Origin of the sequence: Azohydromonas sediminis (assembly GCF_003574675.1) — a bacterium.
GTDB lineage: Bacteria > Pseudomonadota > Gammaproteobacteria > Burkholderiales > Burkholderiaceae_C > Calidifontimicrobium > Calidifontimicrobium sediminis.
In genome coordinates this window covers 1-53,535 of sequence record NZ_QOAZ01000026.1, presented here as the reverse complement: position 1 = coordinate 53,535, position 53,535 = coordinate 1, and the positions used below count along the sequence as shown (strand labels likewise).

Below are 53,535 nucleotides of genomic sequence, written 5' to 3'. Positions count from 1 at the left end.
GCCACAGGCTTGCAGCCGAAGAGGTCTTGCCCTTCGCTCGGCGTCGCTTCAGTCGTCTCGGTGCTCATGCCACTTCAACGGCCAAACTCGCCCGCGGCTGTCGGGGTTATCCCAAATCTTCACAGGCTCTCACGCCTCGTCGCGGGACTGTGGAGCAACGCCGACGGCATGCAGGTATGGCAGCACCTGTGGAGCCGGCCTGCGCTCCAGGCCGAGGTGTGGCTGGGCATCGGCGTGCCGCTGGCGATCACGGTGCTGCCGGGGCTGCGCAAGTCGCTCGGGCTGCAGCTCGTCGCGGCGGTGATCGCGGTCGTCGCGCTGTTCGTCGCCCGCTACCACTTCGTGGTCGGCGGCCAGCTCGTTGCGCTGTTCAAGGGCAGCTGGGCGCACGGGCTGCTGTCGTACTCGCCATCGCTCACCGAATGGGCGGTACTCGCCACGGCGGTGTTCCTCGCCAACGTGGTCAACGCCGCGGGCGAGAAGTTCCTGGGCCTCGGCGACCGGCGGGCATGAAGGTGACCAGCCAGAACCCGGCACCGGGCGTGCTGCCGCCCTCTGCCCTGCAACCGGGGCTGCTCGACCGGGCCGACCTGTTGCTGAGCGTGGCGCGGGCGTTCCTGCCGCCACCGGCCGATTGGTCGGTGTGCGACTGGGCGCAGCCGCTCACCGACGACCTGGCCGAACTCGGCGCCGCGCTCGGCCTCGACACGCGACCGGCCGTCGACGCGTTGGCCGAGGCGAGTGCCCGCTGGGCCGCCGAGGCCGCCCGCGACGACGGCAGCGCCGATCCCTGGCTCGTCGAATACGCGCGCTTGTTCCTCACGCCGCCGGTGCCGGTGCCGCTCAACGCCGGCGTGTACCTCGAAGGTGCCCTCGGCGGCAGCAGCGTGCAGATGGTGCGTTCGTGCTACCAGGCGGCCGGCGTCGAGCCCGACGAGAACTTCCGCGACCTGCCGGACCACGTCTCGATGCAGTTGGAGTTCCTTGGCCGGCTGTACGAGCGCGCCGCACGGGGCGATGCCGACGCCGCCGGCATGGCCGACGAGTACTGCCGCGAGTTCGTCGACCACTGGGCCGGTCCGCTCGAGGCGGCCTGTCGCCGGGCGAGCGCGAAGTCGTCGGCAGCCGAGGTCTACGCGGCACTGGTGCGACTGGTGCGCGAGGCCGTGGGCGACCGCACGCTGGAGGCTTCGCAATGACCACACCGCACCTCGACCCGCGCTCGGCGCTGCAGGATGCGGCGCGTCTTGCACGAGGCCCGCGTGTGCCCGTGACCCTGCGGCGGCTGCTCGAGCGGCACTCGATCGGGCCGCGCTGGATGACGGCGCCCGGTCCGACGCTGGCGCAGCTTCGCCTGGCCACGCGCGCAGCACTGCGCGCGCCCGATCACGGGCGGCTCGTGCCTTGGCGAGCCGTCGTCGTGCCCGACGGCGGGCGCGAGGTGCTCGCCGACCTGTTCGCACGCTTCGCACGTGACGCCGGCAAGACCGACGAGGACGTCGCGATCGAGCGCGAGCGCGCGTTCAACGGGCCGGCGCTCGTCGCATGGGTCGTGCGCATCGACGACGACGTACCCGAAGTGCCGGCACACGAGCAGTGGATGTGCGCCGGCGGTGCGCTCGCGAACTTCCTCAATGCGCTGCACCTGATGGGTTTCGGCGCGAAGACGCTGAGCGGTCGCAAGTGCCGCCATCCGGCGCTCACGCAGGCGTTCTGCCGCGAGCGCGAGCAGCTCGTCGCGTTCGTCTGCATCGGCACACCGACGCGCAAGCCCACGCCGCGCGTCGTCGACGATGCCGACGAGGTGCTCTCGCTTTGGCGTGGGCCGCGCCTGTGACCGCCGCCGGCACCGTGCGGTGCTGATAGCGATGGCGCTGGCAGCCGGTGCGGCCACGCGCGCCGAGATGTCGGGCGACGAGTACCGCAGCCCGGGCTTCGTCACGAGCCCGTCCGAGCGGCAGCGCCTGGCGGAGCAGCTCGAGCGCGAGCGCGCGCAGGCTGCCGAGCGCGAAGCACGGCACGCGGCCGAGCGGGCCGCGTCGGCCGAGGCCGAGCGCCAGCGGATGCTCGAGCGCCCGCTGGGCGAGCGCCTGCTCGAGGCGCACTGCTCGCGCTGCCATCGCCCCGAGGTCGTCGCCGGCGTGCGCCACACGGCGCTGGGCTGGCGAGTCGTCGTCGAGCGCATGCGCTGGTGGCACGGCGCCGCCGTGCCGCGAGCCGACGTCGCACCGATCGTCGCGCACCTCGCGGCGACGCGGCCGGCAACGGGCGCGGCGGCAGCGCTGGAGTGGGGTGCGCTTGCGGTCGCGACGCTGTCGATGCTTGCGGTGGGGATCGTCTATCGTGTGCGTCTGCGACGGACGTTCGAGGGCGCGCGGCGATGATGTCGACGATGAACACCGGCCCGCGGCCACCACGCAGCTCGAGGATCGTCTGCGTTGCTTCTGCGCTGCTCGTCGTCGCTGTGAGTGCCGGGGCGCAACCGTCGCCACCGGCGACGTCGCAGGGCGCCACGCCGAAGCCCAGGCCGATCGTCGTCGCGCCGCAGCGAAGCGAGCCGCCCGCGCAGAAGGCGTCGTCGCCGGTGGCGAAGGCCGTCGCGGCGGGAACCAAGCCGCCGAAGGGGGCGCCGATCCCGCTCGGACTGTGTTCCGGTGACTGAGGACCGATCGAGCGGTTGCATACTTGGAGATACGTCGTCCATCTATGCGATGGAGGCGCAGACTCGACTAGCGTCGTCACGGGACAGCCGTCGATCCCGAGGCTTCCCGTTCTGGTGAAGGAAGCGAATACGCTCGCCATCGCGAGTGAGGAGGAGGACCGATGAAGAGACTTCTGGTGGCGATGCTCACGGCGTCGCTGGGACCGCTCGCCGCGGCGCAGAGCTCGTCCGAGGACGAGATCGCGAAGTACCGCGAGATGCTCAAGGAAGGCAACCCCGCCGAGCTGACCGAGATGCTCGGCGAAGAGTTGTGGAAGACCAAGCGCGGCACCAAGAACGTGTCGCTCGAGGGCTGCGACCTCGGCAAGGGCCCGGGCGTGGTCAAGGGCGCCTACGCCGAGCTGCCGCGCTACTTCGCCGATGCCGGCAAGGTGATGGACCTCGAGGCGCGCCTGGTCTGGTGCATGGAAAAGCTGCAGGGCTGGGACACGAAGCCCTACTTCAACAAGGGCGCCTTCAAGGCCAGCGGGCCGGGCTCCGACATCGCGGCGATCGCGACCTACGTCGCCGCCCAGTCCAACGGCATGCGCTTCAAGGTCGACACGTCGCACCCGGCGATGAAGCAGGCGGTGCGCACCGGCGAGGAGCTGTTCTGGCGCCGTGGCGGCCCGTTCGACTTCTCGTGCGCGACCTGCCACGCCGAGGACGGCAAACGCATCCGCCTGCAGGCGCTGCCGAACCTGCTGACGAAGGAGGGTGCCGCGACCGGCGTGGCCACCTGGCCCGCGTACCGCGTCTCGCAGGGCATCGTGCGCACGCTGCAGCACCGCATGTGGGACTGCTACTGGCAGATGCGGCACCCCGACGTCGAATACACGTCCGACGCCGTGACGGCGTTGCTCGCGTACCTGGGCAACCTCGGCAACGGCACCGAGGTCAAGTCGCCGTACATCAAGCGCTGATTGAGGGGGCTCGCAGATGGCACGCATGAAGTACACCGCCGCCGCGTTCACTGGCGTGACGCTCCTCGTCGGCTGCGCGTCGATCGACGACGGCCAGCGCCACTTCCCGACCGCGGACGAGGCGATCGCGACGTCGTGGAAGACGACCGACCCCGCATGGCGCCAGCGCCTCGTGCAGGACGACACGCAGAAGCTGTGCTCGCAGGTGCGCGACCGGCCCGACAAGGCCACTGCCGAGCGCATCGAGAAAATGAACCAGACGATGAAGGTCGTCTATCCGGAGGGCGGCAAGCTCGTCGGCGACTGGAAGCGCGGCGAGGCGATCGCGCAAAGCGGCTACGGCCTGCGCGTCGGCGACACGACGCCGAACCGACCCATCGGCGGCAACTGCTACGCGTGCCACCAGCTGCAGGCCAAGGAACTGTCGTACGGCACGCTGGGGCCGTCGCTGCTCGGCTACGGCAAGCTGCGCGGCCGCTCGGATGCGATCGTCAAGTACACGTACGACAAGATCTGGAACGCGCAGGCCTTCTCGGCATGCTCGAACATGCCGCGCTTCGGGCACAACGGCATCCTGACGCCAGCGCAGATCGCCGACCTCGTCGCGCTGCTCGTCGATCCGGCGTCACCCGTCAACCAGTGACGGCCGCGCCGCTTGGCCGGCAGTGGGGACCGGGTCGGGCGGGTACCATCGGCATCAATGAGTGCTGCCCGCTCCTACGACTGCGTGCTGCGTGCCTGGAACGCGCACGAGGCCGAGCTGCGCGCGCACCTGGCGTGGCGGCTCGGCGACGCCGCCGCGGCCGACGACCTGCTGCAGGACGTGTTCGTCAAGGCGATGCGCGCCGGGCGCGACTTCTGCGTGCTCGACAACCCGCGCGCGTGGCTGTACCAGGTCGCGCGCAACGCGCTCGTCGACCACGTGCGCCGCACGCGGCCGCACGAGCCGCTGCCCGACGACCTGCCGTGGGAGCCGCCCGAGCCGCCGCCGGCGGTCGACGCGCTCGCCGACTGCGTCGCGCGCGTGCTCGAGCAGCTGCCGCCGGCCGATGCCGACATCCTGCGCCGCTGCGACCTCGAGGGCCAGACGCAGGCTGACTATGCGCGTGCGCACGGGCTGAGCGTGCCTGGCGCGAAGTCGCGGCTGCAGCGCGCGCGCGCCCGGCTGCGCGAGCGGCTGACGCAGACCTGCGGCGTGCGGCTCGACGACCAGGGCGTGTGCTGCCACGCCCCCGCCCGCGCCGCAGCCTGATCGCAGCGTGAGCCCTGGTGCTGCGGCGGCGCAGCCGGTCGGGGGGCCTCACGACGAAGCGCGTGCCGAGCGCCCGCTTGATCGGCATCAAGGCAGCTCGACGGGTGTCGCTGCATCCTTTCGTCGCTTGCTGCGTCTACTCGTTCAGACATCCTCGAAAGCCCCGCATGACCGCCCTGACCGCCACGCTGTCGTTCCCGCAGCGGCATCCACGCCTTTTCCTGCTTGCTGCCGCCGTCGTCTGGTGGCTGGTCTACCGCCAGCTGGTGCCGGTGTCGGAGGCGTTCGTCGCGGCGCTGCCGGTCGAACGCGACAGCCACCTCGGCGGTGCGCTGCAGTTCTTCTTCTACGACACGCCGAAGGTGCTGCTGCTGCTGACTGGGGTCGTGTTCGTGATGGGGATGGTCAACTCGTACTTCACGCCCGAGCGCACGCGTGCGCTGCTCGCGGGGCGGCGCGAGGGCGTGGCCAACGCGATGGCCGCGGCGCTCGGCGTCGTGACGCCGTTCTGTTCGTGTTCGGCGGTGCCGCTGTTCATCGGCTTCGTGCAGGCCGGCGTGCCGCTCGGCGTCACGTTCTCGTTCCTGATCGCCGCGCCGATGGTCAACGAGGTCGCGCTCGCACTGCTGTTCGGGCTGTTCGGCTGGAAGATCGCGCTGCTGTACCTGGGCCTCGGGCTCACGGTGGCGATCGTCGCCGGCTGGGTCATCGGCCGGCTGAAGATGGAGCGCCACCTCGAGGATTGGGTGCGCGAGATGCCGCGCGTGGCCGCCACCGCCGGTGCGGAGGGCATGCCGCTGGCCGAGCGCATCCAGGCCGGCTTCACGAGCGTGCGCGAGATCGTCGGCAAGGTCTGGCCCTACATCGTCGTGGGCATCACGATCGGCGCGGCGATCCACGGCTGGGTGCCCGAGGACTTCATGGCCTCGATCATGGGCAAGGACGCGTGGTGGTCGGTGCCGCTGGCGGTGGCCATCGGCGTGCCGATGTACACCAACGCCGCCGGCGTGATCCCGATCGTGCAGGCGCTGCTCGCCAAGGGCGCGGCGCTGGGCACCGTGCTCGCGTTCATGATGAGCGTGATCGCGCTGTCGCTGCCCGAGATGATCATCCTGCGCAAGGTGCTCAAGGTGCGGCTGATCGCGACCTTCGTCGCCGTGGTGGCCGCCGGCATCCTGGTCGTCGGCTTCGTGTTCAACGCCGTGCTGTGAGGGGCGAACTCGTGATGAAGAAGTGGATCACGGCGCTCGTCGCGGCGACGGTGGCGGTGGTGGCGAACGCGCTCGAGGTGCGCTTCGAGCCAGTGTCCGACGGGGTCTACGCGCACATCGGCGAGAAGGGTGCACGGACTTACGAGAACGAAGGACTGAACGCCAACCTCGGGCTCGTCGTGACCCCGGCCGGCGCGGTGCTGATCGACAGCGGCGCCACGTTCCAGAGCGCGCGCCAGATCCACGAGGCCGTGCGCAGGGTGACGCCGCAGCCCATCAAGTGGGTCGTCAACACCGGCGGGCAGGACCACCGCTGGCTCGGCAACGGCTACTTCAAGGCGCAGGGCGCCGAGATCATCGCCCACGAGAACGCGCGCGCCGACATGACGAACCGCGGCAACGACCATTTGCAGGCCCTGAAGGCGGTGCTGAAGGAGAAGGCCGACGGCACGGTGCCGACGCTGCCCACGCGCTGGCTGCAGGGCCGCGACGAGCGGCTCGAACTCGGCGGCGTCGTCTTCGAGTTCCGCCACCGCGGCGGCGCGCACACGCCGGGTGACACGATGGTGTGGCTGCCACAGAAGAACGTGCTGTTCAGCGGCGACGTCGTCTACGTCGACCGCATGCTCGGCGTGCTGCCGGTCAGCCACACCGGGCGCTGGCTCGAGACCTTCGCCGTCATCGAGCAGCTGAACCCGAAGGTCATCGTGCCGGGGCACGGCAGCGTGACGAACGTCGCCACCGCGCGCGCGGACACGAAAGCCTACCTGGTCGCGCTGCGCGAGCACATGAAGAAGGCGGTCGCCGAGATGACCGACATCAGCGAGGCGGTGAAGTCGTTCGACGCCGCCCCCTTCAAGCGGCTGCTCAACGCCGACGAGCTGATGCCAGGCAACGCGAGCCGCACCTACCTGGAACTGGAACGCGAGTAAGGAGAGCCACGATGGACGTTAAGGTGCTCGGCACGGGATGTGCCAACTGCAGGAACACGATCGCGCTGATCGAGCAGGTCGCCAGGGACAAGGGCGTGCCGGTCACGGTCGCCAAGGTCGAGGAGCTGCGCGAGATCATGAGCTACGGCGTGATGTCGACGCCGGGTGTGGTGATCGACGGCAAGGTCGTGCACGCCGGCGGCGTGCCCAGCCGGGCGAAGGTCGAACAATGGCTTGGTGCCTGAGGGAGGGAACGCGATGAATGCCCGTGTCGAACTGTCCGAAGCCCAACAGGTCTGCCCGACGACGACCCGCCGGCTGCTCGCCGAGGGCGCGCTGCTCGTCGACGTGCGCGAGCCGGCCGAGGTCGAACGCGTCGCGTTCGACGTACCCGGCGTCGTCGCCATCCCGCTGTCGCAGCTCGAGCGCCGATTCGCGGAACTGCCGCGCGACCGCCAGCTCGTGATCGCGTGCGAAGTGGGCGCGCGCAGCCTGAAGGCGACCTACTTCCTGATGTACCAGGGCTACACGCAGGTCGCGAACATGGAAGGCGGCCTGCAGAAGTGGGCGCGCAAGGGTTTCCCGGTGCGCGGCGACATGGCGCAGGCGAACGCGTGCGCCAGCGGCGCCTGCGCCGACGCCAGCGGCGGCTCGTGCTGCGCGCCGGCGCCAGCGGTGTCGGGCGGCGGTTGCTGCGGCTGACGCGATGCGGCGTCGCGTCCTGGTGGGGAGCGTCGCGGCGGCGTTCGCGGTGCTCGCCGGCTGGACGCTGTTTCGCGCCCAGTCGCCGCTGGTCGCGGCGCCGGCATCCGTGGTGTCCGCTGACGAGGAGGGCGACGCGGTGCAGCGCGCGCTCGCGCGCGGCAAGCCCGTCGTGGCCGAGTTCGGTGCCAACGCGTGTGCCGCCTGCCGCGAGATGAAGCCGGTGCTCGAGACGCTGCGGCTCGAACATGGCGAGCGCATCGAGGTGGTCGACGTCGACCTGCTCGCCGACCGGCGTGCGGGCTACCTGCAGCGCTACCGCATCCAGCTGATGCCCACGCAGGTCTTCTACGACGCGCAGGGTCGCGAGATCGGACGGCACATGGGCACGATCGGCGCCGACGAGATCCTCGCGCGGCTGGGCGTCGACGCCGCCGAGCCGCGACCGTGACACCGGCATGACCGACGCCACGATCACCCTGGCTGCCGCGTTCGCCGGCGGTTTGCTGACCTCCGCGTCACCCTGCGCGCTCGTCGCGGTGCCGCTCGCAGTGGGCTTCGTCGGCGGCCAGGCGACGACGCCGACGCAGGCGTGGCGCCTGACGCTGGCCTTTGTCGGCGGCATGGTCGTGGCGTTGACGTTGCTCGGTCTCGCGGCCGCGCGCCTGGGCCTGCTGATGGGGGCGCTGCCCGGGGCGGCGACGTCCGCGTTCGGCGTCGCCGTCGCCGCGCTCGGCGTGTGGATGCTCGTCGGCCGCGGCACGCGTTGCGCGGTGGCGGTGCCGCCGGCATGGCAGCGGCGGCTGTCGGGCTCGGGGTGGGCCGGTGCACTGGCGCTTGGCGCACTCGTCGGCGGCATGACGAGCCCGTGCGCGACGCCCGCCCTCGCCGCGGCGCTGGCGGTAGCCGGCGCCGGCACGGCGCTCGGCGCGTCGATGTGGCACGGCGCGGCACTGCTCGCGGCTTACGCCGTCGGCCACAGCGCGCTGCTCGTCGTTGCCGGTGCGGTGCCGGGCGGCGCGCAGGCGCTCGCTCGGCGGCTGGCCGGCGTCGACCGCTGGCTGCCGGGCCCGCGTGCGTTCGGTGTGCTGCTGGTCATGACAGGCCTGTGGTGGACGACGCTCGCGCCTTGGGCGTAAGCTGAGCCGGCTTGATCGAGGAGTTCGCGATGGAGCCCGACAAACCGAAGATGGAGTTCCGCGTCGCCGCGCGCCGCGTCGACGCGCACGGCAGCACGGCGTCGTGCAAGGACGCGGCGATCACGCTCGACACCGACCTCGCCGGCCGGCGCGACGCGTTCAACCCGGCCGAGCTGCTGCTCGCGGCGCTCGCGGCGTGCATGATCAAGGGCATCGAGCGCGTCGTGCCGCTGCTGAAATTCCGCCTCACGGGTGTCGAGGTGCGGCTGCACGGCGTGCGTCAGGACGTGCCGCCGAAGATGGAGTCGATCCGCTACGAGATCGTCGTCGACACCGACGAGGACGACCGGCGGCTCGCGCTGCTGCACGACAACGTGCGCAAATTCGGCACCGTGTTCAACACCGTCGCGCCGGGCACCGACCTGGCCGGCACGATGCGCCGTCGGGTCGACGACGCCGTAGGATCGATCGCATGAACACGAGACGAGACCGCTGGGGGACGTGGCGCGCGCTCGGCGCGGCCGTCGTGGTGGCCTGCACCGCGACGGCGGCGCACGCCGACGCGCAGCTCGCCGCCGACAAGGGCTGCTACAACTGCCACGGCACCCCGCCGAAGAAGAACGCGCCGACGTTCGCGCAGCTCGCGGCCGACTACGCCAAGTACCGCGGCGACGACGGCGCGGTGCGCCAGCTCGCCGACAAGCTGCGCAGCGGGTCGATCTTCGGTCACATCGACGCGCACGAGCGCCTGAGCGCCACCGACGCCGAGCGCCTCGTGCGCTGGATCGTCGACGGCGCGCCGCCGTCCTGACCGGCGCGAGGTCCCCAACCGCTGCCAGGGTGATACGCGAGCGCTTGACTGATCTGCGATGTTTCGAAAATAATAGAAACGTTTGGCAGGACCAAGCTCGGCCTGCGACGTGTCGTCAAACCCTTGAGCACCGATGCGATGCCCGACGCCCCGATGAACGAGAACGCGGCTGTGCTCGCGCTCGCCGCGCTGGCGCAAAACATGCGCCTGCGTGTGTTCCGCGCGCTCGTCGGCGCCGGCCCGCAGGGCCTGACGCCAGGGACGCTGTCAGCGCTGCTCGGCGTGCCGGCGTCGACGCTGTCGTTCCACCTCAAGGAACTGCTGCACGCCGGGCTCGCCACGCAGGAGCGCGACGGCCGGCACCTGATTTACCGGCCGGCGCTCGCGCAGATGAATGCGCTGCTGGCGTATCTGACGGCCCACTGCTGCCAGGGTGCCGGCTGCGACGAGCCCGCCGCCTGCGCCGCGGCCTCCATCCCTTCCACCACGACCCCGAGACCCCGATGAAGCGCTTCCACGTCCACCTGCACGTCGACGACCTCGCCCGCAGCATCGGCTTCTATTCGAAGCTGTTCGCCGCCGAGCCGGCGCGCGTCGAGAGCGATTACGCCAAGTGGATGCTCGACGACCCGCCGGTCAACTTCGCGATCTCGACGCGCGGCGAGCGCGCCGGCATCGACCACCTCGGCATCCAGACCGACGACGCCGCCGAACTCGCCGCGATGAAGGCGCGCGCCAAAGCGGCCGACATGACGCTGCTCGACGAAGGCGAGACGACCTGCTGCTACGCGAGGAGCGAGAAGCACTGGGTCACCGACCCGCAGGGCATCGCGTGGGAGCACTTCCATACGCTGGCCAACATCCCCGTGTTCAACGAGAAGCCGACGCAGGCGGCGCCCGCGGCCGAAGGCGCGTGCTGCGCGCCGCGGGGCCGGCCGGTGGGCATCGCGGTGAAGTCCGCCGACTCGTGCTGCTGATGCCACGCGTGCCGCGATGACGACGCACGTCCTGATCCTGTGCACGCACAACTCGGCACGCAGCGTGCTGGCCGAGGGCATGCTCAACCACTGGGCGCGCAAGCTCGGGCGCGACGTCGTCGCGCACAGCGCGGGCAGCGCGCCGAGCGGGCGCATCAACCCGTTCGCGCTCGAGGCACTCGCGCGCGCCGGCGTCGACATCGCCGGCGTGCGCAGCAAGAGCTGGGACGAGTTCGCCGCCGCCGGTGCTCCACCGCTGTCGATCGTCATCACGGTGTGCGACAGCGCCGCCGCCGAGGTCTGCCCGGCATTCGTCGGCCGCGCCGGCGAGGCGCCCGTCAAGGTGCACTGGGGCTACCCCGACCCGTCGAACGCCGAAGGCGGCGACGACGGCAAGCGCCGCGCGTTCGAGCTGACGCGCCAGGCGATCGGCTACCGCATGCTGCAGCTGCTCGCGCTGCCGCTCGAGACGATGGAGCGCGCCGCGCTGCAACGCGCGCTCGAGCAGATCGCACTGACCTGACTCTCCACGATGACCGCCCAGACGCTGCCCAAGACCGCCGCCGCCCCGGCGCCGCTCACGTTCTTCGAGCGCTACCTCACGCTGTGGGTGTTCCTGTGCATCGTGGCCGGCATCGTCGTCGGCCAGCTGTTTCCGGGTCCGATCCAGGCCATCGGCCGCATGGAGTATGCGCAGGTCAACCTCCCGGTGGGCCTGCTGATCTGGGTGATGATCATCCCGATGCTGCTGAAGGTCGACTTCGGCGCGCTTGGCCAGGTGAAGGACCACTGGCGCGGCATCGGCGTGACGCTGTTCATCAACTGGGCCGTCAAGCCGTTCTCGATGGCGCTGCTGGCATGGATCTTCATCCGCCACGTGTTCGCACCGTACCTGCCGGCCGACCAGCTCGACAGCTACGTCGCCGGGCTGATTTTGCTGGCCGCCGCGCCGTGCACGGCGATGGTGTTCGTCTGGAGCCGGCTGACCGGGGGCGATCCGATGTTCACGCTCGGCCAGGTTGCGCTCAACGACGCGATCATGGTGTTCGCGTTCGCGCCGATCGTCGCGCTGCTGCTCGGGCTGTCGGCGATCACGGTGCCATGGGACACGCTGCTGACTTCGGTCCTGATGTACATCGTCATCCCGGTGATCCTCGCGCAGTGGTGGCGCCGGCGGCTGCTTGCGCGCGGCACCGCCGCGTTCGACGCCGCGCTCGCGCGGATCGGGCCGTGGTCGGTCGCCGCGCTGCTGGCCACGCTCGTGCTGCTGTTCGGTTTCCAGGGCAAGGCGATCCTCGAGCAGCCGCTGGTGATCGCGATGCTCGCGGTGCCAATCCTGGTGCAGGTGTTCTTCAACTCGAGCCTCGCGTACTGGCTCAACCGGCGTGTCGGCGAGAAGCACAACGTCGCGTGCCCGTCGGCGCTGATCGGCGCGAGCAACTTCTTCGAGCTCGCGGTGGCCGCGGCGATCAGCCTGTTCGGCTTCGAGTCCGGCGCGGCGCTGGCCACCGTCGTCGGCGTGCTGATCGAGGTGCCGGTGATGCTGCTCGTCGTGCGCGTCGTCAACGCCAGCAAGACGTGGTACGAGCGTGGGGGTGCCGCGGCCTGACCCCTGCTCGTCATGGGCGTCACCGCTGCCGTGGCGCGGCCTGATGCCGTAACGCTGCGTTGCATCGCCACGCGCCACCCCGAGGCCCCCCACCGATGAACACCAGCGCCGAACACGATCACGACCATGGGCAAGACCACGCGCACGCCGACACCGGCCGTCGCGGCGGCGGTCACGACCATGCCCACGCCCACGCGCCGCAGCGCTTCGACCGCGCGTTCGCGATCGGCATCGCGCTCAACGTCGGTTTCGTCGCCGTCGAGGCGTTCTACGGCTGGAAGACCGGCTCGCTCGCGCTGCTGGCCGACGCCGGCCACAACCTGAGCGACGTCGCCGGGCTGGTGCTCGCCTGGGGCGGCGCGCTCGCCGGGCGGCTGCGGCCGGACCTGCGCCACACCTACGGCTGGAAGCGCGCCAGCATCCTCGCCGCGTTCGTCAATGCGTTGCTGCTGTTGGTGGCGATGGGCGCGCTGGCGTGGGAGGCGCTCGGGCGGCTGCAGCAGCCGGCGTCGGTCGAAGGCACGACAATCATCGCGGTGGCGGCCGTCGGCATCGTCGTCAACACCGCCACCGCGCTGCTGTTCATGCGCGGGCGCGAGCGCGACCTCAACATCCGCGGCGCGTTCCTGCACATGGCGGCCGATGCGCTCGTCTCGGCGGGCGTCGTCGTCGCCGGCCTGCTGGTGCTCTACCTCGGCTGGCACTGGATCGACCCGGTGGCGAGCCTGCTGATCGCCGGCGTGATCGTCTGGGGCACGTGGAGCCTGTTCCGGCAATCGCTGCACCTGATGTTCGACGGCGTGCCCGAGCACGTCGACCTGCGCGAGGTGCGCGCGTTGCTCGAGTCGCTGCCCGGCGTGGCCGGCGTGCACGACCTGCACGTGTGGGCGATGGGGACGTCGGAGGTCGCGCTCACCGCGCACCTCGAAATGCCCGGCGGCCCTGGCGACGACGATTTCCTGCGCGACGCGACCGAGCGGCTGCACGAGCGTTTCGAGATCAGCCACGTGACGCTGCAGGTGGTGCGCGTGCCATTCTGCGTGCCGTGCGCGGCCTGACACCGCCCGCGCCCAAGGGACTGACGCGATGGCGCGTGATGTCGCGACGACCCTGAATCCACTGTCCCGCGCAGGCCACACGCCAACCGCGGCACCGGCCACCGAGGTGCAGGTGCTGGCGCGCATCGTGCAGCGCTGGCCCGGCTGGCTGATGCTGGTGGACGCCGACCGTCGCGTGCTTGCGTGCTCCGCAGCGCTCGCTGCCGCCGTCGCGCCCGATCCCATTGGCGCGAAACCCAACGGTGACGCGCTGCGGTGCACGCGGTGGGTCCACAGTGGCGGCGCGCGCGGCTGCTGCCTCGACTACGGCCTGGCGCTTGCCGACCTGCAGAGTTCGGCACTCGTGCAGCTGGACCTGCCGCAAGGGCGTGCGCAGGCGGCGAGCGCGCGCCTCGAGCCGATCGCGCTCGCCGATGGCGCCACGGCATGGCTCGTGCACCTCGAGCCCTGCGGCGGGGCGCAGCCCGAAGACGCAGCGTGGCACGACATGATCGCCGCGCGAGGCGCCACCGATCGGGATCGGGACGCCTGGCTCGCGCAGCTGAGCCAGCGCTGGGTACGACCCCTCGTGCGGCCGCGATGGGCGGGCTGGCTGCACGAGGCGGCTGGTGACGATCGGGCCTGGCACGCCGCCAGCGGCCGCCTGCCGCGGGGGCTGACACAACACGAACTGCGCGTGCGTGCCGCGACGGCGCGCGCCGGTGCCGACGCGACGCTGCCGGTGACGCTGGCCGTCGCCGGCGACTTGCTGCACCTCTTCCCGTCGGGCGCCGCCCCGGCCTGGGTGCTGGCACTGCTCGGCGGCCACGTCGACGCGGCGCGGGCGACGATGCTGTGCGGCCTCGTGAAGGCGGTCGCGGCCGCGCACGACGTCTGCGGCAGCGCCGCCGTCGCCGACCCTCCCGCTGCGCCGCCGCCGACCGCGACACTGACCGTGCGCGAAGCGCAAATCGTGCACCTGGTGGCGCAGGGCCTGCCGGACAAGCGAATCGCGCAGCGGTTGGGGCTGAGCTTTCACACCGTGCGCAACCACCTGCGGCGCATCATGTTCAAGCTCGGCGTGCATACCCGGGCACAAATCGCTTTCGCCCTCGCCGCGCGCACCGAGCGCTGACGCCGAAGGGGAGACCGCACGCACGGTCGGCGGACCGCTGCCGCATGGGGCGCGTGGGCGAGGCCACCGGGGCGGGCAGCGCCGGCACCGCCGGGTGTCGTCATTGGATCCACAGGGTGCCGACGACCTTGCCGCCGCTGACCAGCTCGGCCTTGGTGCCGCCGCGGCCGACCCAGAACGCCCCCACTTCGAGCGCGCCCAGGTCGGCGTCTTCCCACAGGTTGCCGACCACCAACTTGTCCTTGTTGACGAGCGGGATGTGATTGACACCGCTGGGGCTCTTCCACGCCTCGCCCTTGGTCACGCCGGCGAGCGCTTCCTTGGCTTTCTTCTCGACCGTGGCGCGGTCGACCTGCTTGTCGGCGTAGTAGTAGCCCGGTGCCGCATGGCGCCATCCAAACGGCGCGGCCTGCACCGGCGCCGCGGTCAGCAGCCCCGCCGACAGCGAGAGGACAGCGAGGGACATCAGGGACTTCTTCATCGCGATCTCCTGGTTCCGGTTGCGAGGGACGACCCCTCGGCCCATTCAACGCGGCAGCACGCGACGCCGGCATGGCGCAAATGAACCATGCAGGCCGGCGCGTCGTCGGGCCCCCGCGCGCGGCCGCGGCTCGCATCGCCGGCCCCGAACTCACCGGTCGCGCAGGGCGGCGATCAGCGGGCAGGACACGTGGCCGCGGGTGCCGCGGCAGCGCGTGACCAGGTCGTCGAGCGCGGCCCCGATGCGCTGCAGGTCGGCCAGCCGCGCGCGCACCTCGGCAAGCTTGCGCTCGGCCTGCGCGCGGGCGGCGGCGCACTGGCGGCCGTCCTCCAGCGCCAGCAATTCGGCCACCTCGTCGAGGCTGAAGCCCAGCCGCTGCGCCGCGCGCACGAAGCGCAGGCGGTCGAGCGCCGCGGCGCCATAGCGGCGGATCCCGCCGGCTGGCCGCGGCGGCTCGGCCAGCAGGCCGCGACGCTGGTAGTAACGGACCGTCTCGACCCCGACGCCGGCGCGCTGCGCGAGTTCGCCGATGGTCATGAAGGCGTCGCGTGGGGTCGTGGTCATGGCGCTTGACTCCGTACCGGGGTACGGAGCGAAGCTTACGGCCATGTCGACCCGACCGCCGTCACCTCCGGTCCGTCCGTCGCCCGCCGCCGCGCTGGCCGCGGGCGCGCTGGCTGCACTGGCCGCATCGGCCTGCTGCGTGGGGCCGCTGGTCCTGCTGCTGGTCGGCGCGTCGGGCGCATGGATCGCCCACCTGACGGCGCTCGAGGCCTGGCAGCCGCTGTTCGTCGCCATCGCGCTGGCTGCACTCGGGGTCGCCGGCTGGCGCCTGTGGCGGCCGGCCGGGGAATGCACCGCCGGGCAAGTGTGCGCCGCGCCCCGCTTCAGGCGCGCGTACCGGGCGCTGTTCGTCGCCGTCGTGCTGCTGCTCGCGCTGGTGCTTGGCTTGCCGTGGATCTCCCCCTGGTTCTATTGATCGAAAGGCCCGACATGACCTTCCTTGCCCGTGCCGCTGCCGTCGCCGCGCTCGCGGCCCTCGTCGACGCCGCCGCGGCCGCGCCGCGCACCGTCACGCTGTCCGTCCCGGGGATGAACTGCGCCGCCTGCCCGATCACCGTCAAGCAGGCCCTGCTGCGCGTGCCCGGCGTCGAGCAGGCCACCGTCAGCCTGCCGCGGCGCGAGGCCGTGGTGCGCTTCGACGACGCGCGCACCGGCGTCGAGGCGCTGACCGAAGCGACGCGCAACGCCGGATACCCGTCGCAACCGGTCGCGGCAGCGCCATGAGCGAGATCGTCACGGTGTCGGTGCTGACATGTCCGTCGTGCGGGCACGCGCAGCGCGAGATCATGCCCACCGACGCCTGCCAGTGGTTCCACGAGTGCCCCGCCTGCCACGCGCTGCTGCACCCGAAGCCGGGCGACTGCTGCGTGTTCTGCTCCTACGGCAGCGTGCCCTGCCCGCCGGTGCAGCGGGCGGGCGGCCGACGGTGCTGCGCGGGCTGATGGGTCGGCCGCGCGCGGCGACGACACCTGCGGCCCGGTGCCGGCCCGATCGGACCGGGTCAGGCGCATGCGGTGCGATGCCTCCTGCGGCCGTGCGGGTCGGGACATCGAAGAGCCGCCTTTCGGGCATTGGGACGGCCCGCGTGCGGATGATCACGCGTTCACAGCCCCGTGCGACAGCCGCTTCGCGGTGTCGAGCACCAGCAGCAAGACCAGCGCCGCCACGAGCAGCGCCGCCGTGGCGGATAGGGGGATCGGTGCCATCAGCCAGCCGAGGGTTGCGAAAAGCCCGGCCGTGACGATGCCGACAGCGGTGGCCGTCACCAGCGATCGGCCCGGCCAAGGCCTTTGCCAGCACCAGCCGCGGTGGCGCACCGCGTAGAGGACGGACTGGCCGGCCGCGAAGGTCAGCCATACGAAGCTCGCGGTGTGCGCCTGGCGCTCGTCGAGCTGCCAGGCGGTGACCACGGCGTGGTGCACGCCCAGGCTCGACACGAGCAGCACGAGCCCGAGCACCACGCCGGTCACCGCCAGCGGCCGCATGCGCCAGGGGTCGGGGCGGGGGGAGGGCGTCACGCGGTCGCCCGATAGCGCGAAGGTGGACAGGTCGCCGGCCAGCATGAACAGCACCATCAGCAGTGGATCGATCACGAAGCCGCCGAAGACCACGACGCCCAGCGCCAGGAAACCGGGCACGCCGGTCTTGCGCGAGATCATCGCCAGCATCCACGACTGCATGCGCTGACGCATCGTGCGGCTGACGCGAATGGCCGTCTGGATGTCGGCCAGGCCCGGGCGCGTCAACAGCATGCCGGCCGACGCACGCGCCACGTCGGTCGCGCCGGCCACCGCGATGCCGACATCGGCCTGCGCCAGCGCCGGTGCGTCGTTGACGCCGTCGCCGGTCATGCCGACGACCGCGCCGGCGCGCTGCCAGGCCTGCACCAGGCGCAGCTTGTCCTCGGGCAGCACGCGCGCGTAGACGCCGAAGCGCGCCAGCTGTTGCAGTGGCGCATCCGCAGCTACTGCCCCGGCCGTCGCCACCTCGCCCTCCAGGCCCAGGCGGCGTGCGACCGCCCGCGCCGTCGCTTCGCCGTCGCCGGTGACGAGCACCACGCGCACGCCCTGCTGGCGCAGCGCCTGCACCAGCGCCGCGCTGTCCGAGCGCAGCGGGTCCGCAAAGGCGATCAGGCCGTCGAGCCTGGCCGCGCCGTCGCGCACCGAACCGACGGCGAGCACGCGCTCGCCGTCGGCGGCCAGCGCCTCGACCAAACGCGCGGTTGCCTCGGCATCGGCGCCGACGAGGCGTGCCACGGACAGCGGTTCGCCCTTGAGCACACGCAGACGGCCGTTCGCGTCGCGCACCTCGGCCATCGCATGCTTGGTCTCGGGGTCGAACGCCGTGTAGGCCAGGCGTTCAGCCTGCAGTGGCACGCCGCGCTCGCGTGCCGAGGCCAGCAATGCGAGGTCGATCGGATCCTGGGTGGCTTCGTCCGAGGCCCAGACGGCACGCTGCAGCAGGGTGGCCTCGTCGGTGCCGGGCGCCGGCTGCAGTGCTGTCACCACGAGCCGGTTCTCGGTCACGGTCCCAGTCTTGTCCAGGCACAGCACGCCCATCGCCGCGGCCGCGTCCAGCGCCGCCAGCCGTGTGACGAGCACGCCCTGTTCGGCCAGGCGCGCGGCCCCGAGCGTGGCCGACAGCGTCGACATTGCCGGCAACGCCACCGGTACGGAGGCCACCAGCAGCATGAGCACGAAGGGCAGCATGCCGACGCCCAGGTGCCCGTGCACCGTCGCGGCGGCCAGCACCACGCCGATGAGCAGGACGTCGAAGCCGAGCAGCATGCGCGCGGTCTGCACCGCCAGCGTCTGCAGCCGCCCGGGTGCCTGGGTCTGCGCGAGCAGCGACGCCAGGCGGCCGTGGCGGGTGCGTGCCCCGGTGGCGGTGACCTCCGCCACCGCCTCGCCGTGCCGCACGACGGCTGCGGCCGGCAACTCGGCACCGGCCGCCTCGTCCACCGGCAGCGATTCGCCGGTCAGCGAAGACAGGTCGACCGAGAGCGCGCCTCGCACCAGTCGCACGTCGGCCGGCACGATGTCGCCCGCGCGCAGCGCCACCGCATCGCCGGCCACCAGGTCGCGCGCGGGCATGCGCTGCCAGTAGCCGTCACGGCGCACGCGTGCCTCGACGACGACGCGACTGCGCAGCAACTGGGCCGCGCGATGCGCGCGCTGCTCCTGCAACGTGCCCATGACGGCCTGGAACAGCAGCAGCACGGCGATCACCGCCGCTTCGAGCCAACGCTGCAACCACAGGTCGATCAGGATCGCACCCTCGAGCATCCAGGGTACGACGCCCCAGAAGCGGCGCGCCAACGCCACCCACAGGCGGTGGGCGGGTTCGGGCAGCGCGTTCGGCCCGTCGGCACGCAGCCGGGCGGCCGCCTCGTCGCTGCTCAGCCCGATGGCAGGCGGTAACCCTTTTGACATCGCATCGATGGCCAAGCGAGGCTCCTCGTCACGGCAGCTTCGGCGGCGTCTGGTCCGGCGGCTGGCCGTCGAGCGCGCGCAGGAAGGCCGTGATCGAGGCCACCGTGCGGTCGCTCAGGTCGAGGTTGCTGCCGCCCTTGGCGCACAGGCGCACCGCCTCCTCGAGCGTGGGCACCTGGCCGTTGTGGAAGTACGGCGCCGTCTGCGCCACGTTGCGCAGCGTCGGCACGCGCCAGACGTGTCGATCAGCCTCGTTCTTGGTCACGGTGTAGCGGCCCGGGTCGTCCATCAGCTTGTACTTCGCGACCAGCGCGTTGTCGGGAAAGCGCGGGAAGACCTGGTAGAAGCCGGCGCCGCGCGCCAGCGGCGGCGGCCCGTTGAAATCAGGCCCCATGTGGCAGGTGGTGCAGGCCGACTGGCGGAAGGCGGCGAAGCCGTCGAACTCGGCCTGCGTCAGCGCGCCCTTGTCGGCGAAGCGGAAGCTGTCGAAGCGTGAACCCGTCGTCACCAGCGTGCGCTCGTAGGTGGCGATGGCCTTGGCGATGGTGTCGATGGTGACGCCCTCCTTGCCGAACACCTTCTCGAACTGCGCCACGTAGCCGGGTATGGCCTTCACCTTGGCGACGACGGCGTCGAAGTTGGGGTTGCCCATCTCCACCGGGTTCACCAGCGGCCCCTTGGCCTGCTCCTCGAGACTGGGCGCACGGCCGTCCCAGAACTGCGCCTGGTGGAAGGCGGCGTTCCACACCGTCGGCGCGTTGCGCGTGCCCTGCGCGCCGCCAACGCCAGTGGACACCGGCCGCCCGTCGGCGCCGCCGGCCGCCGCGCTGTGGCAGGAGTTGCAGCTCACGCTGCCGTCGCGCGACAGGCGGCCGTCGAAATAAAGCTGCCGGCCCAGGGCGACCTTCTCCGGCGTGATCGGGTTGTCCGGGGGCGCTTGCACGGTGCCCTGCATCATGCCGCCCATGCCGCCCATGCCGCCCATGCCCGGGCCCATGCCCGGGCCCATGCCGCGCATGCCGCCGCCCTGGGCCATCAGCATGCCCGCGCTGGTGGTCAGGCCCACGGCCAGTCCCCCGATGATCCGAGCTCCGAGCTTCATCGCATCTGTCTCCCGTCACGGGTCAACCCCGCCCGTCGCGCCGACGGACGGACGACCTTATCAGCATGAACGCGCCAGACCGACGAGCGAAGCTGACGCAAATGAACCATGGACGAGCCATGGATCGCAGCGGTCGGGCACCCGCCTGGCGTTTTGTCGCGACCATGATCCTGGTCAAGCTTCGCGCGGCAGCGGTGCGCATCCTTCCGCGGCGACCGACGTCTCCCTGGTGCAGTCGATCGCTCGACCCGTGGGGGCCGGGCATTCCAGTCACCGCCGAAGGACATCAGACCATGAATCCGCAAGACATCCTCGACATGATGCGCAAGAACATGGGCCGCGTGCCGCCGGCGATCGAGAAATCGGTCGCCGTCGACCCCGGCCTGATCCAGGAGCACGTGCGCTCGAAGGGCTTCGCAATGCCACCCGAGGGCGGCGCGCTCGACGAGGACACGCGCACGTTGATCTACCTGGCAGCGGCGCTGGCGGGCACCAGCCCGGCCTGCGTACGCGCGATGGCCGACAAGATCGCGCAGCAGGGCATCGCGCGCGAGAAGGTGATCGAGACCGTGCACATCGTGCGCCTGGCGCTGGCCACCAAAGTGATCGGCGACGCCGAACCGGTGTTCGACGCGCTGGCCGGCGGGCCGCGCTGAACCGGTGCGCGCCGGCCCGCCCCGCCCTGCGGCGGGCGCTGCGGCGGGCGGTGCGGCGGGCGGTGCGGCCGGCACGATGGCCCAGAGGATGGCCCAGAATCCTGCGATGAGCGTTGCCGAATCCGTCGCCGGTGGCGGTCCGCGAGCGGGCCACCGCGGCGCCGCGCCGATCGTGCCGAGCGTCGTGCTGCTTCTCAGCGTCGCGCCTGCGGCGCAGGTGCGGCGCGATGCGGGTAGCCGCGCACGCGCAGCGATCCCGACCGCGCCGGCAGCCGCGCCGGTTCCGGCTGGGCTCCTGCCGCTGGACGCCCAGGCCGTGGCCGCCTACCGCGAGCACATCGAGCAGCGCCAGCGCCGCCTGCTCGGCGACGCCTACGTGCAGGCCCGGCGCCTGCGCCGAGAGCCGGTCGGCCGCATGGCGCTGGACGATGGGCCGGCCGGCCCGTCCGATGCACTCGCGCCACGGTATGCCGACATCTGGCACCTGCAGCACAAGTCGGGCGCGTCGCTGTGGGAGGTTTGGCTTCGGGCGCCAGCGCAGCCGCTGGACGCGGCGCGCTGGACCGGGTGGCTCGACCTGTCGGACGAGCGCAGCCTGGCTGCGCGCATCTGGGCGCGCCTCGCGCCGGCCGGCGCGCCGCCGGAGATGGACCTGCCGTTGATCGTTCTGCGCGTGCCGGGCGGCGGCCATCTGGACGACCTGCTGGCCGAGCATGCCCAGGCATTGGTCAAGCTGCTGCACCGCGACCCGATGGCCACGCCGTTCAAGGCGAGCTTCGTCGCCGAGGAACTGGCCGGCGACTTCTGCCGCCGCGAGGACGGGCTGTCGCTGTTGTCGCGCAATGCCGCCATCGACCTGCACCTGGAACCGCCGGGCGAGGCTTGCGCCGACGCGGCCGCGGATGCGGAGGCATCGGGCGATGCGCCGATGCCGCGCAACACGCTGCCGCTGCTGGTCACCCTGGAACTGCTGTGCCTGGAGCGCGGTGTGCTGCGCGGCCTGCTGGACCGCTCGCAGGCCGGGCGCGTGGGCACGATCGACGAACTGGTGGCGCTGCGGCGCGACATGATCGACGGCCTGGAGGAGTACTACGGCACGCTGGCGCGCACCCACGGCTACACGGCCGAGGCCACCGCACGCGGCGAAGCGCTGTTCGGCATCGACGCCCTGTTCGACTCGGTGGTCGACCGGATGGAGGCGCTGACCTTCGAGATCACCACGCGCAACCAGCAGACGGTCAACCGCATCGGCTTCTGGCTGACGATCCTGTTCGGCGCCATCGAGACCGGCTTCGTCGCCTCCGGCATCGCCACCTGGTACTACGCCGACGACTTGCCGGCCGTGCTGTCATGGACGATCGGGGTGACGCTGCTCACCGCCTCGGCGATCGCGGTGCTGCTGGTCCGCGTCGCCAAGGCTGACGCGCCCGTATCGCGCCCGGCCACTTTTTGAGCTGCATCAAGGCAGCGACCGCGGTTCGGCGCTTTGATCCACGGGTTGATGCCGAGGTCACCATGCCCAACCCGCAGTTCACGAAACCCTGGCGCGGCATCCCGCGCGAGCAGATCCACTGGAACCCGACCGTCCACGACGAGGCCTGCATCGGCTGCGGCACCTGCGTGACCGGCTGCAACCGGCTCGTCTACCGCTTCGACTACGAGCGCAAGAAGCCGGTCGTCGTCGACCCGCTCAATTGCATGGTCGGCTGCACCACCTGCGCGAACACCTGCCCGGCGCACGCGATCGAGTTCCCGCCGATCGAGAGCATCCTCGCGCTCGAGCAGCGCGCCGACGTGCACCACGCCACCGAGGACGACCTGATCGCGCGGCGCGATGTCCTCGCGTGGCCCGGCCACGTGCCGCATCCCGACCGGCTGCTCACGCTGCGCGTCGAGGCGCTGGAGGACGTCGCGCCCGACGTGCGGCGCGTCGTGCTCGCGCCGGCACGCGAGGGCGACTGCTTCTGCGAATTCGTGCCCGGGCAGTATCTGGAGCTGTTCCCGCCCGCAGCCGACCGCGTCTCGCGCGCGTACTCGGTGGCCAACCTGGCCGCCGGCGACGGCCGCGTCGAGCTGCACGTGCGGCGCGTCGAGGGCGGGCGCTTCACGGCCTGGGTGTTCGGCGACATGAAGGTCGGCGACACGTTGCAGGCACGCGGGCCGCTGGGCGCGTTCACGATGCGCTCGGCGCCTGGCGTGCCGCTGCTGTTCGTCGCCGGCGGCGTGGGCTTCGCGCCGGTGCATGCGCTCATCGCACAGCAGCTGCGCCAAGATCCCGAGCGGGACATGCGGCTGGTGTGGGGCGTGGCCGACGCCTCGCAGTTCTACGCACTCGACGAGATCGACGCCCTCGTCGGGCGCGCGCGGGCGCTGCGCGTCGTCCTGGCGGCGCAAAGCGGCCTGCCGCCGGCCGCGCCGACGCGCGCGGCCGTGGTCGGCACCGTGATCGACGCGCTGGCAGCCGACCGCACCGCCTGGGCCGGACGCGACGTCTACGCCGCCGGCCCGCCGCCGATGCTGCGCCGCCTCGCGGCTTTCTTCGCCGCCGAGCGCATCGCGCCCTCGCGGCTGCACTTCGACGCCTACGGGACGTGAGCGATCGCACGCCGCGCCGCTACGCCTCGTACACCGCGCTGCTCGGTGACGGTGACGAGGTGCACCTGCTGCCGCACGGGCTGTACGTGGCGCTCGCCCGTGGCGACGCGCAAGGGCCGTCGTTCGCAGGACGCACGATGACCTTGCTGGACTGGCACGTCGCGCTCGACGCCGACGGCCTTCCGCTCGACGTCGTCGGCGAAACGACGACGCCGGTGACGTTCGACGCCGCGGGCCGCGTCGACTGGAAAGCGCCGGTGCCGGCGGGCTGCGGGGTCGGCACCGCGCCCGCGGCCGACACCGGCTCGTGCGGACCCACCGCCGCGCAGCGCGCGGCGCTGCGCCAGGAGTTGTTCGGCGGCCGCTGGACGCCGCGTGAGCGCTCGCCCGCGCACCGATCCTGACGGCCTCCACATCCCGGGAACGACGACCATGTGCACCTCGTTCGCGCAGGACCTGAAGCGCTGGACCTGCGCCGAAGAACTCGCCGCGCGTGACGCGATGATCGAAGCCTGGGCGCTGGCCCTTCACGCGACCACGCCGCAGGCTTTGGCGCCGCACCCCGACGGCGCCAGCGACGTCACCGACGCCACCGACGCCATTCCCGCCGGCGGCGTGCCGGCCAGGCCACTGCCGATCACCCCACCATCCACCACCCCAGACCGCGCCGGCACGCCGCCGGTGCTTGCCCAACCAGGAGATCCAGCATGAGCACCCCCGAAGTCGTCCTCTGCCACGCCGTGCGCACCGCCATCGGCACCTACGGTGGCAGCCTGAAAGACACCCCCGCGCCGGCGCTGGGTGCGGCCACCATCCGCGAGGCGGTCCGGCGCGCCGGCCTGCCCGGTGACCAGGTCGACGGCGTGATCATGGGCAACGTGATCCAGGCCGGCGTCAAGATGAACCCGGCGCGCCAGGCCGGCATCGGCGCCGGGCTGCCGGTGCAGGTGCCGGCGCTGACGGTCAACCGCGTCTGCGGCTCGGGCGCGCAGGCGGTGGCCAGCGCCGCGCTGGAGATCTGGGCCGGCATGGCCCGCTGCATCGTCGCCGGCGGCATGGAGAACATGGACCGCGCCCCCTACCTGCTGCCGCAGGGCCGCTGGGGCGCGCGCATGGGCGACGTGACGATGTTCGACAGCATGCTCTACGACGGCCTGCACGACGCCTTCAGCGACAAGCACTCGGGCTGGCACACCGAGGATCTGGTGACGAAGAACGGCATCAGCCGCGAGGACCAGGACCGCTGGGCGCTGCGCTCGCAGCAGCGCTTCGCCGCCGCGCAGGCCGCGGGCAAGTTCGACGCCGAGATCGTCCCGTTCGAGATCGCCGGGCGCAAGGGGCCGACCGTGTTCGCGAAGGACGAGCACAACCGCCCCGACACCACGGCCGAGTCGCTGGCCAAGCTCAAGCCCGCGTTCCGCAAGGAAGGCACGATCACCGCCGGCAACGCGCCGGGGCTCAACAGCGCCGGTGCGGCCATGCTCGTCGCCGAGCGGGGCTGGGCCGACAAGCACGGCCTCAAGCCGATGGCGCGGCTGGTGAGCTATGGCGTCGGCGCGGTCGAGCCGGGCTTCTTCGGCCTCGGACCGGTGCCGGCGGTGCGCCAGGCGCTGGCGCGCGCCGGCTGGACGGTGGGCGACGTCGACCGCATCGAGATCAACGAGGCCTTCGCCGCCATCGCGCTCGCGTGCCTGCGCGAACTGGGCTTCGCCGAGGACGTGGTCAATCCGGACGGCGGCGCGATCGCGCACGGCCACCCGATCGGCGCCAGCGGCGCGATCCTCGCGACCAAGCTGCTGCACGCGATGGCGCGTGGCGAAGCGCGGCGTGGCGTCGTCACGCTGTGCATCGGCGGCGGGCAGGGCATCGCGCTGGCGCTCGAAAAGGTCTGACAGCAAGGCCCGACACGGTGCGTGCCGTCCCGTCGCCACGCCGCCGGGACGGTCGCGGTGGCGTCAGTCGACGGGGGCCGGTGGCGCGCCGAGCACGCTCAGCAGGTGCTGGGGCTGCGGTCGCGACCACGACCGCGCCTTGAACGAGCCGACGGTGCCGATGCTGATGCAGCACACGGCCTGCTCGCCGGCGCCCAGATCGCACAGCGCCGCGAGCCGCGGCGAGCGCATCGCCTGCCCGCTGGTCAGGCCGGCACCGTAGCCCAGCGCGTGCGCGCCGAGCAGCAGGTTTTGCAGCGCGGCGCCGAGCGAGACCAGCCGCTCGGCGGCCGGCACGTCGGGCTCGGCTGCACCGAGCCGCGCGATGGCGATCAGCAGCACCGGCGCGCGCGCAGCCTTTTCGCGTGCGGCGTCGAGTTGCTCCGGCGTTGCACCAGGGTCGCGGTCGAGCAGCGCCATCGCGAAAGCCTCGCCCAGGCGGGCGCGCTCGCCCTCGGGCACGAGGATGAAGCGCCACGGCGACAGGCGGCCATGGTCCGGCGCCGCGGCCGCCAGCGCAAGCAGGTCGAGCAACGTCGCCGTGTCGGGGCCCGGCGCGACGAGACGCCGCGGCGAGACGTGGTGCCGCCCATGGATCAGCGCCTGCGCGAGCGCCCACGTCGCGGACGGGTCGCGCCCGGCGCCGGCGAGCGGCGCGCCCAGCGGCGAAGCGACTGGGCGTTCGACGCCCGGCACGGACGTCGTGGCGGAAGAAGCGGTGCGGTTCATCGGCTCGGGAAATTGAAACACGAAGAAAAATGGGGGTGCCCGCAGGCACCCCCACCGTGGGCGAACGGATGCCGGACAACGACCGGCAGCCGACGTGCTCAGGCGTAGCGCCGCTCCTTGAAGCTGATCGTCTGCTTCCAGTCGTCGACGGTGCCCACGCGCTGGATGCTGGCCCAGGTGCCCTTGTAGTACGGCACCACGTTACGGTCGACCCACGACGTGACGACGTCGCCGTGCACGCCCTTGATGTAGCCGAACAGCATGAAGGTGTGGCCGGGCCTTTGCGACTTCATCGGGTAGGCCATCGCGTAGGTGCTGCCGAAGTCATTGAAGACCTCGACGATGTCGCCCGGCTTGACGCCCAGCGCCTGCGCGTCGGCGGGGTTCATCTCGACGTAGGCCATCGGGTAGCGGTCGCGCACGAAGCTGTTGTACTGGTCGTGATAGGCGGTCTGCCACACTTCGTTGGCGCGGCCGCTGTTGATCCAGAACTTGTGCTTGGCCTTCTGCTCGGCGACCATCGGCGGCAGCCCGGTGTAGACGGCCGGCTTGAAGTGCGCCTTGCCGTCGGGCGTGTCGAACTTGTAGTCGGCGTACAGCATCTCGGTGCCGATCAGCTTGTCACCCTTGACCTCCTTGATCGGCAGCTGCACGCCGTTGTTGCCGGCCTTGCGCAGCAGCTCGTAGGTGGCCAGGTAGCCCGTGTCGCCGCCCTGGCTGTCGATCGGCGGCACGCCGGGCCGGCCGGCGCGGCGGAAGCCGTCGTTGAAGGCGTCTTCCTCGGTCTTCCAGTCGAAGCCCTCGAAGCGCTTGGCCATCGCCGCGTTGCCCTCCTTCGTGTACATCGCCTTGAGCGTGTTGGCGATGTCCGCAGCGATCAGGCAGTCGGGCTTGGCGCTGCCCGGCGGGTCCATGAACTTCTCCGACAGGCGCAGGCGGCGCTCGCCGTTCATCGAGGTCAGGTTCATCTCGCCCGGGTGCGCGGCCGGGAACATCAGGTGCACCTCCTCCGAGATCACCGTGGGGTAGATGTTCATCGCCGCGACGAACAGGCCGCCCTGGTACTTGCAGGCGTTGTAGATCACGTCGACCAGCTTCTCGGCGCTGGCGCCCTTGGCACGCGAGATGGCCTCGTTGACGATCGCCGCGCGCTTGTGCAGCGCGATGCGGTGCTGCTCGGCCGCGACCGTGGTCTGGAACGGGTTGGTACCCCACAGCGTGTACATCAGGCCACGGCCGGCCATCACCTCCTGGTCGATGTAGATCTTGCGGTCGCCGGGGTAGGGCGGGCGCACGTAACCCTCCTGGTGGCCGCCCATCCGGCACACGCCGGTGCCGCGGCGGCCGACGTTGTGGGTCGCGATCACCAGGCTGACGAGCGCGCTCTGGATCACGTAGTTGTCGTTGCCCCAGATGATGCCCTTCTCGTAGGGGTGGAAGGTGCGTTTGCGGTGCCCACCGGCCTTGGGCGCATAGGCCCACTCGGCGGCCTGCTTGATCTGCGCAACCGTCAGTCCGGTGGCCTTGGCGCCGTCTTCGAGCGACATGCGGTTGGTCTTCACCGCGTCTTCGAAGCCCTTGGTGTGCTTGGCGATGAAGTCCTTGTCGTGCCAGCCCTGCTGCACGACGTAGGTGAACAGTGTGTTGAACAGCGCCGTGTCCGAGCCGGGCTCGATGGCCAGGTGCAGCACGTTGTCCTTGCCGGCGATCTGCTCGGCGATCGCCACCGTGGCCGACCGGCGGGGGTCGACGATGATCAGCTTGGCCGCCGCCGCGCCCGCGGCTTCGGCCGGGAACCACTTCTTCTTCTTGTCCACCGTGGCGCCGGTCAGGTTCGGCAGCCAGTGGTTCAGGAAGTAGTTGCTCTGCGTCTCGTAGGGGTTGGCACCGACGCAGACGATGCAGTCGGCCAGCTGTGCATCCTCGTAGCTGTTGTTCAGCTCGCCGATGCCCATCTCGCGCGTGGCGTGGCACTCGCTGTTGTAGGCCGGGCGGTTGTGGATGCGCACCATCGGCGTCTGGATCGCCGAGAACATCAGCTTGCCGGTGCCCCAGGTGTTCTCGAAGCCGCCGCCGGCGCCGCCGTGGTCGAAGCAGTCGAACAGGATGCCGCTCGGGCCGTCGTTGTCGAGGATCTTCTTCGTCAGCCCGGCGTAGATCGCGAGCGCATTTTCCCAGCTCGTGTCGAGCCACTGGTCGCCGCGGAAGATGCGCGGGCTCTTGAGCCGCTCGCGCGTCGGGCCGTCGTGCGTGTACATGTAGGTGGCCATCTTGCCGCCGCGCGTCGACGACAGGCCGCTGTTCACGACGCACTCCTTGTCCGGCACGATCATGATGTTCCAGCGCTTGCCGGATTTGTCGGTGATCGTGTTGGTCATCGCCTTCGTCATCGTCAGCTGCAGCGGCGGCACCTGCTGACGGAAGTCGACGCCGAGCGCGTTCTGCTCGGGCGCGCGCCCGCCTTCGCGGTGGGCGTCCCATTTGTAGACGTGATAGCCGCAGCCGACGATGCAGAAGTGGCACGACATGTTGGTCTTCTGCGCGTCGGCGGGGGGCAGCGCGATGCGGTCCTTGATCTGGGTGCTCATGCGTGGCTCCTCCTCACAGCACGTTGGCCTGGCGGCCGTAGATCAGCCCGTCGACACCGACGGCGGTGACGGTGTCGGTGGCCGCGTCGTAGTTCAGCAGCACGCGCGGCAGGTCCTCGGTGGCCTGGCCGCACACCATCTGGCCGCCGTTCTCGGGATCGAAGATCGAGAAGTGGCAGCCGCACTTGAAGGTCTTGGTGCCGCCGTCGTAGGTCACCGGGCAGCCCATGTGCGTGCACAGCGAGCTGTAGGCGACGATGTCGCCGTTCGGCCCGACACCGCCGGGCACCGGCGCGCCCATGCGCAGCGCGACGCACGGCGAATTGGCGTCGGGGTAGGTGAAGCTGACCGGCTGGTTGACGGGCATGCTGCCTGCCTTGCCGACCGACGTCTTGGGGTAGTTCAGCGTCGTGCCGGTCGCAGCACCGGCCGCCTGGGCCTGTGCGGCGCCCGGCGCGAGCAGCGTGCCGGCGGCGCCGACGGCTGCGGCCGCGCTGCCGCCGCTGGCCTTCAGAAAGATGCGACGACTGAGCTTGAGCTCTTCCATGCGGTCTCCTCGTGGTGGGTGGGAAAGCTCAAACACGTCTGCAAGTCGAGTGCCAGCACCGGTTCGACGGCGAATCAACGGCTTGGCCAGCTTTTCGTCGGGATCGGTTGCTGGAGGTCTGGAAAACGTAACATAGCGCCGCGCCGCCGCGTTACGATCACGTAACCGATACGCGCGACTGCTGTGCCGGGAAGGAAACGCCCATGGATCCCGTTCGTCGATCGTGCTGCGCCGCGCTGCTCGGTGCAGCGTGGCCTGTGCGTGCCGACGCCTCGCTGCGCATCGGCGTGACGGCGGTGATCCTGGCCGACCAGTCGGCGTTCCTCGCGCGCTGGGCCCGCGACCTCGAGCGGCACGCCGGCCCGCCGGTGCGCTTCGTCGTGCGTGACGAGTACCGGCCCGTGATGGACCTGCTGCTCGGCGGCGAGCTCGACGCCGCCTGGATCTGCGGCTACCCGTACGTGCAGCATGCGTCGGCGCTGCAGTTGCTCGCGGTGCCGGTCTACCAGGGGGCGCCGCTGTACCGCGCGTACCTGATTCGCGCGCGCGGCGATGCCGCCGTGGGCGGATGGGGCGACCTGCGCGGGCGGGTGCTCGCGATGTCGGACCCGCTGTCGAACTCGGGGTGGCTGGTCGCGCAGCACGCGCTGCGCGAGGCCGGCGTGGCGCCTGACGCGCTGCGGCGCGGCTTCTTCGCGCACGGCCACCGCCACGTGTGCGAGGCGGTGGCCGTCGGCCTGGCCGACGCCGGCGCGATCGACGGCTATGTGTGGGACACGATGCTCAAGCTCGGCATGACCGCCGCGCGCGACACCGAGGTCGTCTGGCGTTCGCCGCTGTACGGCTTTCCGCCGCTCGTCACGAGGGCCGGTCCGTTGTCGGGCCGCTTGCGGCACCTGCGCACACGGCTGCTGTCGATGCCGAGCGACGACGAGGGCCGCGCGCTGCTCGCGGCACTGAACCTCGACGGGTTTACCGTGCCCGCTGCGAGCCTGTACGAGCCGATCCACGCGCTGGCCGCCGCGGTGCCGGGCAGCGGCGTCGAGCCGCAGCCCCGGGCGGCGCGCGCCGCGTCGCCCGATGCGCCCGGCCCGCGCAGCAGTCAAGCCGGGGCGCGCTGATGTGGCCGCGCCTGCACTACCGCCAGCAGATCCCGCTCGGGCTGAGCCTGGCGGTGCTGCTGACGGCGCTGCTGACGGTGCTGCTGGCCGCGCCGCTGACGGCGCGCAGCGCGCGCGCCGAGACGATGGCGCGCCTCGAGCGCGCCGCCACGCTGATCGACGCGCAGGCATTGCCGCTGCTCGCCACCGAGGACGTCTACCGTGTGTTCCGGCTGCTCGACGACACCGTTGCGCTGTTGCCGGGCGCCAGCGCCCGGCAGGCGCGCGCTGCCGTGCTCGACACCGAGGGGCGCGTGTTCGCCGCGTCGGACCCGCGCGCACAGCCGATCGGCCTGCGGGTTCTCGGCGCGGCGCACGCCGGCCCCGGCGGCACGCGCCCGGCCGAGCTGACCCGGCGCACGAGCTGGACGCGGCCCGGCGGCGGCGTCGCGCAGGTCGACCCGATCCGCAGCGAAGACGGCCAGCTGCTCGGCTACACCTACATCGAGGTCGACGCACCGGTGTTCGCCCCGGGCTGGCAGCGCCTGGCCGCCCCGGCCGCGCTCGGCGGGCTGCTCGCCGTCGTCGTGCTCGCGCCGGTCGGCTGGCAGCTCGGTGCGCGCATGGCGCGCCCGGTCGGGCAGATCGCACGCGTGATCGAAGACCTCACGCAGGGCGACGGCACGACGACGCGGCGCGCGCTGCCGGCGAGCACCGACCCCGAACTGGCGCGCATCGCTGCCGCCGTCGATCACCTGATCGCCGCCAACGCGGCGCGCGAGCGTGCCGCGAGGCGCGCGCTGTCGGCCGAGCGGCTGGCCGCCGTCGGGCGACTGACGGGAGCGATCGCGCACGAGATCAACAACCCGCTCGGCGGCCTGCTCAACGCGGTGCAGACGCTGCGCCTGCACGGCGACGACGCGGCGATCCGCACGCGCACGCTGGATCTGCTCGCCCGGGGTCTGCAGCAGATCCGCGCCACCGTCGCGGCGCTGCTGCCGCAGGCGCGCGTCGAAGACCGTGCGTTGACGGCCAACGACCTCGACGACGTGCTGCTGCTCGCCGGCCCGGCCGCCGCGCGCGCTGGCGTCGAGCTCAGCGCGCGCGACGACCTGCTCATGCCGCCGCGCGTGCCGTCGGCACCGATGCGTCAGGCGATGCTCAACATGCTGCTCAACGCCGTCAAGGCCGCTGGCAGCGGCGGGCGCGTGCAGGCGCGGCTCGCCGCCGACGCCGAGCGCGTGAGCTTTTGCGTCACGAACACCGGCGCGGCGCTCAGCGCCGAGGCGCTGGCGCGCGTGCTCGAAACCGAGGGCGGCGACGACCCGCGCGGCTTCGGCTTGTGGGTGTGCCGCGAGCTCGCCCTGCTGCACGGCGGCGGTTTCGAACTCGACCCCGCCGAGCGCGCGGGCACGCGGCTGGTGTTCTGGCTGCCCAACCGGGAGACGACGTGAGCGAGCTGCTGCTGATCGAGGACGACCCCATCATGGGCGAGTCGCTCGTGCAACGCTTCGAAATCGAGGGCTACACGCCGCACTGGTGCCGGCGCCTCGGCGAAGCGGCGACGCTGCTCGACGTGCCGCAGCGCTGGGCCGCCGTCGTCAGCGACGTGCGGCTTCCCGACGGGCTGGCGTCGACCTGGTTCGCGGCGCGGCCGGCGGCGGTGCGGCGACGCCCGTGGTTCTTCCTCACCGGCTACGGCAGCGTCGACGACGCCGTCGCCGCGATGCGCGCCGGCGCGCGCGAGTACCTCACGAAGCCGTTCGACATCGAGCGCCTCGTCGCGCTGGTGCGCGACGCGACCAGCCGTGGCGACGCGGTCGACGACGCCGTGCTCGGCGTCTCGCCGGCGATGCGGCGCATCGAGGCGCTGCTGCGCAAGGTGGCCCTGCAAAGGGCCGCCGTGCTGCTCACCGGCGAGTCGGGTGTCGGCAAGGAAGTGGCGGCGCAGCTCGTGCACGAGGTGGCCGGGCGCGGCGAGTTCGTCGCCGTCAACTGCGCCGCGATCCCCGAGACGATGCTCGAGGCCGAATTCTTCGGCTACGAAAAAGGCGCGTTCACCGGCGCGACGCGCGTGCACCGCGGCTACCTCGAGCGCGCCAGCGGCGGCACGCTGTTCCTCGACGAGGTCGGCGAGCTGCCCCTGTCGATGCAGGCCAAGCTGCTGCGCGCCTTGCAGGAGCGCAGTTTCTTTCGCCTCGGGGCCGAAAGGCCCACGTCGAGCGACTTCCGGCTCGTCTCGGCGACCAACCAGGACCTGCTCGTCGCGATGGCCGACGGGCGCTTCCGCGAAGACCTGTTCTACCGCATCGCGGTGATCCGCGTCGACCTGCCGCCGCTGCGCGAGCGACCCGAAGACGTGCGCTGGCTCGCCGAACGCATGCTCGCGCAGATGGCGATCGAGCACCACCGCACGCTGGCGATGTCCGACGACTTCGTGCGCATGCTCGTCGCACGCACCTGGCGCGGCAACGCCCGCGAGCTGCGTGCGGTGCTCGAGCAGGCGGTGATCCTCAGCGAGACGGGCTGGCTCGACGCGCCCCCACCCGACCTGCCGGCCGAAGCCGGCGCGGCGGCCGACGCCACGCCGCTGCTGCCGCTGCAGCGCATGGTCGAGGACGCCGAGCGCCAGCACATTCGCCGCGCACTGCAGGTCACGCAGGGCAGCGTCGGGCGCACCGCCGAACTGCTCGGCATCAGCCGCAAGACGCTGTGGGAGAAGATGCGCCGGCTCGGCCTGAATGCCTGAGCACAGGCAACGGTCCGGCGTGCCCCTTCAGTCCACCGGCGTCAGCTTGGCCACCGCGAGCGCGAGCCACTTCGTGCCGTGGCGGCCGAAGTTGATCTGCGCGCGCGCGTCGGCGCCGCTGCCCTCGAGCGTCACGACGACGCCCTCGCCGAACTTGTGGTGGAACACGCTCTGGCCGACGCGCAGCGCGGCGCCGTCGCTCGTCGCTGCGGTGCGCGTGGCCGGCGCCGGCTCGACGCGGCCCGCGCCGACGATCGAGCCGAGCCCGCTGCCGCGCTGCCAGGCCTGCTGGTAGTCGCGCGCAAAGCCCGAGCCGAAGCCGGCCACGCGCGGCGTCAGCCACTTGAGCGACTGCTCGGGCAACTCGTCGAAGAAGCGGCTCTTGATGTGATAGCGCGTCTGCCCGTGCAGCAGCCGCGTCTGACTGAAGCTCAGGTACAGGCGCTGGCGCGCGCGCGTGATCGCGACGTACATCAGCCGCCGCTCCTCCTCGAGCCCGTCGGCATCCGACAGCGCGTTCTCGTGCGGGAACAGCCCCTCCTCGAGCCCGGTGATGAACACAGCGTCGAACTCGAGGCCCTTGGCCGCGTGTACCGTCATCAGCTGGATCGCATCCTGCCCCGCCTGCGCCTGGTGGTCGCCGGCCTCGAGCGCGGCGTGCGTCAGGAACGCGGCCAGCGGACTCACGATCTCGCCGGTGTCGGCATCGGGTGCGAGCTCGACCGGTGCCGGCGCCGGCGGTGAGCCCGCGGCGATCGCCCCGGGCGACTGCTCGTCGAGCGGCAGCGCGACCGCGTCTTTGCCGAAGCCCTCCTGCGTCACGAAGGCCTCGGCGGCGTTGACGAGCTCGTCGAGGTTCTCGAGCCGGTCGGCGCCTTCCTTGTCGGCACGGTAGAAGTCGCGCAGCCCGCTGGCGTCGAGCACGTGCCCGATGATCTCGCGCAGCGTCAGTCCCTTCGTCGCGTCGCGCATCGCGTCGACGAGCGCATTGAACGCCGCGAGGTTCGCGCCGGCCTTGCCGGCCACCGCACCGACGCTCTGGTGCAGGCTGCGGCCGCTCGCACGCGCGGCATCCTGCAGCTGCTCGACGGTGCGCGCGCCGATGCCGCGCGGCGGGAAGTTGACGACGCGCAGGAAGCTCGTGTCGTCGTTCGGGTTCTCGAGCAGCCGCAGGTACGCGAGCGCGTGCTTGACCTCGGCGCGCTCGAAGAAGCGCAGGCCGCCGTAGACGCGGTACGGAACGCCGGCGTTGAACAGGGCGCTCTCGATCACGCGGCTTTGCGCGTTGGAGCGGTACAGCACGGCGATCCCGCTGCGCGGCATGCCGGCGCGGTGCAGCTGCTGCGCCTCGTCGAGCAGCCACTGCGCCTCGGCATAGTCGCTGGTGGCCTCGTAGACGCGTGCCGGCTCGCCGGGGCCGGCGTCGGTGCGCAGCGTCTTGCCCAGGCGGCGGCGGTTGTGGCTGATCAGCGCGTTCGCGGCGTCGAGGATGTGGCTGAACGAGCGGTAGTTGGTCTCGAGCTTGATCACGCGCTCGACGCCGTACTCGCGCTCGAAGTCGGCCATGTTGCCGACCTGCGCGCCGCGGAATGCGTAGATGCTCTGGTCGTCGTCACCGACGGCGAACACGCCCTGGCCGCTGCCCCCCTGCGAAGGGGGCGGGGCGAACATCTTCAGCCACGCGTACTGCAGCCGGTTCGTGTCCTGGAACTCGTCGACGAGCACGTGGCGGAAGCGCCGGCGGTAGTGCTCGCGCAGCGGGTCGTTGTCGCGCAGCAGCTCGTAGGTGCGCAGCATCAGCTCGGCGAAGTCGACGACGCCCTCGCGCTGGCACTGGTCCTCGTAGGCCTGGTAGATCTCGACGAGCTTGCGCGTGTGCGCGTCGCGCACGTCGACGTCGCGCGGGCGCAGGCCGTCTTCCTTGCAGCCGGCGATGAACCACGCGACCTGCTTGGGCACGTAGCGCTCCTCGTCGAGGTTCATCGCCTTGATCACGCGCTTGACGGCGGACACGCTGTCGGCCGCGTCGAGAATCTGGAACGTCTGCGGCAGGCCGGCCGTCTTCCAGTGCGCGCGCAGGAAGCGGTTGCACAGCCCGTGGAAAGTGCCGATCCACATGCCACGCACCGGCACCGGCAGCATCGCCGCGAGGCGCGTCAGCATCTCCTTGGCCGCCTTGTTCGTGAACGTCACCGCCATCACGCCGCCGGGCGACACCTGGCCGGTCGCGATCAGCCACGCGATGCGCGTCGTGAGCACGCGCGTCTTGCCCGAGCCGGCGCCGGCCAGGATCAGCGCCGGCTGGGCGGGCAGCGTCACCGCGGCGAGCTGTTCGGGGTTCAGGTGGCGCAGCAGGGGATCGTCGGCCATGGCGCATTGTTCCGCAACGCGGCGTAGCGCCCCGAGGCGCGCCAAGTCGCCTGCTACAGTGCCGGCGCCTTCGCCGGTCTGCCTGTGTGATGACACCCCCTGCCCCGCTCCTGCCGGCCGCGGCGCCGCTGCCGGCGTGGCAGCGCATCGCCGTCGTCGCGCTGCCACTGCTGACTTTCCTGCTGTCGCTGGGCAGCGCGCCGCTGTTCGACGTCGACGAAGGCGCTTTCTCGGAAGCGACGCGCGAGATGTTCGAGCGGCGCGACTTCCTGTCGACCTGGCTCGACGGCGAGCCGCGCTTCGACAAGCCGATCCTCGTCTACTGGCTGCAGGCGCTGGCGGTGCTCGTGCTGGGCATCGACGAGTGGGCGTTCCGCCTGCCGTCGGCGCTGGCGGCGTGCGGCTGGGCCTGGGCGGTGTGGGCCTTCGCGCGGCCACGGTTGGGCAACGACGTCGCGTTCGGCGCGCTCGTCGTCACCGCGACGGCGCTCGGGCCGTGGGCCATCGGCCGCGCCGCCACCGCCGACGCGCTGCTCAACCTGTGGCTGGCGCTGACACTGTTCGACGCGTGGCGCCACCTCGAGACGGGCGCTCGCGCGCCGCTGCGGCGCGCCTACGTCTGGATCGGCCTGGGCGTGCTGACGAAGGGACCGGTGGCGATCGTCGTGCCGGCGGCCGTCACGCTGCTGTACCTGCTGTCGCGCCGGGATTGGCGCGGCTGGCTGCGGCTCGTCTTCGACCCCGTCGGCTGGGTGATCCTGCTCGCGCTGACCGTGCCGTGGTACGCCGTGGTGCTGGCGGTGCACGGGCAGGCATTCATCGACGGCTTCATCATGAAGCACAACGTCAAGCGCTTCACCGGCACGCTCGAGGGTCACGCCGGCAGCATCTTCTACTACGTGCTCGTGCTGCCGGCGCTGCTGCTGCCGTGGACCGCGGCGCTGTTGGCCGCGCTCGCGCGGCTGCGCGCCGAGTTCGGGCAGCCGCTGCCGCGCTTCCTGTGGCTGTGGTGCGGCTTCGTCGTCGCGTTCTTCTCGCTGTCGGGCACCAAGCTGCCGCACTATGCGCTGTACGGCGCCACACCGGTGTTCCTGCTCGTCGCGCTGCACGGGCGCGTGATGGCGCGCGCGCTGCCGGTGCTCGCGGTCCCCACCGCGATGTTCGCGCTGTGCATCGCGCTGCCCGCGCTGTTCGCGCACCTGTCGACGACCGACGCTGGCAACGCCTTCTTCCGCGGCCAGATGTCGCGCGCCTACGAGGAAGCCGGCCGCAGCTACTTCGTCGTCACCGGCGCGGCGCTCGCGCTGTGGCTCGCGATCGCGCTGCAGCGGCGCTGGAGCGTGTGGACGCGGCTCGCGGCCGGTGCCGTGCTGCAGGCGCTGCTGCTCGCGACCACCGTCGTGCCGTGGAGTGCGCGCGTGCTGCAGGGCCCGGTCATGGAGGCGGCGCTGCTGGCGCGCGAACTGGCCGCGCCGGCGGTGCGGCTGCGCTTCGACGCGCCGAGCTTCAGCCTGTACCGTCAGGCGGTGACGCCGTCGCGGCCGGCTCAGCCGGGCGAGCTCGTGATCACGCGCGTCGACCGCGTGCCGCCCGCCGGCCACGAGGAGCTGTACCGCAAGGGCGGCGTCGTGCTGCTGCGGCGCACCGCCGACTGAGCGCCACGCGTAGAATCAAGCACCGGGCCCAAATTCTGGCGCCCGGTTTCTTTTTGGCGCCCACTCGCCGCGCGATCGCGCGCGCCGCGCCACGCGACCGGGTCCCCAGGTCAAGTGCTCGCCGTTCGATTCCCGGAGCCTGGCCATGGACATCTTCGATTACGACAACATCCTGCTGCTGCCGCGGCGCTGCCGCGTCGAGAGCCGCAGCGAGTGCGACCCCTCGGTCGAGTTCGGCGGGCGGCGCTTCAAGCTGCCGGTCGTGCCGGCCAACATGCGCACCGTGATCGACGAGTCGATCGCCGAGTACCTCGCGGCCAACGGCTACTTCTACATGATGCACCGCTTCGACCTCGACAGCGTTGCGTTCGCGGCACGCATGCGCGAGAAGGGCTTGCTGGTGTCGATCAGCTCCGGCGTCAAGCCGGCCGACTTCGGCGTCATCGACCGCCTCGCCGCCGAAGGCATCGGCGCCGACTACGTGACGATCGACATCGCGCACGGCCACGCCGACAGCGTGCGCCGCACGATCGAGCACATCAAGACCAAGCTGCCGCAGGCCTTCGTGATCGCCGGCAACGTCGGCACGCCCGAGGCGGTGATCGACCTCGAGAACTGGGGCGCCGACGCGACCAAGGTCGGCATCGGCCCGGGCAAGGTCTGCATCACGCGGCTGAAGACGGGCTTCGGCACCGGCGGCTGGCAACTCTCGGCGCTGAAGTGGTGTGCGCGCGTCGCGACGAAACCGATCATCGCCGACGGGGGCATCCGCCACCACGGCGACATCGCCAAGAGCGTGCGCTTCGGCGCCGCGATGGTGATGATCGGCTCACTGTTCGCCGGCCACGAGGAAAGCCCGGGGCAGACCGTCGAGGTCGACGGCAGGCTCTACAAGGAGTACTACGGCAGCGCGTCGGACTTCAACAAGGGCGAGTACAAGCACGTCGAGGGCAAGCGCATCCTCGAGCCGATCAAGGGCAAGCTCGCCGACACGCTGCGCGAGATGCGCGAGGACCTGCAAAGCAGCATCAGCTACGCCGGCGGGCGCGTGCTCGCCGACCTGAAGAAGGTCAATTACGTGATCCTCGGCGGCGAGAACGCGGGCGAGCACCTGTTCATGTGATGCGGCGCGACACACGGGCGCCGGCCCGCTCGCGCAACCAGTCCTGGACCTTCGTCTCGGCTGCGCCGAGCCGCTGGTGCGCCGCGTCGCCGAGCCCTTCGCCGAGCGCGAAGTCGCGCCCCTCGATCGCGAGCAGCCACGCCGGCGGCGGCGGCTGCCGCTGCACCTGCGCGTAGACGGCGAGCACCGCCTGCGGGCGCAGCGCGTGGCTCCACAGCGGCGCCGCATCGTCGGCCGTGACCGGCTGCAGCACGACACCGTCGACGGTGCCGGGCCGCGCCGCGTCGACGAACAGCACGGCACGGCGGCCGACGAGGTCGAGCGCATGCTCGACCTGCAGCTGGAAATCGACGAGCAGTTCCACGGTGCCGTCGGCGTCGACGCCGGCCGCGCGCAGGCGCTCGACCAGCGCGGGGCCGAGTGCGTCGTCGCCGCGGCTCGGGTTGCCGACGGCGACGATCAGCAGCGGCGCGACCATCGCGGCCCCTGCCGCGTCAGGCCAACGTGCGCTCGACGCGCCCGTCGCCGTGGCGCACCAGCGTGCCGCGCCAGTCGTCTTCGCCCAGGCCGACGACGGTGATCTCGAGCGGCATCGCGCCCAGCGCATGCGTCGCGCAGCTCAGGCACGGGTCGTAGGCGCGCACCGCGACCTCGACGGCGTTGAGCAGTGCGTCGTCGGGCTCGCGGCCATCGAACACCTGCGCCGCGACGGTCTTCACGGCCTCGTTCATCGCCTGGTTGTTGTGCGTCGTGCTGACGATCAGGTTGCACCAGGTCACGAGGTCGTCGTCGCCGATCGCGTAGTGGTGGATCAGCGTGCCACGCGGCGCCTCGATGACGCCCACACCTTCGCGCGTCGCCGGCCGCGTGGCCGGCAGCGGCGCGGTGAGCTCGCCGCCGAGCAGCGCGTCGTCGCCCAGCAGCCGCGCGATGACTTCCATCGCGTGCAGCATCTCGATCATGCGCGCCCAGTGGTAGGCCAGCGTCGCGTGCACGAGGCCGCCACGGCCTTGCGCCGCGAAGCGCTGCCGCGCGGCCTCGGCGCGCGGCGTGTCGATGAAGCTGCAGTTCTGCACGCGTGCGAGCGGCCCGACGCGGTACCAGCCGGCGTCGCGGCCGAGCGACTTCAGGTACGGGAACTTCATGTAGCTCCACGGCCGAGTCTCTTCCTCGATCAGCTCGAGGTAGCGCTGCACGCTGCGGCCATCGAGCAGGATCGCGCCGTCGGCGTCGCGCGCGCGCAGCACGCCGTCGTAGAGCTCCATCGCGCCGTCGCGCTCGCGCACGATCGACAGAAACGAAGAGCGGAACGTGCCAAAGCCGTCGTACAGCGCCGGCTGCTGTGCGTGCAGCGTGGCCACGAGCTCGACGGCCTGTTCGCACCACGCGAGCATCTGCGGCACCTCGGCGGCCAGTGCGTCGCGCTCGTCGCGCGTGAGGTGGCGGTTGACGCCGCCGGGCACCGAGCCGGTGCCGTGCACGCGCTTGCCGGCGGTCAGGCGGATCACCTCCTGCCCGTACTTGCGCAAGAGAACCCCCTGGCGCGCGATGTCGGGGTGCGCGGCGGCGACGCCGACGATGTTGCGCTTCGTGACCTCGCTGTCGAAGCCGAACAGCAGGTCGGGCGAACTCAGGTGGAAGAAGTGCAGCGCGTGCGACTGCAGGATCTGGCCGTAGTGCATCAGCCGGCGCATCGCCTCGGCGGTGGGCGGCACCGCGCCGACGCCGAGCGCGACGTCGATCGCCTTGCTCGCCGCGAGGTGGTGCGACACCGGGCAGATCCCGCACAGTCGCTGCACCATCACCGGCACCTCCCAGTACGGGCGGCCGACGATGAAGCTCTCGAAGCCGCGGAACTCGACGATGTGCAGCCGCGCCTGCTGCACGCGGTTGTGCTCGTCGAGCAGCAGCGTGACCTTGCCGTGGCCCTCGACGCGCGACAGCGGGTCGATCGCGACGCGGCGCAGCTTGCCGGGGTCGGTCGTCGTGTCCATCAGTCGTAGTGGATCAGGCCGTGGCCGAGCGTCGGCGCTCGCCCCGCGAGCAGCGCGGTGATGCAGGCCCAGATCGCGTCGGCGCTCGGCGGACAGCCGGGCAGGAAGTGGTCGACGTGCACGACCTCGTGGATCGGGTGCACCTTGGCCAGCGGCAGCGGCAGCTCGGGGTCGTTGGGCACCGCGCTGCCGGCGGCCAGCCCGGGGCGGCCGTGGTCGTAGACGTCGAGCAGGATGCGGCCGACGTCGAGCGCGTTGCGCTGCGCCGGCAGCCCGCCGTTGATCGCGCACGCGCCCACCGCCACCAGCACCTTGCAGCGCGCGCGGAACTCGCGCAGCACGTGCACGTTCTCGGCGTTGCACAGCCCGCCCTCGACGAGGCCGATGTCGCAGTCACCGCAGTGCTTCAGGTCGGTCAGCGGGCTGCGGTCGAACGTGACGAGCTCGACGAGCTCGAACAGCCGCTCGTCGATGTCGAGGAACGACATGTGGCAGCCGAAGCAGCCGGCGAGCGAGACGGTGGCGATGCGCGGCTTCGCGCGCGCGGTGTCGGCGTGCGTGCCGTCAGCGCCCATGGCCGCCCTCCCCATCCCCCTGCGGTTCCACCTGCGCAGACACCGGCGCGCGGTCGAAACGCCGCTGCCCGATCGGCACCGCGAAGCCGCGGCGCTTGGGCAGGATCGCGCCGACCGGGCACACCGTCGCGGCGAAGTCGGTGTCGGCGAACGCGCTGTCGCCGAGCCTGCCGCTCGGCGAATTGACGAGCAGGTGCGCGCCGACGCCGTGGCCGCCGATCGCGAACACCGCCTTGCCGTCGACCTCGGTGCTCGCGCGCACGCACAGCTTGCACAGGATGCAGCGGTTCAGGTCCAGCCACATCGTCGGGTGGCTCGCGTCGACCGGGCGGTGCGGGTAGAACTCCTCGAACTGCGGCCCCGTCATGCCCATCTCGTACGCGGTGGCCTGCAGCAGGCAGTCGCCGCTCTTCTCGCAGCTCGGGCAGAAGTGGTTGCCTTCGACGAACAGCAGCTGCAGCAGCAGGCGCCGCTGGCCGTCGATGGCCGACGTGCGGTTCTCGACGACCTGGCCGGCGGCCGCGCGCGTCGTGCACGCCGCGGCCCAGCGGCCGTCGACGCGCACGGTGCAGACGCGGCACGCGCCGCTTTGCCCCAGGCGCGGGTGCCAGCACAGGTGCGGCACGTGGTGGCCGGCACGCTGTGCAGCGGCGAGCAGCGTGTCGCCGTCGTCGAACGGGACGTCGACGCCGTCGAGCTTGAACGTGCCGGCACTCATGCGTCGCGCTCCAGGTGCGCCAGCGCGTCGTCGCGGCCGGTCACGCGGCGCGCCGGCTCGAGCTCGGCGTCGAGGTCGAACGCGGGCACGAAGCGCGGGCGCTGCAGCCGGCGCTCGTACGCCGGGCGGAAGCGCTGCAGCGTGTCGCGCAGCGGGTTCGTCGCCGACGAGCCGAGGCCGCAGTGCGTCGTGCGGTGCAGCAGCGCCTCGAGCTGGCGCAGCTCCGCCTCGTCGAACACCGAGCCGAAGCCGTCGGCGAGCTTGTCCATGCGGCGCACGACGAGCTTGGTGCCGACGCGGCACGGCGTGCAGAAGCCGCAGCTCTCGTGCGCGAAGAAGTGCGCGAAGCCGCGCGCGACCTCGAACAGGTCGCGCGTCGCGTCGAACACCATGAAGGCGCCGGCGGTCGGCACGTCCTCGAACGCGAGGCGGCGGCCGAACTCGTCGCGCGCGAGGCACACGCCCGACGGGCCGCCGACCTGCACCGCCTGCGCATCCGAGGCGCCGGCTTCGTGCAGCACCTGCCCGACGGTGACGCCGAACGGGTACTCGTAGACGCCCGGGCGCGCGACGTCGCCGCTGACGCTGTGGATCTTGGTGCCGCTGCTGCCCGGCGTACCGATCGACGCCCACCAGGCGCCGCCGCGCAGCGCGACGTGCGCCGCGGCGCAGAACGTCTCGACGTTGTTGACGACGGTGGGCTGGCCGAGGTAGCCGCGCTCGACCGGAAACGGCGGGCGGATGCGCGGCGTGCCGCGCTTGCCTTCGAGCGACTCGATCAGCGCCGTTTCCTCGCCGCACACGTAGGCGCCGGCGCCAAGGTGGATCTCGATGTCGAAGTCGAAGCCCTCGGTGCCCGCGATGCCGCGCCCGAGCAGCCCGCGCGCGCGGCGGCGCGCGAGCACCGCCTCGAGCCGCTCGAGCATCCAGCGGTACTCGCCGCGCAGGTAGACGAAGCCGCGCGCGGCGCCGAGCACGCGCGCGGCCACCGTCATGCCCTCGAACACGGTGTCGGCGTAGCGCGCGAGCAGCACACGGTCCTTGAACGTGCCGGGCTCGCCCTCGTCGGCGTTGCAGACGACGACGCGCGTGCCGCCCTCGGGCACCGGCGCTCGGCGCGCGAGACGCCACTTGGTCGCCGTCGCGAAGCCCGCGCCGCCTCGCCCGCGCAGCCGCGACGCCTCGAGTTCGGCCAGCGTCGCGTCGGCGCCGCGCGCGAGAACGGCCTGGATCGCGTCGCCGCGCAGCGGCGCGCTGGCGAGCAGCACGTCGGCGCGGCGGACCTGATCGTCGACCGCGAACCACTCGGGCGGCCACTGCGCGACGGGCACGTCGGCGCGCAGGTAGTCGGCGAGTTCGTCGATGCGCTCGGGCGTCATGCGCGTCAGCGCGTGGTGGTGGTTGACGAGCAGCGTCGGACCCTGGTCGGGCAGCCCGGTGCACGACGTGAAGCCGACGCTCGCGCGGCCGTCGGCGCTCGCCTGCCCCGGCGCGACACCGAGCCGCTCGCCGAGCCGCTGCGCGAGCGCGCGGTTGCCGAGCATCCGGTCGGTGACGTTGTCGCTGAACAGCAGGTGGTAGCGGCCGACCGGGCGCAGGTGGAAGAAGCGGTAGAAGCTGGCCACGCCTTCGACGATCGCCGGCGTCAGCCCGACGCCGCGCGCCACCGCGGCGAGCACGGGCCGCGGCAGCCACACGGTGGTGGCCTGCACCTCGCGCAGGATCTGCACCAGCGCGTCGCGACGGTGCTGCCAGCGCGCGAGCGCAGTGTCGACCGCAGCGGCGGCGTCGGCAGTCAGTCCCGGTTCCACGCACCCATTGTGGCGACGGTGCATGACGGCCCGGCCATGACCGAGCGGTCTGCATGGGCACCGCGCCGCCGCGCCTACGCGCTGCGGAAGCGGCTCAGCCGGATGAACGCGATCGCGACGAACGGCAGCACGAAGCCCAGCGTCGTCGTCGTGATCAGCAGGTGACCGAGCTGGCTGTAGTCGGCCGGTACGCTGACGACGCCGGTCAGCGGGTCCTTGACTTCGCGCGTCACGGTGAACCACTGGTTCAGGTACTTGGTGCCGAGCTGAGACGCCGACAGCGCGAGGTTCGTGAACGAGGCCATCACGGCGAAGTAGGTCGCCTTCAGCCGCTCGGGCGCCGAGCGCGCGATCCACGCGAGCATCGGCACCATCGCGATCTGCCCCAGCGGCGACTCGAGCGCGGTGTCGACGATCGCGATGAAGCGCGCGTCGACGACGCCGCCGGTGCGCGCCGCGGTCCACTCGTGCAGCCCGTAGTACATGCCCACCGTCGGCAGCGCGAGCACGGTGCCGACGACGGTCAGCATCGCGACGATGTGCGTGATCGAGTGGTCGCCCATGTAGCGGCGAAACAGGAACAGCCCCGCGAGCGTCAGCACGCTGGCGATCAGCGACAGCGTCGCGAGGAACTGCTGGTCGAAGCCCAGCACGTCGATCATCCACCACGTCGAGCCGGCGCCGGGGCCGGGCAGCGCGCGGAACACGAACACGACGATCGCGGTGCCGATCAACGTGTGGCGCGCCTCGGGCGTGAGCTCGCCGGTGAGCTTGACGATCAGGAACACGATGATCGCCATCGACAGCGCGAACACGATCTCCTGCGCCGCGGGGATGTTCGCCACACCGAGGCCGACCGAGACGACGGCGAACAGCAGCCCGCCGCCGAGGATCCACCAGTTGACCGGCGGCGGCTCGGGCTGCGCGGCCAGCAGCCGCAGCGCGTCGTCGTGCGCGACGCCGCTGGCCTTCAGCCGGCCGAGCTCGCGCCGCCAGACCCAGCGCGCGAGCACGACGCCGGCCACCGAGACGACCGGGATCACGAGCGCGAGCTCGTACACGCGCGTGTAGATCGCGACCTTCTCGGCCTCGGGCAGCGCCGCCGCGCCGGCGAACATCACGACGTTGACGAGCGACACGAGCACGCTGCCGCCGATGATCGCGACGCGCCCGAGCGTCTGCACCGTCGTGTTCATCAGCCGGCGCTGGTCCTCGGGCAGCGGCTGGCCGCGCTCGTCGACGCGCGGCACGGCCTCGACCGTCATCGCGTCGGCGACGACGTCCTGCAGCACGTAGCCCACGGGCCCGAGCAGCGCCGAGATCACGAACCAGGTCTCGACCGGCAGCACCGCGGCCATCGCGGCACGTTCGGCCAGCAGGCCGATCATGATGAACAGGCTCGCCGCGAGCAGCAGCGCGCCGAGGTAGATCAGCCCGGCCTTGTAGCGCCACATCAGGTCGACGAGGTGGCCCACCGGCATCTTCAGCGCCCACGGCAGCCCGGCCCAGAAGCCCAGCGCGGCGAGGAACTCGGCCGACAGCCCGAGGTACTCCTTGACGAAGAAGGTGCCGACGATGCCGGTCAGCCCCGAGATGCCGGCCGCGACGTAGACCATCAGCGGCGGCAGGTACGACAGCCGCATCTCGCGGCCGAGCTCGAGGATGTTGGCGTCGAACCAGCGCGCGAGCGCGTGGGCCCAGCGGTGCGAGGCGGTGGCGGGGCGGGTCATCGAAAGCGGCGGGGCGTCGTCCAGGGGCGGCGGTCACGAAGCGTAGCGTCGCCCGCTGCGTTGGCACAGCGCAGGGGCATCACGCAGCGCCCAGCCGCGCGACGACTTCGTCGCCGATCGCGAGGCACGCGGTCAGCCCCGGCGACTCGATGCCGAACAGGTTCACGAGGCCCGGTACGCCGTGGTCGGCCGGGCCGGCGATCACGAAGTCGGCCGCCGGCTCGCCGGGGCCGGCGATCTTCGGGCGCACGCCGCTGTAGGCCGGCTGCAGCGCGCCGTCGGGCAGCGCGGGCCAGTAGCGGCGGATCGCGGCGTAGAACGCGTTGCGGCGCGCCGGGTCGACGCGGTAGTCGATCGGCGCGCCGTCGGGCAGCCACTCGGTGTCGGGGCCGAAGCGCGCCTGCCCGGCGAGGTCCAGCGTCAAGTGCACGCCCAGCCCCGCGGCGTCGTGCAGCGGATAGACGAGGCGCGAGAACGGCGCCTTGCCCGTGAGCGCGAAGTAGCTGCCCTTGCAGAAGTGCGCGTGCGGCACGTGCTGCGCATCGAGCCCCGCCAGCCGCGCCGCGAGCGCCGGCGCGTCGAGGCCGGCGGCGTTGACCACGGCGCGTGCGCGCAGCGTCATCGGGGCGTCGCCGCCGACGTCGAGCTCGATGCCGCCCGCGACGACACGGCCGCCGAGCACCGGGCTCGCGAACGCGAGCACCGCGCCGCACCGCTCGGCGTCGCCCTGCAGCGCGAGCATCAGCGCGTGGCTGTCGACGATGCCGGTCGACGGCGAATGCAGCGCGGCGACGGCGTGCAGCGCCGGCTCCATCGCCAGCAGCTCATCACGTTCCAACCACCGCACGTCGGCGACGCCGTTCGCGTGCGCCTGCGCCTGCAGCGCGCGCAGCGCGTCGAGTTGGCCCGCGTCGGTCGCGACGATCAGCTTGCCGCAGCGCCGGTGCGCGACGCCGCGCTCGGCGCAGTACGCGTAGAGCTGCTCGCGCCCGCGCACGGCGAGCCGCGCCTTCAGCGAACCGCTCGGGTAGTACAGCCCGGCGTGGATGACCTCGCTGTTGCGCGCGCTGGTGACGGTGCCGATCGCGGTCTCGCGCTCGACGACGGCGACCTCACGCCCGGCGAGCGCGAGCGCCCGCGCGACCGCCAGCCCGACGACGCCGGCGCCGACGACGACGGCGTCGACCGCTTCGCCCGTCATCGTCAGCGGTCGCGGAACGTGGGCTTGCGCTTCTCGAGGAACGCTGCGACGCCCTCGCGGTAGTCGTGCGCACGGCCGAGCTCGCGCTGCAGGTCGGCCTCGAGCCGCAGCGCGTCGGCGTAGCTCAGCTGCGCCGCCGTGTCGATCGCACGCCGCGTGTCGGCGAGCGCCTTCGTCGGCATCGCGGCGAGCCGCTGCGCGAGCGCCTTCACGGTGTCGGCGAACGCGTCGTCGTCGACGCACTGCCAGATCAGGCCCATCGCCTGCGCGTCGGCGGCGCTGAGCTTGTCGCCCGTCATCGCGAGCGCCAGCGCGCGCGCGCGGCCGACCAGGTGCGGCAGCAGCCAGGTGCCGCCGCAGTCGGGGATCAGCCCGATCTTCGAAAACGCCTGGATGAAGCTCGCCGAACGCGCCGCGACGACGATGTCGCAGCCGAGCGCGAAGTTGGCCCCGGCCCCGGCGGCCACGCCGTTGACCGCCGCGATCACCGGCACCGGCATCGAGCGCACGCGCAGCGCGAGCGGCCGGTACAGCCGCTCGATGACCTCGCCGACGTCGACGTCGTCGCCGGCCATGCCGGCGTCGTTGAGGTCCTGGCCGGCACAGAAGCCGCGCCCGGCGCCGGTGACGACGACGCAGCGCACGGCCACGTCGTCGGCCGCCGCGTCGAGCGCGGCGCGCAGCTCGGCGTGCATCGCGGCGGTGAAGCTGTTTAGGGCGTGCGGGCGGTTCAGCGTCAGCGTGCGCACCGCGCCGTCGGTCGCGGCGAGCACCAGCGGTTCACTCATCGGGGCGTCTCCTGCGGGGTCGGGTGCCGGATCGTACCGGCACGGCGGCCGCGGCGGCATCGGCATCGACCGCAGCTTCGGCCTCGGCGAGGATGCGCGCGAGGCGGTCCTTCAGCTTCTCGGTCGTCAGCTGCTCGCGCAGCCGCTCGACCATCAGCGGCAGCGCGAACGGGCTCGGCGCCGCGAGCTCGACGAAGTCCAGCGGCGCGGCGGCCATGCGGCGCAGCACCGCCTCGAGGCGGCCGATCTCGAGCTCTTGCGCGAGCACCTCCTGCTCGGCCTGCGCGAGCAGCAGGTTGCCGGCGTCGTACTTGCGGAACACCTCGTAGAACAGGCTGGAGGAGGCCTGCAGCTGGCGCAGGCTCTTCGGCGCACCGGGGTAGCCGCTGAACACGAGGCCCGCGACGCGCGCGATCTCGCGGAAGCGCCGCTGCGCGAGCGCGCCGCTGCCCAGGCTCGCGAGCACGTCGGCCATCAGGTCCGTCGTCGCGAACAGGCTGCCGTCGCGCAGCGGCGCGAGGTCCAGCGGCTTCGCGGCGAGGATCTCGATGCCGTAGTCGTTGATCGACAGCGAGTACGTGTTCGGCGCGGCGCGCGCGAGCCGCCACGCGAGCAGCTGCGCGAGGCCGCCGTGCACGAGGCGCCCGCCGAACGGGTACAGGAACAGGTGCTCGCCCTCGCGCGAGCGGTAGCGCTCGACGAGCAGCCGCCCGGCGCGCGGCAGCCGCGAGCGCTGCTGCTGCGTCGCGAGCATCGGCGCGGCGGCCCCGATCTCGGGCTCGGCGCGGTCGGCGAGGTCGCCGCGCGCGAAGCCTTCGAGCAGCGCCTGCACGGCGTCGGCCATCTCACTCGACAGCGGCATCTTGCTGCCGGCCCACGACGGCACGATGCCCTTCGGCTTGCTCGCCTTGCGCACGTAGGCCGTCATCTCCCGCGTGCGCATGTACTCGAGCACGCGGCCCGCGAAGACGAAGTGGTCGCCGGGCTTCAGCCGCGCGATGAAGCCCTCCTCGATCGTGCCGATCGTGCCGCCCGAGAGCCACTTCACCTGCATCGACGCGTCGCTGACGATCGTGCCGACCTGCAGCCGGTGGCGGTGCGCGATGCCGCGGTCGACGACGCGGTACACGCCGTCGTCGCCGCGCTGCACGCGGTGATACTCCGGGTACGCCGCGAGGCTCGTGCCGCCCTGCACGACGAAGGCCAGCGCCCAGTCGAACTCGTCGCGCGTCAGGTCGCGGTACGCCGGCGCGGTGCGCACCTCGTCGAACAGCGCGTCGGGCTCGAAGCCGCCGCCGAGCGCGACGGTGACGAGGTGCTGGACCAGTACGTCGAGCGGCTTGTGGGGGCTCGCGCGCGACTCGACCCGGCCGGCGAGCGCGGCGCGGCGCGCCGCCGTGGCCTCGACGAGCTCGAGCGTGTTCGTCGGCACCAGCGTCACGCGGCTCGCGCGCCCGGGCGCATGGCCGCTGCGCCCGGCGCGCTGCAGCAGGCGCGCCACCCCCTTCGCGCTGCCGATCTGCAGCACGCGCTCGACGGGCAGGAAGTCGACGCCGAGGTCGAGCGACGACGTGGCCACGACGGCCTTCAGCCGCCCGTCCTTCAGCCCGAGCTCGACCCACTCGCGCACCGCCTTGTCGAGCGAGCCATGGTGCAGCGCGACGAGGCCGGCCCAGTCGGGCCGCGCCGCGAGCAGCAGCTGGTACCAGATCTCGGCCTGGCTGCGGGTGTTCGTGAAGACGAGCGTCGTCGACGAGCGCTCGACCTCGTCGACGACCGGCGGCAGCATCTGGGCACCGAGGTGCCCGCCCCAGCTGAAGCGCCCGGGCTCGTGCGGCAGCAGCGTGTCGATCACGAGCGGCTTGTCGAGCCGGCCCTGCACGAGCGTGCCGCCAGCGCCGACGAGCGTGTGCATCGCCTCGTCGAGGTTGCCCAGCGTCGCGCTGAGTCCCCAGGTGACGAGCGCCGGGTTCCAGCGCTTGAGCCGCGCGAGCGCGAGCTGCACCTGCACACCGCGCTTGTTGCCGATCAGCTCGTGCCACTCGTCGACGACGACGGTGTGCACGCCTCGCAGCCGCTCGCGCGCGTCGGCGCGCGTGAGCAGCAGGCTCAGCGACTCGGGCGTGGTGACGAGCGCGGTGGGCAGCCGGCGGTCCTGGCGCGCGCGCTCGGCGGCGGGCGTGTCGCCGGTGCGCAGGCCGACGCTCCACGCCGGCGCGAGGTCCGCCAGGGGCTCGCGCAGCGCGCGCACGGTGTCGGCGGCGAGGGCGCGCATCGGCGTGAGCCACAGCAACCCCAGCGGCGGCGCCGTGCCGCGCATCGGCACGCCGAGTTCGGCGGCGCGCTGCAGCGCGCCGAGCCACGCGGCGTGGGTCTTGCCGCTGCCGGTCGTCGCGTGCAGCAGGCCGCTGGCACCCGCGGCCATCGCGGCCCAGACGCGGCGCTGGAAGTCGAACGGCGTCCATCCACGCGCGGCGAACCAGGCCTCGGCATTCACGGCCGGCACCGACAAAGGCGCACGCGACGCCCGCGCAATGCGCGCGGCGCGGACCCGCGCGTCAGTCGCCGGCGCTGCGGTCGCGCGGGGGCTCCCGGCCCCCACTTCGCACTTCGCGCACCTCGACGTCGATCACGTCGCCCGGCACGTCGCGGCGCGCGCGACCGGCCGGTGGCTGCTGCGCGGCGCGGCGGGCGCGAAACATCCAGCGGCCGTCGGGGAACTGCACCAGCGTTGGCCGCCGCCCGGTCAGCAGCGACCACAGCAGCAGCACCGCCGAGGCGATCAGCGCAGCGATCATCGCGCTGACGAAGAACAAGGCCCCGGCGACGATCAGCACGAGCCGCGCGAGCAGCGCGAACACACCGCCGACCAGACCGGCGACCCCCCGACGTTGGCGCGACTTTGCCATCCGCCTTCGACGCCCCGACCCGCGGCCGGTTCCCGGCGCGAGTGGGCCTCGGCGGCTGGCGCGCATGCCGCCCGCCCGCGGTCATGGCTCGGCGGGCGCACCGAGGCGCAGACCGACGCGCGCGATGCGCCCGCCGTCGAGCGCGCGCACGCTGAACTGCGCGCCGGCCCACTCCGTCGTGTCGCCGACCACCGGCGGGCGCCCGAGCCGCCAAGCGAGCCAGCCGGCGAGGTCGCGCGGCCCCTCCTCGGGCAGCGGCAGGCCGTAGAAGCCGCACAGGTCGGCCAGCGGGGTGCCGCCGTCGAGCACGAAGTCGCCGAACACCGCGCGGTGCGCCGGCTCGTCGGCGACGTCGGGCAGGTTGACGCCGAAGCGCTGCGCGGCCCAGCGCATCGTCGTGCCCTGCAGCAGCAGCGACGCGAGCACGACGACGAACGCGACGTCGAACAGCAGCCGCGCCTGCGGCACGCCGGCGACCATCGGGAACACCGCCAGCACGATTGGCACCGCGCCGCGCAGCCCGACCCACGAGACGAACGCGATCTCGGCGGCCTTGAACCGCAGCGGCGCGAGGCACAGCCACACCGCCACCGGCCGCGCGACGAGCATCAGCACCGCAGCCACGCCGAGCGCCGGCAGCAGATGGTCCATCAGGCGCGTCGGCGTCACGAGCAGCCCCAGCAGCAGGAACATCGCCGCCTGCGCGAGCCACGCGTAGCCGTCCATCGCCGCTAGCGCGCTGAGCACGAGCGCCTCGGCTCGGTGGCGCACGACCAGCCCGTACAGGTACACCGCGAGGAACCCCGAACCGCCCGCCATGTTCGCGCCGGCGAACACCGCCACCCCCGATGACAGCAGCAGCAGCGCGCCGAGCGCCTCGAACTCGCCGACGAGGCGGATGCGGTTGAGCAGGCTGCCGACGATCCAGCCGCCGGCCAGCCCCACGACGAGACCGCCACCGGCCTGCTGCGCGAAGAGCAGCGCCAGCGACGCCGCGTCGTGGCCCTGCGGCGCCGTGATCCAGGTGATCAGCATCATCGTCAGGAACACGGCCATCGGGTCGTTGATGCCCGACTCGATCTCGAGCGTCGTGGCCATGCGCTCGTTCAGGCGCAGCTGGCTGGTGCGCATCAGCGAGAACACCGCGGCCGCGTCGGTCGAGCCGACGATCGCGCCGGCGAGCAGCCCGAGGCGCCAGTCGACGTCGAGCAGCCACGCCGCGGCCGCGCCGGTGAGCGCGGCGCTGACGACGACGCCGACCGTGGCCAGCCCCAGCGCCGGCTTCAGCCCGGTGCGGAAGGTGCCCAGCGCCGTGCGCAGCCCGCCGTCGAGCAGGATCACCGCCAGCGCCGCATTGCCGACCCAGAACGCGAGGCGGAAGTCGTCGAACTCGACGCCGCCGGGCCCGTCCTCGCCGGCGAGCATGCCGGCGCCGAGGAACACGAGCAGGAACGAGAACCCGGCGCGCGCCGAGAACAGCCCGGTGAGTACGCTGGCAAACACCAGCGCCCCGGTCACGAACAGCACGAGGTTCAGGACGTCCACGCGACCTCCGGCGTGGCCGCCCGCGCGGTCTGCGCACCGACGATCCAGCCCTCGACCGGGTCGACCTCGGCCGGCAGCCCATAGCCCGGCTGGCGCGACGCCCACGCCGCCTGGACGAGGCACAGCACGGCGTCGAGCCGGTCGCCCAAGGCGTCGGCGGTCAGCGCGTCGCGCTGCGCGTGCGTGAGCTTCAGCCGCAGGCCCAGCGGCGAGCGTCCCTGCTCGAGCACGTCGACGAGGTCTTTGCGCGCGATCAGCGTGTCGGCGCCGTCACGGTTCTTGTACGAGCGCCGGCCGATCAGCGCGTGCGCGAGCCAGCCGGGGTAGGCCTCGAGCGCGACGCGCGCGGCGTCGCCGGCACACAGGCCGGGCACGTCGACACCGGCGGCCACGAGCCGCGCAAAGCCCTCGTAGTACATGAAACCCACCGGCACGTAGCGCGTCTGCAGCGGACTCGTCGAGCTGACGCCGGGCAGCGCGGTGTCGGTGGCGCGGTGCGGCAGGCGCTGGCCGGGCGGGCGGGCGTTGCCCCACGCGTCGATCAGGGCGCGCAGGGCCATGCGCGTCGGACAGCGGCGGTGCAGCTCGCCGATCACCGCGCGCGCGTCGCCGCCGAGCGCGAGCGCATCGACGAACACGCGCGGCAGCCCGAACGGGAAGTCGAACGCGCCCAGCCACGGCCCCGGTGCCGCGAGCAGCGCCTCGAAGCCGGCCAGCGTGGTGATCTCCTGCAGCGACTGCAGACGCAGCACGTCGCCCGCTCGCGTGCCGTGCGCGGCCACGATCGGCTTACGCCGGCCGGGCGCGCAGGTGAAGTCGACGCCGAGCAACGAGGGCCGAACGGACGGGAGGTGCATCGGGGCATTGTCGGGTCTTGCGCCACCGCACGCCGCTACAGTGGCCCCCATGGACGCGAACCCGGTCCTCGTCGACGCGTGGCGCGGCACGCTGGTCGAGTCGCGCCACCGCGGCGCACTGGCGGTCGTCGACGCCGACGGCCGCATCGTCGTCGCGCTCGGCGACATCGAACGGCCGGTGTTTCCGCGCTCGGCGGTCAAGCTGCTGCAGGCGCTGCCGCTCGTGGCCAGCGGCGCGGCCGACCGCTTCGGCCTCACCGACGACGAGCTCGCGCTCGCGTGCGCGTCGCACAGCGGCGAGCCGGCGCACGTGCGCACCGCGGCCGCGATGCTGGCCAAGGCCGGGCTCGACGCCGGCGCACTCGAGTGCGGCGTGCACTGGCCATCGCGCGAGGCGGTGCAGCGCGCGATGGCGGCGGCCGGCGAGGTGCCGGGCGCGCTGCACAACAACTGCTCGGGCAAGCACGCCGGCTTCGTCGGCCTCGGCTGCCTGATGGCCGCGGCGCGCGGTGCCGACGCGCGCACGTTCGTGCGTGGCTACGTGCAGCGCCACCACCCGGTGATGCGCGAGGTGACCGCGGCGCTGCAGGCCGCCACCGGCTTCGACCCGGCCACCGCGCCGCTGGGCACCGACGGCTGCTCGATCCCGACCTACGGCATCGCGCTGTCGCGGCTGGCGCTGGGCTTCGCGCGCGTGGCCACCGGCGTGGGGCTGTCGGCCGCGCATGCCGCTGCGGCGCGGCGTCTGCGCCGCGCGGTCGCGGCGGCGCCGTTCATCGTCGCCGGCACCAACCGCTTCGACACGCGCGTGATGCAGCGCCTGGGCGAGCGCGTGTGCTGCAAGGTCGGCGCCGAGGGCGTGTACTGCGCCGCGCTGCCCGCGCGCGGGCTGGGCGTCGCGCTCAAGATCGACGACGGCGCGACGCGCGCCGCCGAGGTCGCGATGGCCGCGGTGATCGACGCGCTGGTGACACTCGACGACGACGAGCGCGCATTCGTGCGCGAGCTTGGCCAGGCGCGGCTCGTCAACTGGAACGGGCTCGAGGTCGGTGCGCTGCGTGCGACCGACGCGCTGCGCGAGACGCTGGCCGCCGCGGTCTGACAGCCTCGCATCCGCGCGCCACCTCAGAGGCTGAGAGGCAATTGATCGCCGCAGACGCCCGTCGGGTTGGCGTCAGGGCCAGAGGAACGAACGTCACGCGGCGCTGCTGCGCGGGTGATGTCGCTGCGACGGGCTCGTGCGCGCTTCGCAGCGCTTGATTCGGGTCGATTTCTCATCTTCCGCACCCCTTACGCGGCCGCCAGGGCCGCTGCGGGCGCACCTGTGCCCAGACCGACCCACTGCGGTGCGATCTTG

At 72.2% G+C, this 53,535-nt stretch carries 57 protein-coding genes; 37 read left to right on the top strand and 20 right to left on the bottom strand.

Going from position 1 to position 53,535, the window contains the following annotated elements:
* Positions 1–168: 168 nt before the first annotated feature.
* The 22 genes from DRV96_RS18110 (at position 169) to DRV96_RS13225 (ending at position 14,429) form a co-directional block, all read left to right on the top strand.
* Entirely contained in the window at positions 169–513 is a 345-nt protein-coding gene (locus DRV96_RS18110) for a hypothetical protein (protein WP_162911055.1), read from the top strand.
* Positions 510–1,199: a TorD/DmsD family molecular chaperone gene (locus DRV96_RS13325; protein WP_162911054.1), complete on the top strand. Its 690-nt coding sequence runs from the start codon at positions 510–512 to the stop codon at positions 1,197–1,199. The genes DRV96_RS18110 and DRV96_RS13325 overlap by 4 nt, the downstream gene beginning before the upstream one ends.
* Positions 1,196–1,837, top strand: a complete 642-nt coding sequence (locus tag DRV96_RS13320) for a nitroreductase family protein (protein WP_235823399.1) — start codon at positions 1,196–1,198, stop codon at positions 1,835–1,837. Before DRV96_RS13325 ends, DRV96_RS13320 begins: the two co-directional genes overlap by 4 nt.
* A 31-nt stretch (positions 1,838–1,868) precedes the next feature.
* Complete coding sequence (locus tag DRV96_RS13315) at positions 1,869–2,384, top strand: hypothetical protein (RefSeq protein ID WP_162911053.1); 516 nt, start codon at positions 1,869–1,871, stop codon at positions 2,382–2,384.
* An 8-nt stretch (positions 2,385–2,392) separates the two neighbouring features.
* Positions 2,393–2,662, top strand: a complete 270-nt coding sequence (locus DRV96_RS13310) for a hypothetical protein (protein WP_162911052.1) — start codon at positions 2,393–2,395, stop codon at positions 2,660–2,662.
* A gap of 161 nt (positions 2,663–2,823) precedes the next feature.
* Entirely contained in the window at positions 2,824–3,624 is an 801-nt protein-coding gene (gene soxA, locus DRV96_RS13305) for a sulfur oxidation c-type cytochrome SoxA (RefSeq protein WP_119291900.1), read from the top strand.
* A 25-nt stretch (positions 3,625–3,649) separates the two neighbouring features.
* A complete protein-coding gene (gene soxX, locus DRV96_RS13300; protein ID WP_235823398.1) occupies positions 3,650–4,267 on the top strand; it encodes a sulfur oxidation c-type cytochrome SoxX in 618 nt (205 codons plus the stop codon).
* A 57-nt stretch (positions 4,268–4,324) separates the two neighbouring features.
* Positions 4,325–4,876, top strand: coding sequence for a sigma-70 family RNA polymerase sigma factor (locus DRV96_RS13295; protein ID WP_119291896.1), 552 nt, complete (start codon positions 4,325–4,327; stop codon positions 4,874–4,876).
* A 167-nt stretch (positions 4,877–5,043) separates the two neighbouring features.
* Complete coding sequence (locus DRV96_RS13290; RefSeq protein ID WP_119291894.1) at positions 5,044–6,087, top strand: permease; 1,044 nt, start codon at positions 5,044–5,046, stop codon at positions 6,085–6,087.
* 14 nt (positions 6,088–6,101) lie between these two features.
* Positions 6,102–7,019, top strand: a complete 918-nt coding sequence (locus DRV96_RS13285) for an MBL fold metallo-hydrolase (RefSeq protein WP_119291892.1) — start codon at positions 6,102–6,104, stop codon at positions 7,017–7,019.
* Between the two features lie 11 nt (positions 7,020–7,030).
* On the top strand, positions 7,031–7,264 hold the full coding sequence (locus DRV96_RS13280) for a thioredoxin family protein (protein ID WP_119291890.1): 234 nt from the start codon (positions 7,031–7,033) through the stop codon (positions 7,262–7,264).
* A 13-nt stretch (positions 7,265–7,277) separates the two neighbouring features.
* Positions 7,278–7,721 carry a rhodanese-like domain-containing protein gene (locus tag DRV96_RS13275; protein WP_119291887.1) on the top strand — a complete coding sequence of 148 codons (444 nt, stop codon included), beginning with the start codon at positions 7,278–7,280 and terminating at the stop codon, positions 7,719–7,721.
* 4 nt (positions 7,722–7,725) lie between these two features.
* Positions 7,726–8,172: a thioredoxin family protein gene (locus tag DRV96_RS13270; RefSeq protein WP_119291885.1), complete on the top strand. Its 447-nt coding sequence runs from the start codon at positions 7,726–7,728 to the stop codon at positions 8,170–8,172.
* A 7-nt stretch (positions 8,173–8,179) separates the two neighbouring features.
* Positions 8,180–8,860 (top strand): cytochrome c biogenesis CcdA family protein, encoded by a 681-nt coding sequence (locus tag DRV96_RS13265; RefSeq protein ID WP_119291883.1) that lies wholly within the window; start codon positions 8,180–8,182, stop codon positions 8,858–8,860.
* 29 nt (positions 8,861–8,889) lie between these two features.
* Complete coding sequence (locus tag DRV96_RS13260) at positions 8,890–9,336, top strand: OsmC family protein (RefSeq protein WP_119291912.1); 447 nt, start codon at positions 8,890–8,892, stop codon at positions 9,334–9,336.
* Positions 9,333–9,671: a c-type cytochrome gene (locus DRV96_RS13255; RefSeq protein WP_119291881.1), complete on the top strand. Its 339-nt coding sequence runs from the start codon at positions 9,333–9,335 to the stop codon at positions 9,669–9,671. The genes DRV96_RS13260 and DRV96_RS13255 overlap by 4 nt, the downstream gene beginning before the upstream one ends.
* Positions 9,672–9,824: 153 nt before the next feature.
* The gene (locus DRV96_RS13250) at positions 9,825–10,178 is read left to right on the top strand and encodes an ArsR/SmtB family transcription factor (protein ID WP_119291910.1); all 354 of its coding nucleotides are present in this window, start codon (positions 9,825–9,827) and stop codon (positions 10,176–10,178) included.
* On the top strand, positions 10,175–10,648 hold the full coding sequence (locus DRV96_RS13245; protein WP_119291879.1) for an ArsI/CadI family heavy metal resistance metalloenzyme: 474 nt from the start codon (positions 10,175–10,177) through the stop codon (positions 10,646–10,648). Before DRV96_RS13250 ends, DRV96_RS13245 begins: the two co-directional genes overlap by 4 nt.
* A 16-nt stretch (positions 10,649–10,664) precedes the next feature.
* Positions 10,665–11,171 carry an arsenate reductase ArsC gene (locus DRV96_RS13240; protein ID WP_119291877.1) on the top strand — a complete coding sequence of 169 codons (507 nt, stop codon included), beginning with the start codon at positions 10,665–10,667 and terminating at the stop codon, positions 11,169–11,171.
* A gap of 9 nt (positions 11,172–11,180) precedes the next feature.
* Positions 11,181–12,257, top strand: coding sequence for an ACR3 family arsenite efflux transporter (gene arsB, locus DRV96_RS13235; RefSeq protein WP_119291874.1), 1,077 nt, complete (start codon positions 11,181–11,183; stop codon positions 12,255–12,257).
* 95 nt (positions 12,258–12,352) lie between these two features.
* The gene (locus DRV96_RS13230) at positions 12,353–13,315 is read left to right on the top strand and encodes a cation diffusion facilitator family transporter (RefSeq protein WP_119291873.1); all 963 of its coding nucleotides are present in this window, start codon (positions 12,353–12,355) and stop codon (positions 13,313–13,315) included.
* A 28-nt stretch (positions 13,316–13,343) separates the two neighbouring features.
* On the top strand, positions 13,344–14,429 hold the full coding sequence (locus DRV96_RS13225; RefSeq protein ID WP_162911051.1) for a helix-turn-helix transcriptional regulator: 1,086 nt from the start codon (positions 13,344–13,346) through the stop codon (positions 14,427–14,429).
* A 100-nt stretch (positions 14,430–14,529) separates the two neighbouring features.
* Here the strand turns inward: DRV96_RS13225 and DRV96_RS13220 are convergent, their stop codons facing one another.
* A complete protein-coding gene (locus DRV96_RS13220) occupies positions 14,530–14,910 on the bottom strand; it encodes a hypothetical protein (RefSeq protein ID WP_162911050.1) in 381 nt (126 codons plus the stop codon).
* Between the two features lie 150 nt (positions 14,911–15,060).
* Positions 15,061–15,474 (bottom strand): Hg(II)-responsive transcriptional regulator, encoded by a 414-nt coding sequence (gene merR / locus DRV96_RS13215; RefSeq protein ID WP_235823397.1) that lies wholly within the window; start codon positions 15,472–15,474, stop codon positions 15,061–15,063.
* Positions 15,475–15,517: 43 nt separating this feature from the next.
* Here merR and DRV96_RS13210 point away from each other — a divergent pair, with 43 nt between their 5' ends.
* Genes DRV96_RS13210 through DRV96_RS13200 form a run of 3 tightly spaced genes read left to right on the top strand, consistent with a single transcriptional unit; the run spans position 15,518 to position 16,415 of the window.
* Positions 15,518–15,889, top strand: a complete 372-nt coding sequence (locus tag DRV96_RS13210) for a mercuric transporter MerT family protein (RefSeq protein WP_119291867.1) — start codon at positions 15,518–15,520, stop codon at positions 15,887–15,889.
* Between the two features lie 14 nt (positions 15,890–15,903).
* Positions 15,904–16,197: a mercury resistance system periplasmic binding protein MerP gene (gene merP, locus DRV96_RS13205; RefSeq protein ID WP_119291865.1), complete on the top strand. Its 294-nt coding sequence runs from the start codon at positions 15,904–15,906 to the stop codon at positions 16,195–16,197.
* On the top strand, positions 16,194–16,415 hold the full coding sequence (locus DRV96_RS13200) for a GDCCVxC domain-containing (seleno)protein (RefSeq protein WP_119291862.1): 222 nt from the start codon (positions 16,194–16,196) through the stop codon (positions 16,413–16,415). Before merP ends, DRV96_RS13200 begins: the two co-directional genes overlap by 4 nt.
* 153 nt (positions 16,416–16,568) lie before the next feature.
* Here the strand turns inward: DRV96_RS13200 and DRV96_RS13195 are convergent, their stop codons facing one another.
* Positions 16,569–18,905 (bottom strand): HAD-IC family P-type ATPase, encoded by a 2,337-nt coding sequence (locus tag DRV96_RS13195; protein ID WP_162911049.1) that lies wholly within the window; start codon positions 18,903–18,905, stop codon positions 16,569–16,571.
* 28 nt (positions 18,906–18,933) lie between these two features.
* Positions 18,934–20,007 carry a cytochrome-c peroxidase gene (locus DRV96_RS13190; RefSeq protein ID WP_210757044.1) on the bottom strand — a complete coding sequence of 358 codons (1,074 nt, stop codon included), beginning with the start codon at positions 20,005–20,007 and terminating at the stop codon, positions 18,934–18,936.
* Between the two features lie 293 nt (positions 20,008–20,300).
* Between DRV96_RS13190 and DRV96_RS13185 the strand changes: the two genes are divergently transcribed.
* The 6 genes from DRV96_RS13185 (at position 20,301) to DRV96_RS13155 (ending at position 25,150) form a co-directional block, all read left to right on the top strand.
* On the top strand, positions 20,301–20,663 hold the full coding sequence (locus DRV96_RS13185) for a carboxymuconolactone decarboxylase family protein (RefSeq protein ID WP_119291858.1): 363 nt from the start codon (positions 20,301–20,303) through the stop codon (positions 20,661–20,663).
* Positions 20,664–20,769: 106 nt separating this feature from the next.
* Positions 20,770–22,116 carry a hypothetical protein gene (locus DRV96_RS18105; RefSeq protein ID WP_162911048.1) on the top strand — a complete coding sequence of 449 codons (1,347 nt, stop codon included), beginning with the start codon at positions 20,770–20,772 and terminating at the stop codon, positions 22,114–22,116.
* Positions 22,117–22,178: 62 nt separating this feature from the next.
* On the top strand, positions 22,179–23,258 hold the full coding sequence (locus DRV96_RS13170) for an FAD-binding oxidoreductase (RefSeq protein WP_119291852.1): 1,080 nt from the start codon (positions 22,179–22,181) through the stop codon (positions 23,256–23,258).
* On the top strand, positions 23,255–23,662 hold the full coding sequence (locus tag DRV96_RS13165; protein WP_119291850.1) for a hypothetical protein: 408 nt from the start codon (positions 23,255–23,257) through the stop codon (positions 23,660–23,662). The genes DRV96_RS13170 and DRV96_RS13165 overlap by 4 nt, the downstream gene beginning before the upstream one ends.
* 28 nt (positions 23,663–23,690) lie before the next feature.
* Entirely contained in the window at positions 23,691–23,969 is a 279-nt protein-coding gene (locus DRV96_RS13160) for a hypothetical protein (protein ID WP_119291848.1), read from the top strand.
* A complete protein-coding gene (locus tag DRV96_RS13155; RefSeq protein ID WP_119291845.1) occupies positions 23,966–25,150 on the top strand; it encodes a thiolase family protein in 1,185 nt (394 codons plus the stop codon). The genes DRV96_RS13160 and DRV96_RS13155 overlap by 4 nt, the downstream gene beginning before the upstream one ends.
* A gap of 63 nt (positions 25,151–25,213) precedes the next feature.
* Here DRV96_RS13155 and DRV96_RS13150 read toward each other — a convergent pair whose 3' ends face one another.
* The 3 genes from DRV96_RS13150 to DRV96_RS13140 all read right to left on the bottom strand — a co-directional run bounded on the left by DRV96_RS13150 (position 25,214) and on the right by DRV96_RS13140 (position 29,053).
* On the bottom strand, positions 25,214–25,918 hold the full coding sequence (locus DRV96_RS13150) for a nitroreductase family protein (RefSeq protein ID WP_119291843.1): 705 nt from the start codon (positions 25,916–25,918) through the stop codon (positions 25,214–25,216).
* Between the two features lie 98 nt (positions 25,919–26,016).
* Positions 26,017–28,506, bottom strand: a complete 2,490-nt coding sequence (locus DRV96_RS13145) for an arsenate reductase (azurin) large subunit (RefSeq protein WP_119291841.1) — start codon at positions 28,504–28,506, stop codon at positions 26,017–26,019.
* Positions 28,507–28,519: 13 nt separating this feature from the next.
* Positions 28,520–29,053 (bottom strand): arsenate reductase (azurin) small subunit, encoded by a 534-nt coding sequence (locus DRV96_RS13140; protein WP_119291838.1) that lies wholly within the window; start codon positions 29,051–29,053, stop codon positions 28,520–28,522.
* Between the two features lie 203 nt (positions 29,054–29,256).
* On the opposite strand from DRV96_RS13140, the gene DRV96_RS13135 reads away from it, so the two are divergent.
* The 3 genes from DRV96_RS13135 to DRV96_RS13125 are packed head-to-tail and all read left to right on the top strand — an operon-like array spanning position 29,257 to position 32,902.
* Positions 29,257–30,174 (top strand): PhnD/SsuA/transferrin family substrate-binding protein, encoded by a 918-nt coding sequence (locus DRV96_RS13135; RefSeq protein ID WP_119291836.1) that lies wholly within the window; start codon positions 29,257–29,259, stop codon positions 30,172–30,174.
* Positions 30,174–31,607, top strand: coding sequence for a sensor histidine kinase (locus tag DRV96_RS13130; RefSeq protein ID WP_119291834.1), 1,434 nt, complete (start codon positions 30,174–30,176; stop codon positions 31,605–31,607). Before DRV96_RS13135 ends, DRV96_RS13130 begins: the two co-directional genes overlap by 1 nt.
* Positions 31,604–32,902: a sigma-54-dependent transcriptional regulator gene (locus DRV96_RS13125; protein ID WP_119291832.1), complete on the top strand. Its 1,299-nt coding sequence runs from the start codon at positions 31,604–31,606 to the stop codon at positions 32,900–32,902. The genes DRV96_RS13130 and DRV96_RS13125 overlap by 4 nt, the downstream gene beginning before the upstream one ends.
* A gap of 27 nt (positions 32,903–32,929) precedes the next feature.
* Here DRV96_RS13125 and DRV96_RS13120 read toward each other — a convergent pair whose 3' ends face one another.
* Positions 32,930–35,272 carry a UvrD-helicase domain-containing protein gene (locus tag DRV96_RS13120; protein WP_119291830.1) on the bottom strand — a complete coding sequence of 781 codons (2,343 nt, stop codon included), beginning with the start codon at positions 35,270–35,272 and terminating at the stop codon, positions 32,930–32,932.
* Positions 35,273–35,361: 89 nt separating this feature from the next.
* On the opposite strand from DRV96_RS13120, the gene DRV96_RS13115 reads away from it, so the two are divergent.
* Together DRV96_RS13115 and DRV96_RS13110 are read left to right on the top strand one after the other, a co-directional pair.
* Positions 35,362–36,927 carry an ArnT family glycosyltransferase gene (locus DRV96_RS13115; protein WP_119291828.1) on the top strand — a complete coding sequence of 522 codons (1,566 nt, stop codon included), beginning with the start codon at positions 35,362–35,364 and terminating at the stop codon, positions 36,925–36,927.
* A 145-nt stretch (positions 36,928–37,072) separates the two neighbouring features.
* Entirely contained in the window at positions 37,073–38,050 is a 978-nt protein-coding gene (locus DRV96_RS13110; RefSeq protein WP_119291826.1) for a GMP reductase, read from the top strand.
* On the opposite strand, the gene DRV96_RS13105 is transcribed toward DRV96_RS13110, so the two are convergent.
* From DRV96_RS13105 to DRV96_RS13050, 12 genes are all read right to left on the bottom strand, one after another.
* On the bottom strand, positions 38,043–38,528 hold the full coding sequence (locus DRV96_RS13105; RefSeq protein ID WP_119291824.1) for a hydrogenase maturation protease: 486 nt from the start codon (positions 38,526–38,528) through the stop codon (positions 38,043–38,045). The two genes, DRV96_RS13110 and DRV96_RS13105, sit on opposite strands and share 8 nt — an antisense overlap.
* Before the next feature lie 16 nt (positions 38,529–38,544).
* Positions 38,545–40,044 carry a Ni/Fe hydrogenase subunit alpha gene (locus DRV96_RS13100; protein ID WP_119291822.1) on the bottom strand — a complete coding sequence of 500 codons (1,500 nt, stop codon included), beginning with the start codon at positions 40,042–40,044 and terminating at the stop codon, positions 38,545–38,547.
* Positions 40,044–40,619, bottom strand: a complete 576-nt coding sequence (locus DRV96_RS13095; protein WP_119291820.1) for an NADH-quinone oxidoreductase subunit B family protein — start codon at positions 40,617–40,619, stop codon at positions 40,044–40,046. The genes DRV96_RS13100 and DRV96_RS13095 overlap by 1 nt, the downstream gene beginning before the upstream one ends.
* Positions 40,609–41,337 (bottom strand): 2Fe-2S iron-sulfur cluster-binding protein, encoded by a 729-nt coding sequence (locus DRV96_RS13090; RefSeq protein WP_119291819.1) that lies wholly within the window; start codon positions 41,335–41,337, stop codon positions 40,609–40,611. The genes DRV96_RS13095 and DRV96_RS13090 overlap by 11 nt, the downstream gene beginning before the upstream one ends.
* Positions 41,334–43,148 carry an NAD(P)H-dependent oxidoreductase subunit E gene (locus tag DRV96_RS13085; RefSeq protein WP_235823396.1) on the bottom strand — a complete coding sequence of 605 codons (1,815 nt, stop codon included), beginning with the start codon at positions 43,146–43,148 and terminating at the stop codon, positions 41,334–41,336. The genes DRV96_RS13090 and DRV96_RS13085 overlap by 4 nt, the downstream gene beginning before the upstream one ends.
* Positions 43,149–43,222: 74 nt before the next feature.
* Positions 43,223–44,878 carry an MFS transporter gene (locus DRV96_RS13080; RefSeq protein WP_119291814.1) on the bottom strand — a complete coding sequence of 552 codons (1,656 nt, stop codon included), beginning with the start codon at positions 44,876–44,878 and terminating at the stop codon, positions 43,223–43,225.
* A 79-nt stretch (positions 44,879–44,957) separates the two neighbouring features.
* Complete coding sequence (locus tag DRV96_RS13075) at positions 44,958–46,079, bottom strand: NAD(P)/FAD-dependent oxidoreductase (protein ID WP_119291812.1); 1,122 nt, start codon at positions 46,077–46,079, stop codon at positions 44,958–44,960.
* Between the two features lie 2 nt (positions 46,080–46,081).
* Positions 46,082–46,867: a 2-(1,2-epoxy-1,2-dihydrophenyl)acetyl-CoA isomerase PaaG gene (paaG, locus tag DRV96_RS13070; protein WP_119291810.1), complete on the bottom strand. Its 786-nt coding sequence runs from the start codon at positions 46,865–46,867 to the stop codon at positions 46,082–46,084.
* Entirely contained in the window at positions 46,860–49,379 is a 2,520-nt protein-coding gene (locus DRV96_RS13065) for a ligase-associated DNA damage response DEXH box helicase (protein ID WP_119291808.1), read from the bottom strand. The genes paaG and DRV96_RS13065 overlap by 8 nt, the downstream gene beginning before the upstream one ends.
* Positions 49,380–49,425: 46 nt before the next feature.
* Positions 49,426–49,776: a hypothetical protein gene (locus DRV96_RS13060; protein ID WP_162911047.1), complete on the bottom strand. Its 351-nt coding sequence runs from the start codon at positions 49,774–49,776 to the stop codon at positions 49,426–49,428.
* Positions 49,777–49,857: 81 nt separating this feature from the next.
* Positions 49,858–51,321 (bottom strand): potassium/proton antiporter, encoded by a 1,464-nt coding sequence (locus tag DRV96_RS13055; protein WP_119291804.1) that lies wholly within the window; start codon positions 51,319–51,321, stop codon positions 49,858–49,860.
* On the bottom strand, positions 51,309–52,178 hold the full coding sequence (locus DRV96_RS13050) for a DUF429 domain-containing protein (RefSeq protein ID WP_119291802.1): 870 nt from the start codon (positions 52,176–52,178) through the stop codon (positions 51,309–51,311). Before DRV96_RS13050 ends, DRV96_RS13055 begins: the two co-directional genes overlap by 13 nt.
* 49 nt (positions 52,179–52,227) lie before the next feature.
* Between DRV96_RS13050 and DRV96_RS13045 the strand changes: the two genes are divergently transcribed.
* The gene (locus DRV96_RS13045) at positions 52,228–53,280 is read left to right on the top strand and encodes an asparaginase (RefSeq protein ID WP_119291800.1); all 1,053 of its coding nucleotides are present in this window, start codon (positions 52,228–52,230) and stop codon (positions 53,278–53,280) included.
* The last annotated feature ends 255 nt before the right edge of the window (positions 53,281–53,535 follow it).

What these genes read in the sequence shown, in the direction of transcription:
- DRV96_RS18110 (WP_162911055.1), top strand. Translation starts at nt 169, where the DNA reads ATGCAGGTATGGCAGCACCTGTGGAGCCGGCCTGCGCTCCAGGCCGAG.
- DRV96_RS13325 (WP_162911054.1), top strand. Translation starts at nt 510, where the DNA reads ATGAAGGTGACCAGCCAGAACCCGGCACCGGGCGTGCTGCCGCCCTCT.
- DRV96_RS13320 (WP_235823399.1), top strand. Translation starts at nt 1,196, where the DNA reads ATGACCACACCGCACCTCGACCCGCGCTCGGCGCTGCAGGATGCGGCG.
- DRV96_RS13315 (WP_162911053.1), top strand. Translation starts at nt 1,869, where the DNA reads ATGGCGCTGGCAGCCGGTGCGGCCACGCGCGCCGAGATGTCGGGCGAC.
- DRV96_RS13310 (WP_162911052.1), top strand. Translation starts at nt 2,393, where the DNA reads ATGAACACCGGCCCGCGGCCACCACGCAGCTCGAGGATCGTCTGCGTT.
- soxA (WP_119291900.1), top strand. Translation starts at nt 2,824, where the DNA reads ATGAAGAGACTTCTGGTGGCGATGCTCACGGCGTCGCTGGGACCGCTC.
- soxX (WP_235823398.1), top strand. Translation starts at nt 3,650, where the DNA reads ATGAAGTACACCGCCGCCGCGTTCACTGGCGTGACGCTCCTCGTCGGC.
- DRV96_RS13295 (WP_119291896.1), top strand. Translation starts at nt 4,325, where the DNA reads ATGAGTGCTGCCCGCTCCTACGACTGCGTGCTGCGTGCCTGGAACGCG.
- DRV96_RS13290 (WP_119291894.1), top strand. Translation starts at nt 5,044, where the DNA reads ATGACCGCCCTGACCGCCACGCTGTCGTTCCCGCAGCGGCATCCACGC.
- DRV96_RS13285 (WP_119291892.1), top strand. Translation starts at nt 6,102, where the DNA reads ATGAAGAAGTGGATCACGGCGCTCGTCGCGGCGACGGTGGCGGTGGTG.
- DRV96_RS13280 (WP_119291890.1), top strand. Translation starts at nt 7,031, where the DNA reads ATGGACGTTAAGGTGCTCGGCACGGGATGTGCCAACTGCAGGAACACG.
- DRV96_RS13275 (WP_119291887.1), top strand. Translation starts at nt 7,278, where the DNA reads ATGAATGCCCGTGTCGAACTGTCCGAAGCCCAACAGGTCTGCCCGACG.
- DRV96_RS13270 (WP_119291885.1), top strand. Translation starts at nt 7,726, where the DNA reads ATGCGGCGTCGCGTCCTGGTGGGGAGCGTCGCGGCGGCGTTCGCGGTG.
- DRV96_RS13265 (WP_119291883.1), top strand. Translation starts at nt 8,180, where the DNA reads ATGACCGACGCCACGATCACCCTGGCTGCCGCGTTCGCCGGCGGTTTG.
- DRV96_RS13260 (WP_119291912.1), top strand. Translation starts at nt 8,890, where the DNA reads ATGGAGCCCGACAAACCGAAGATGGAGTTCCGCGTCGCCGCGCGCCGC.
- DRV96_RS13255 (WP_119291881.1), top strand. Translation starts at nt 9,333, where the DNA reads ATGAACACGAGACGAGACCGCTGGGGGACGTGGCGCGCGCTCGGCGCG.
- DRV96_RS13250 (WP_119291910.1), top strand. Translation starts at nt 9,825, where the DNA reads ATGAACGAGAACGCGGCTGTGCTCGCGCTCGCCGCGCTGGCGCAAAAC.
- DRV96_RS13245 (WP_119291879.1), top strand. Translation starts at nt 10,175, where the DNA reads ATGAAGCGCTTCCACGTCCACCTGCACGTCGACGACCTCGCCCGCAGC.
- DRV96_RS13240 (WP_119291877.1), top strand. Translation starts at nt 10,665, where the DNA reads ATGACGACGCACGTCCTGATCCTGTGCACGCACAACTCGGCACGCAGC.
- arsB (WP_119291874.1), top strand. Translation starts at nt 11,181, where the DNA reads ATGACCGCCCAGACGCTGCCCAAGACCGCCGCCGCCCCGGCGCCGCTC.
- DRV96_RS13230 (WP_119291873.1), top strand. Translation starts at nt 12,353, where the DNA reads ATGAACACCAGCGCCGAACACGATCACGACCATGGGCAAGACCACGCG.
- DRV96_RS13225 (WP_162911051.1), top strand. Translation starts at nt 13,344, where the DNA reads ATGGCGCGTGATGTCGCGACGACCCTGAATCCACTGTCCCGCGCAGGC.
- DRV96_RS13220 (WP_162911050.1), bottom strand. Translation starts at nt 14,910, where the DNA reads ATGAAGAAGTCCCTGATGTCCCTCGCTGTCCTCTCGCTGTCGGCGGGG.
- merR (WP_235823397.1), bottom strand. Translation starts at nt 15,474, where the DNA reads ATGACCACGACCCCACGCGACGCCTTCATGACCATCGGCGAACTCGCG.
- DRV96_RS13210 (WP_119291867.1), top strand. Translation starts at nt 15,518, where the DNA reads ATGTCGACCCGACCGCCGTCACCTCCGGTCCGTCCGTCGCCCGCCGCC.
- merP (WP_119291865.1), top strand. Translation starts at nt 15,904, where the DNA reads ATGACCTTCCTTGCCCGTGCCGCTGCCGTCGCCGCGCTCGCGGCCCTC.
- DRV96_RS13200 (WP_119291862.1), top strand. Translation starts at nt 16,194, where the DNA reads ATGAGCGAGATCGTCACGGTGTCGGTGCTGACATGTCCGTCGTGCGGG.
- DRV96_RS13195 (WP_162911049.1), bottom strand. Translation starts at nt 18,905, where the DNA reads ATGTCAAAAGGGTTACCGCCTGCCATCGGGCTGAGCAGCGACGAGGCG.
- DRV96_RS13190 (WP_210757044.1), bottom strand. Translation starts at nt 20,007, where the DNA reads ATGAAGCTCGGAGCTCGGATCATCGGGGGACTGGCCGTGGGCCTGACC.
- DRV96_RS13185 (WP_119291858.1), top strand. Translation starts at nt 20,301, where the DNA reads ATGAATCCGCAAGACATCCTCGACATGATGCGCAAGAACATGGGCCGC.
- DRV96_RS18105 (WP_162911048.1), top strand. Translation starts at nt 20,770, where the DNA reads ATGAGCGTTGCCGAATCCGTCGCCGGTGGCGGTCCGCGAGCGGGCCAC.
- DRV96_RS13170 (WP_119291852.1), top strand. Translation starts at nt 22,179, where the DNA reads ATGCCCAACCCGCAGTTCACGAAACCCTGGCGCGGCATCCCGCGCGAG.
- DRV96_RS13160 (WP_119291848.1), top strand. Translation starts at nt 23,691, where the DNA reads ATGTGCACCTCGTTCGCGCAGGACCTGAAGCGCTGGACCTGCGCCGAA.
- DRV96_RS13155 (WP_119291845.1), top strand. Translation starts at nt 23,966, where the DNA reads ATGAGCACCCCCGAAGTCGTCCTCTGCCACGCCGTGCGCACCGCCATC.
- DRV96_RS13150 (WP_119291843.1), bottom strand. Translation starts at nt 25,918, where the DNA reads ATGAACCGCACCGCTTCTTCCGCCACGACGTCCGTGCCGGGCGTCGAA.
- DRV96_RS13145 (WP_119291841.1), bottom strand. Translation starts at nt 28,506, where the DNA reads ATGAGCACCCAGATCAAGGACCGCATCGCGCTGCCCCCCGCCGACGCG.
- DRV96_RS13140 (WP_119291838.1), bottom strand. Translation starts at nt 29,053, where the DNA reads ATGGAAGAGCTCAAGCTCAGTCGTCGCATCTTTCTGAAGGCCAGCGGC.
- DRV96_RS13135 (WP_119291836.1), top strand. Translation starts at nt 29,257, where the DNA reads ATGGATCCCGTTCGTCGATCGTGCTGCGCCGCGCTGCTCGGTGCAGCG.
- DRV96_RS13130 (WP_119291834.1), top strand. Translation starts at nt 30,174, where the DNA reads ATGTGGCCGCGCCTGCACTACCGCCAGCAGATCCCGCTCGGGCTGAGC.
- DRV96_RS13120 (WP_119291830.1), bottom strand. Translation starts at nt 35,272, where the DNA reads ATGGCCGACGATCCCCTGCTGCGCCACCTGAACCCCGAACAGCTCGCC.
- DRV96_RS13115 (WP_119291828.1), top strand. Translation starts at nt 35,362, where the DNA reads ATGACACCCCCTGCCCCGCTCCTGCCGGCCGCGGCGCCGCTGCCGGCG.
- DRV96_RS13110 (WP_119291826.1), top strand. Translation starts at nt 37,073, where the DNA reads ATGGACATCTTCGATTACGACAACATCCTGCTGCTGCCGCGGCGCTGC.
- DRV96_RS13105 (WP_119291824.1), bottom strand. Translation starts at nt 38,528, where the DNA reads ATGGTCGCGCCGCTGCTGATCGTCGCCGTCGGCAACCCGAGCCGCGGC.
- DRV96_RS13100 (WP_119291822.1), bottom strand. Translation starts at nt 40,044, where the DNA reads ATGGACACGACGACCGACCCCGGCAAGCTGCGCCGCGTCGCGATCGAC.
- DRV96_RS13095 (WP_119291820.1), bottom strand. Translation starts at nt 40,619, where the DNA reads ATGGGCGCTGACGGCACGCACGCCGACACCGCGCGCGCGAAGCCGCGC.
- DRV96_RS13090 (WP_119291819.1), bottom strand. Translation starts at nt 41,337, where the DNA reads ATGAGTGCCGGCACGTTCAAGCTCGACGGCGTCGACGTCCCGTTCGAC.
- DRV96_RS13080 (WP_119291814.1), bottom strand. Translation starts at nt 44,878, where the DNA reads ATGACCCGCCCCGCCACCGCCTCGCACCGCTGGGCCCACGCGCTCGCG.
- DRV96_RS13075 (WP_119291812.1), bottom strand. Translation starts at nt 46,079, where the DNA reads ATGACGGGCGAAGCGGTCGACGCCGTCGTCGTCGGCGCCGGCGTCGTC.
- paaG (WP_119291810.1), bottom strand. Translation starts at nt 46,867, where the DNA reads ATGAGTGAACCGCTGGTGCTCGCCGCGACCGACGGCGCGGTGCGCACG.
- DRV96_RS13060 (WP_162911047.1), bottom strand. Translation starts at nt 49,776, where the DNA reads ATGGCAAAGTCGCGCCAACGTCGGGGGGTCGCCGGTCTGGTCGGCGGT.
- DRV96_RS13050 (WP_119291802.1), bottom strand. Translation starts at nt 52,178, where the DNA reads ATGCACCTCCCGTCCGTTCGGCCCTCGTTGCTCGGCGTCGACTTCACC.
- DRV96_RS13045 (WP_119291800.1), top strand. Translation starts at nt 52,228, where the DNA reads ATGGACGCGAACCCGGTCCTCGTCGACGCGTGGCGCGGCACGCTGGTC.